General features: G+C 68.3%; 51 protein-coding genes (2 of these 51 only partly in view). 20 read left to right on the top strand and 31 right to left on the bottom strand.

Annotated elements, in window-relative coordinates:
* The 7 genes from ACP694_RS00535 to ACP694_RS00505 all read right to left on the bottom strand — a co-directional run.
* On the bottom strand, nt 1–1788 hold the 5' portion of the coding sequence (locus tag ACP694_RS00535; protein ID WP_426009513.1) for a TonB-dependent receptor. 420 nt of this gene lie to the left of the window's left edge; the window shows 1788 of its 2208 coding nt (coding positions 1–1788); its start codon is at nt 1786–1788; its stop codon lies off the left edge, out of view.
* Between the two features lie 123 nt (nt 1789–1911).
* Nucleotides 1912–2931: an ABC transporter substrate-binding protein gene (locus ACP694_RS00530; protein WP_426009511.1), complete on the bottom strand. Its 1020-nt coding sequence runs from the start codon at nt 2929–2931 to the stop codon at nt 1912–1914.
* Nucleotides 2931–3773: a class II aldolase/adducin family protein gene (locus ACP694_RS00525; protein WP_426009508.1), complete on the bottom strand. Its 843-nt coding sequence runs from the start codon at nt 3771–3773 to the stop codon at nt 2931–2933. The genes ACP694_RS00530 and ACP694_RS00525 overlap by 1 nt, the downstream gene beginning before the upstream one ends.
* A gap of 12 nt (nt 3774–3785) precedes the next feature.
* Nucleotides 3786–4736 (bottom strand): D-isomer specific 2-hydroxyacid dehydrogenase family protein, encoded by a 951-nt coding sequence (locus tag ACP694_RS00520; RefSeq protein WP_426009505.1) that lies wholly within the window; start codon nt 4734–4736, stop codon nt 3786–3788.
* Entirely contained in the window at nt 4733–5905 is a 1173-nt protein-coding gene (locus ACP694_RS00515) for an acyl-CoA dehydrogenase family protein (protein WP_426009502.1), read from the bottom strand. Before ACP694_RS00515 ends, ACP694_RS00520 begins: the two co-directional genes overlap by 4 nt.
* Nucleotides 5902–6720, bottom strand: coding sequence for an ABC transporter ATP-binding protein (locus ACP694_RS00510; RefSeq protein WP_426009499.1), 819 nt, complete (start codon nt 6718–6720; stop codon nt 5902–5904). The genes ACP694_RS00515 and ACP694_RS00510 overlap by 4 nt, the downstream gene beginning before the upstream one ends.
* Entirely contained in the window at nt 6717–7526 is an 810-nt protein-coding gene (locus tag ACP694_RS00505) for an ABC transporter permease (RefSeq protein WP_426009496.1), read from the bottom strand. Before ACP694_RS00505 ends, ACP694_RS00510 begins: the two co-directional genes overlap by 4 nt.
* A 144-nt stretch (nt 7527–7670) precedes the next feature.
* On the opposite strand from ACP694_RS00505, the gene ACP694_RS00500 reads away from it, so the two are divergent.
* Nucleotides 7671–8504 (top strand): LysR substrate-binding domain-containing protein, encoded by an 834-nt coding sequence (locus ACP694_RS00500; RefSeq protein ID WP_426009493.1) that lies wholly within the window; start codon nt 7671–7673, stop codon nt 8502–8504.
* Between the two features lie 46 nt (nt 8505–8550).
* Here ACP694_RS00500 and ACP694_RS00495 read toward each other — a convergent pair whose 3' ends face one another.
* The 3 genes from ACP694_RS00495 to ACP694_RS00485 all read right to left on the bottom strand — a co-directional run bounded on the left by ACP694_RS00495 (nt 8551) and on the right by ACP694_RS00485 (nt 13539).
* The gene (locus ACP694_RS00495; RefSeq protein WP_426009490.1) at nt 8551–10311 is read right to left on the bottom strand and encodes a chloride channel protein; all 1761 of its coding nucleotides are present in this window, start codon (nt 10309–10311) and stop codon (nt 8551–8553) included.
* A 111-nt stretch (nt 10312–10422) separates the two neighbouring features.
* The gene (locus ACP694_RS00490) at nt 10423–11949 is read right to left on the bottom strand and encodes an AlkA N-terminal domain-containing protein (RefSeq protein WP_426009487.1); all 1527 of its coding nucleotides are present in this window, start codon (nt 11947–11949) and stop codon (nt 10423–10425) included.
* Nucleotides 11950–12231: 282 nt separating this feature from the next.
* Nucleotides 12232–13539 (bottom strand): acyl-CoA dehydrogenase family protein, encoded by a 1308-nt coding sequence (locus ACP694_RS00485; protein ID WP_426009484.1) that lies wholly within the window; start codon nt 13537–13539, stop codon nt 12232–12234.
* A gap of 131 nt (nt 13540–13670) precedes the next feature.
* Between ACP694_RS00485 and ACP694_RS00480 the strand changes: the two genes are divergently transcribed.
* Nucleotides 13671–14273 (top strand): GNAT family N-acetyltransferase, encoded by a 603-nt coding sequence (locus ACP694_RS00480; RefSeq protein WP_426009481.1) that lies wholly within the window; start codon nt 13671–13673, stop codon nt 14271–14273.
* A gap of 4 nt (nt 14274–14277) precedes the next feature.
* Here the strand turns inward: ACP694_RS00480 and ACP694_RS00475 are convergent, their stop codons facing one another.
* Complete coding sequence (locus tag ACP694_RS00475; RefSeq protein WP_426009478.1) at nt 14278–16575, bottom strand: sensor histidine kinase; 2298 nt, start codon at nt 16573–16575, stop codon at nt 14278–14280.
* Between the two features lie 155 nt (nt 16576–16730).
* On the opposite strand from ACP694_RS00475, the gene ACP694_RS00470 reads away from it, so the two are divergent.
* From ACP694_RS00470 to ACP694_RS00450, 5 genes are all read left to right on the top strand, one after another.
* Nucleotides 16731–17402 (top strand): SH3 domain-containing protein, encoded by a 672-nt coding sequence (locus ACP694_RS00470; RefSeq protein WP_426009475.1) that lies wholly within the window; start codon nt 16731–16733, stop codon nt 17400–17402.
* 501 nt (nt 17403–17903) lie between these two features.
* A complete protein-coding gene (locus tag ACP694_RS00465; protein ID WP_426009472.1) occupies nt 17904–18599 on the top strand; it encodes a response regulator transcription factor in 696 nt (231 codons plus the stop codon).
* A gap of 140 nt (nt 18600–18739) precedes the next feature.
* Nucleotides 18740–20008 carry a hypothetical protein gene (locus ACP694_RS00460; protein ID WP_426009470.1) on the top strand — a complete coding sequence of 423 codons (1269 nt, stop codon included), beginning with the start codon at nt 18740–18742 and terminating at the stop codon, nt 20006–20008.
* Between the two features lie 90 nt (nt 20009–20098).
* Nucleotides 20099–21634 (top strand): adenosine deaminase family protein, encoded by a 1536-nt coding sequence (locus tag ACP694_RS00455; protein ID WP_426009467.1) that lies wholly within the window; start codon nt 20099–20101, stop codon nt 21632–21634.
* A 69-nt stretch (nt 21635–21703) separates the two neighbouring features.
* On the top strand, nt 21704–22948 hold the full coding sequence (locus ACP694_RS00450) for a hypothetical protein (RefSeq protein ID WP_426009464.1): 1245 nt from the start codon (nt 21704–21706) through the stop codon (nt 22946–22948).
* 302 nt (nt 22949–23250) lie between these two features.
* Here the strand turns inward: ACP694_RS00450 and ACP694_RS00445 are convergent, their stop codons facing one another.
* From ACP694_RS00445 to mutL, 3 genes are all read right to left on the bottom strand, one after another.
* Complete coding sequence (locus ACP694_RS00445) at nt 23251–23796, bottom strand: type II toxin-antitoxin system VapC family toxin (RefSeq protein WP_426009461.1); 546 nt, start codon at nt 23794–23796, stop codon at nt 23251–23253.
* Nucleotides 23793–24581: a hypothetical protein gene (locus ACP694_RS00440; protein ID WP_426009458.1), complete on the bottom strand. Its 789-nt coding sequence runs from the start codon at nt 24579–24581 to the stop codon at nt 23793–23795. Before ACP694_RS00440 ends, ACP694_RS00445 begins: the two co-directional genes overlap by 4 nt.
* A gap of 81 nt (nt 24582–24662) precedes the next feature.
* A complete protein-coding gene (gene mutL, locus ACP694_RS00435) occupies nt 24663–26588 on the bottom strand; it encodes a DNA mismatch repair endonuclease MutL (protein WP_426009456.1) in 1926 nt (641 codons plus the stop codon).
* Between the two features lie 136 nt (nt 26589–26724).
* On the opposite strand from mutL, the gene ACP694_RS00430 reads away from it, so the two are divergent.
* Both ACP694_RS00430 and ACP694_RS00425 read left to right on the top strand, forming a co-directional pair.
* Nucleotides 26725–27711, top strand: coding sequence for a TraB/GumN family protein (locus ACP694_RS00430; RefSeq protein WP_426009453.1), 987 nt, complete (start codon nt 26725–26727; stop codon nt 27709–27711).
* 213 nt (nt 27712–27924) lie between these two features.
* Entirely contained in the window at nt 27925–28863 is a 939-nt protein-coding gene (locus tag ACP694_RS00425; RefSeq protein WP_426009451.1) for a TraB/GumN family protein, read from the top strand.
* A 96-nt stretch (nt 28864–28959) separates the two neighbouring features.
* Here ACP694_RS00425 and ACP694_RS00420 read toward each other — a convergent pair whose 3' ends face one another.
* The 9 genes from ACP694_RS00420 to ACP694_RS00380 form a co-directional block, all read right to left on the bottom strand.
* A complete protein-coding gene (locus ACP694_RS00420; protein ID WP_426009448.1) occupies nt 28960–29526 on the bottom strand; it encodes a DUF3035 domain-containing protein in 567 nt (188 codons plus the stop codon).
* A gap of 112 nt (nt 29527–29638) precedes the next feature.
* A complete protein-coding gene (lspA, locus tag ACP694_RS00415) occupies nt 29639–30145 on the bottom strand; it encodes a signal peptidase II (RefSeq protein WP_426009445.1) in 507 nt (168 codons plus the stop codon).
* Nucleotides 30146–30328: 183 nt separating this feature from the next.
* Nucleotides 30329–33313: an isoleucine--tRNA ligase gene (gene ileS / locus ACP694_RS00410; RefSeq protein ID WP_426009442.1), complete on the bottom strand. Its 2985-nt coding sequence runs from the start codon at nt 33311–33313 to the stop codon at nt 30329–30331.
* Nucleotides 33314–33617: 304 nt separating this feature from the next.
* Nucleotides 33618–33764, bottom strand: coding sequence for a hypothetical protein (locus ACP694_RS00405; protein ID WP_426009440.1), 147 nt, complete (start codon nt 33762–33764; stop codon nt 33618–33620).
* A 206-nt stretch (nt 33765–33970) separates the two neighbouring features.
* Nucleotides 33971–35047: a S1C family serine protease gene (locus ACP694_RS00400; RefSeq protein WP_426009437.1), complete on the bottom strand. Its 1077-nt coding sequence runs from the start codon at nt 35045–35047 to the stop codon at nt 33971–33973.
* A 165-nt stretch (nt 35048–35212) separates the two neighbouring features.
* Nucleotides 35213–35413, bottom strand: coding sequence for a hypothetical protein (locus ACP694_RS00395; RefSeq protein ID WP_426009435.1), 201 nt, complete (start codon nt 35411–35413; stop codon nt 35213–35215).
* A gap of 100 nt (nt 35414–35513) precedes the next feature.
* Nucleotides 35514–36455 (bottom strand): bifunctional riboflavin kinase/FAD synthetase, encoded by a 942-nt coding sequence (locus ACP694_RS00390; protein WP_426009432.1) that lies wholly within the window; start codon nt 36453–36455, stop codon nt 35514–35516.
* Between the two features lie 10 nt (nt 36456–36465).
* Nucleotides 36466–36888, bottom strand: coding sequence for a MaoC family dehydratase (locus ACP694_RS00385; protein ID WP_426009429.1), 423 nt, complete (start codon nt 36886–36888; stop codon nt 36466–36468).
* A gap of 56 nt (nt 36889–36944) precedes the next feature.
* The gene (locus ACP694_RS00380; protein ID WP_426009426.1) at nt 36945–37805 is read right to left on the bottom strand and encodes a TIGR01459 family HAD-type hydrolase; all 861 of its coding nucleotides are present in this window, start codon (nt 37803–37805) and stop codon (nt 36945–36947) included.
* Nucleotides 37806–38057: 252 nt separating this feature from the next.
* On the opposite strand from ACP694_RS00380, the gene ACP694_RS00375 reads away from it, so the two are divergent.
* The gene (locus tag ACP694_RS00375) at nt 38058–39098 is read left to right on the top strand and encodes an NAD(P)-dependent alcohol dehydrogenase (RefSeq protein ID WP_426009423.1); all 1041 of its coding nucleotides are present in this window, start codon (nt 38058–38060) and stop codon (nt 39096–39098) included.
* Between the two features lie 57 nt (nt 39099–39155).
* Here the strand turns inward: ACP694_RS00375 and ACP694_RS00370 are convergent, their stop codons facing one another.
* Genes ACP694_RS00370 through ACP694_RS00360 form a run of 3 tightly spaced genes read right to left on the bottom strand, consistent with a single transcriptional unit; the run spans nt 39156 to nt 41275 of the window.
* The gene (locus ACP694_RS00370) at nt 39156–39842 is read right to left on the bottom strand and encodes a 2OG-Fe(II) oxygenase (protein ID WP_426009421.1); all 687 of its coding nucleotides are present in this window, start codon (nt 39840–39842) and stop codon (nt 39156–39158) included.
* Nucleotides 39839–40576: a methylated-DNA--[protein]-cysteine S-methyltransferase gene (locus tag ACP694_RS00365; protein ID WP_426009418.1), complete on the bottom strand. Its 738-nt coding sequence runs from the start codon at nt 40574–40576 to the stop codon at nt 39839–39841. The genes ACP694_RS00370 and ACP694_RS00365 overlap by 4 nt, the downstream gene beginning before the upstream one ends.
* 51 nt (nt 40577–40627) lie before the next feature.
* Nucleotides 40628–41275: a TetR/AcrR family transcriptional regulator gene (locus tag ACP694_RS00360; protein WP_426009415.1), complete on the bottom strand. Its 648-nt coding sequence runs from the start codon at nt 41273–41275 to the stop codon at nt 40628–40630.
* A gap of 67 nt (nt 41276–41342) precedes the next feature.
* Here ACP694_RS00360 and ACP694_RS00355 point away from each other — a divergent pair, with 67 nt between their 5' ends.
* Both ACP694_RS00355 and ACP694_RS00350 read left to right on the top strand, forming a co-directional pair.
* The gene (locus ACP694_RS00355; protein ID WP_426009413.1) at nt 41343–41966 is read left to right on the top strand and encodes a glutathione S-transferase N-terminal domain-containing protein; all 624 of its coding nucleotides are present in this window, start codon (nt 41343–41345) and stop codon (nt 41964–41966) included.
* Between the two features lie 181 nt (nt 41967–42147).
* Nucleotides 42148–42462, top strand: coding sequence for a CC_3452 family protein (locus ACP694_RS00350; protein WP_426009410.1), 315 nt, complete (start codon nt 42148–42150; stop codon nt 42460–42462).
* Nucleotides 42463–42614: 152 nt separating this feature from the next.
* Here ACP694_RS00350 and ACP694_RS00345 read toward each other — a convergent pair whose 3' ends face one another.
* Entirely contained in the window at nt 42615–43082 is a 468-nt protein-coding gene (locus tag ACP694_RS00345; RefSeq protein WP_426009407.1) for a GNAT family N-acetyltransferase, read from the bottom strand.
* Between the two features lie 80 nt (nt 43083–43162).
* Between ACP694_RS00345 and ACP694_RS00340 the strand changes: the two genes are divergently transcribed.
* The gene (locus ACP694_RS00340) at nt 43163–44755 is read left to right on the top strand and encodes a TonB family protein (RefSeq protein WP_426009404.1); all 1593 of its coding nucleotides are present in this window, start codon (nt 43163–43165) and stop codon (nt 44753–44755) included.
* Nucleotides 44756–44764: 9 nt separating this feature from the next.
* On the opposite strand, the gene ACP694_RS00335 is transcribed toward ACP694_RS00340, so the two are convergent.
* Nucleotides 44765–46024 (bottom strand): EAL domain-containing protein, encoded by a 1260-nt coding sequence (locus ACP694_RS00335; protein WP_426009401.1) that lies wholly within the window; start codon nt 46022–46024, stop codon nt 44765–44767.
* A gap of 324 nt (nt 46025–46348) precedes the next feature.
* Between ACP694_RS00335 and ACP694_RS00330 the strand changes: the two genes are divergently transcribed.
* From ACP694_RS00330 to feoB, 4 genes are all read left to right on the top strand, one after another.
* Nucleotides 46349–47554, top strand: coding sequence for a saccharopine dehydrogenase C-terminal domain-containing protein (locus tag ACP694_RS00330; RefSeq protein WP_426009399.1), 1206 nt, complete (start codon nt 46349–46351; stop codon nt 47552–47554).
* 12 nt (nt 47555–47566) lie between these two features.
* Nucleotides 47567–48739, top strand: a complete 1173-nt coding sequence (locus ACP694_RS00325) for a carboxynorspermidine decarboxylase (protein WP_426009396.1) — start codon at nt 47567–47569, stop codon at nt 48737–48739.
* A gap of 83 nt (nt 48740–48822) precedes the next feature.
* Complete coding sequence (locus ACP694_RS00320) at nt 48823–49161, top strand: FeoA family protein (RefSeq protein WP_426009394.1); 339 nt, start codon at nt 48823–48825, stop codon at nt 49159–49161.
* Between the two features lie 4 nt (nt 49162–49165).
* The gene (gene feoB / locus ACP694_RS00315; protein WP_426009391.1) at nt 49166–51082 is read left to right on the top strand and encodes a ferrous iron transport protein B; all 1917 of its coding nucleotides are present in this window, start codon (nt 49166–49168) and stop codon (nt 51080–51082) included.
* An 88-nt stretch (nt 51083–51170) separates the two neighbouring features.
* Here the strand turns inward: feoB and ACP694_RS00310 are convergent, their stop codons facing one another.
* On the bottom strand, nt 51171–51329 hold the full coding sequence (locus ACP694_RS00310; protein WP_426009389.1) for a hypothetical protein: 159 nt from the start codon (nt 51327–51329) through the stop codon (nt 51171–51173).
* A 106-nt stretch (nt 51330–51435) separates the two neighbouring features.
* Between ACP694_RS00310 and ACP694_RS00305 the strand changes: the two genes are divergently transcribed.
* Nucleotides 51436–51699 (top strand): hypothetical protein, encoded by a 264-nt coding sequence (locus ACP694_RS00305; RefSeq protein WP_426009387.1) that lies wholly within the window; start codon nt 51436–51438, stop codon nt 51697–51699.
* Nucleotides 51696–52076, top strand: a complete 381-nt coding sequence (locus ACP694_RS00300; protein WP_426009385.1) for a type II toxin-antitoxin system VapC family toxin — start codon at nt 51696–51698, stop codon at nt 52074–52076. The genes ACP694_RS00305 and ACP694_RS00300 overlap by 4 nt, the downstream gene beginning before the upstream one ends.
* A gap of 7 nt (nt 52077–52083) precedes the next feature.
* Here ACP694_RS00300 and ACP694_RS00295 read toward each other — a convergent pair whose 3' ends face one another.
* On the bottom strand, nt 52084–52962 hold the full coding sequence (locus tag ACP694_RS00295) for a 3-hydroxybutyryl-CoA dehydrogenase (protein ID WP_426009383.1): 879 nt from the start codon (nt 52960–52962) through the stop codon (nt 52084–52086).
* Between the two features lie 390 nt (nt 52963–53352).
* Here ACP694_RS00295 and ACP694_RS00290 point away from each other — a divergent pair, with 390 nt between their 5' ends.
* Nucleotides 53353–55056, top strand: a complete 1704-nt coding sequence (locus ACP694_RS00290) for a glycoside hydrolase family 9 protein (RefSeq protein ID WP_426009380.1) — start codon at nt 53353–53355, stop codon at nt 55054–55056.
* On the opposite strand, the gene ACP694_RS00285 is transcribed toward ACP694_RS00290, so the two are convergent.
* Nucleotides 55053–55647: the 3' portion of a LysR substrate-binding domain-containing protein gene (locus ACP694_RS00285; protein WP_426009377.1), read on the bottom strand. Its footprint extends 299 nt past the window's final position; the window shows 595 of its 894 coding nt (coding positions 300–894); its start codon lies off the right edge, out of view — the gene reads right to left on this strand; its stop codon occupies nt 55053–55055. The two genes, ACP694_RS00290 and ACP694_RS00285, sit on opposite strands and share 4 nt — an antisense overlap.

The following is a 55647-nucleotide window of genomic DNA, read 5'->3' as shown; positions in this document are numbered from 1 at the left end:
GTAGCCGGCCGAGGCCTGGACCCCGAGGCGCTCGGTGACCCGGACGTCGCTTTCCAGCTCGACGCCATAGGTGTGGGCCTTGCCAGCGTTGCCGCGCACCGAATTGCCTGGATAGGCCGGATCGCTGTAGCTGACCTGCAAGTCCTTGTAGTCGTTATAGAACACCGCGAGGTTGACCCGCGCGCGGTGTTCGAACAACTGGGTCTTCAGCCCGGTCTCGTAGGTGTTGACGTTCTCCGGGGCGAAGGGCCGGCTGGCCAGGTCCAGGCGGGTGGCGCGGTTGTCGAAACCGCCCGACTTGAAGCCCTTGGAATAGGTCACGTACTGCAGGACGTCTGGCGTCCACTGGAACTGGGCCGACAGCTTGGGCGTCACGGCCGAGAAGATCTTGTCGGCCTGACCGGCGATCGACTGGCCCGTCACCTGGCCGGCCAGGTTCAGCACCTGGTTGTCGAAGGTGAATTGCTTTTCCTCATTGGTCCAGCGCAGGCCGCCGGTGAGGCTGAGGCGGTCGCTCAGGGCGTAGGTCGCCTCGCCGAAGATCGCATAGGCGTCGGTGTTGGTGATGTTGTGGGCGCGGGCGAAGTTGTAATTGCCTGGGGTGACCACCGGGTCGGTCGGCAGGACGTTGCGGCGGCTATAGCCATCGCGCTGCACGAAGAACCGCTCATGCAGATAAAAAAGCCCGCTGGTGAAGGTTAGCTTGCCGTAGTCGCCGTTCAGCTGGAGTTCCTGGGTGGCGTACTGGTCGTTGTAGTGGATCAGGTTCTTCTGGATCAGCGCTGCCTGGCCGTCATTATCATAGGCGACGGGATTGAGGTTGAAGCCGCCGTAGGAACTGATCGACTTCAGTTTCAGGTGGTCATTGATCTCGTACTGCACCCGCAGGGCGCCGCTGATCTGGTCCAGGTCCTGCTTGGGCTCGACCTCGGAATAGGAACGGTCGTTGCGGAACAGGGTCGGCTGGACGACCGGCACATAGCTGCGGGTGTCGCTGCGGTCGCGGGTGGCGTTGACCGTCAGCTGCACGTCCAGCCGGTCAGTGGGGGTCCACCGCAGCTTGGCGCGGTAGGCGTCCAGCTTGATGCGGTTGACGTCGTGATTGAGGGTCGGGTCGAAGGTGACGCCGTCGCGTTCGTGATGGATATAGGACAGGCTGCCAGCCAGCTTGCCGGCCACCAGCGGGCCCTCGATCAGGGCGCGCACATCGACCGCGCCGTAGTTGCCCAGGCCGACATCGGCCTTGGCGCGGAAGGCGTCGCCGGGGTCGCGGGTGATGACCCGCAGGGCGCCGGCGCTGGAATTGCGGCCGTACAGCGTGCCTTGCGGGCCGCGCAGCACCTCGATCCGCTCCAGGTCGTTGAACTCGATCATCGAGCCGATCTGGCGCGGGATGTAGACGTCGTCGACATAGACCGCCAGCACCGGCTCCTGGATCGGATCGCTCTCGCCCACCCCGCGCAGGGCGTAGGTCTGGGTGGTGTGGCTGATGGTGACGCGGCTGATGCTGAAATTGGGGATCTGGCCCGACAGGTCGCGGATATTGTCGATCTTGCGGTCGGCCAGCACCTGCGGGCTGAAGGCCGTGATGGCGATGGCGGTCTTCTGCAGGTCGGTGGCCCGCCGTTCGGCGGTGACCACCACCTGTTCCACGGCGATGGCGGCGTCGGCGTCGACGCCAACCAGGGCAGGGGCCGGCGCGGCGGGCGTCGCGGCCTGGGCGGCGGTGGTCAAGGCCAGGGCCGAAGCCCCGGCCAGAAAGTAGAGCGAAGTCGAGTGTAGCGACATGATTATCCCCGTTATTGTTAAGCGGGATATGCCGTGACGAACAGTAACGCCTCAATGCATATAAAATCTATCGATGCGCAGCTTAGCTCATATCGTGAAAACGAATATGACCTATGACTATTCTCAAGCATCGGGAAGGGCGTTGTTCAAGCGATGATCCCAGAGCGGACGCACGTCGATCTTTCCGGGAATGAGGCCAGCGGTCGCGAAGGCGTCGGCGACACCTTGTTGCGAGGCGATGGCGGCGTCGGTGATCTTGTGGAGGCGGAACGGGCTGCTGCGTTCCTGGAAGTCGCGCAGATAGAGGGCGGCCGGCACGCCGGTGGCCGCGGCGCGGACCTGGGCCCAGCGTGGGCCGTCGGCGTTGATCCAGTCGGCGATCTTGGCGTAGCGCCGCAGATAGTCGCCCAAGGCCTGGCGCTTGAGGTCGTCGTCCAGGGCCGATTTGGCGGCGGCGACCAGATAATTGCCCGACAAGATGCCCAGCGCCGTGCGCAACACCCGCGCCCCGGCCTGCCGGGCCTGCTGGACCATGACGCCATAGATCACCCAGGCGTCGATCGCGCCGCTGGAGAAGGCGGCCAGACCGTCCTGCGGCGACAGGGCCACGGGCTTGATGTCGGTCCATTTCAGGCCGGCTTCCTCGAGCAAGCGCAAGAGGATGTAGTGCGAGGTGGTGGCCTTCACATAGCCAATGCGCTGGCCCTTCAGGTCGGCGAAGGCCTGGGCCTTGTTGCCTGAGGGCACCAGCACGACCTGGTTGTTCACGTCGCCCTGCAGCACAGCGACGATGCGGACCTGATTGCCGGGCGCGCCAGCGATGAAGATCGGCGGGATCTCGCTCATGCCGCCGATGTCGAGCGCCCCGGCGTTGATTGCCTCGACGATCAGGTTGCCGCTGGCGAACTCGGAGCGGGCGATCTTGTAGGGCGCATCGGCGACGCCTGCCTCCTTGAAGAAGGCCTCCGGATTGCCGCGATAGGTGGCGGCGCGCAGGGTCAGGTCGCTCAGCGACCGGGGGCCGGCCGGCTTGGCGGGCGAGCAGGCGGCGAGCGTGGAGAGGCCGGCGACGGCCAAACCAGCGACGGCCAAACCAGCGACGGGGAGGCCGCCCGCCAACAGGTGACGACGAGACAGGATCATCAGTCGAACAGGTCCGGTTCTTCTTCGGTGATCACGTCCCAATAGGGCTGGAAGGCCCAAAAGCCCCCGGCCTCGCTGCCGACCTGGCCGGCGGTGTGACGGGCGACCTCGGGCGACATGGGCTTGGTCTGGCCGGCGGCCTCGGCCAGCAGCTGGGTCTGGCAGGCGTTTTCCAGAGCCAGATAGCGCCAGACGGCCGCCTCGACCGACTGGCCGACGGTCAAAATGCCGTGGTTCTGCAGGATCACCGCCTTGCGAGGACCCAAGGCGCGGGCGATCTTCTGGCCTTCGCTGGCGTCGAGCACCACGCCGGAAAATTCCTCGAACAGGGCGTGGTCGTCATAGAAGGCCGCCGAGTCCTGGGTCAGGGGATCGAGCAGTCGCCCGAGCGCCGACCAGGCCTTGCCGTATAGCGAGTGCGAATGGGCGGCGGCGACCACGTCGGGCCGGGCCTCGTGCAACTGGGAATGGATGGCGAAGGCGGCGCGGTTCAGGCGGGGCGGGACCTTGGCGGGCGGCTGCACGACCTCGCCGGCATGGCTGACCAGCATCAGGTCCGAGACCTTGATCCGCGAGAAGTGCACGCCGAACGGATTGACCCAGAAATGGTCGGTCAGTTCGGGGTCGCGGGCGGTGATGTGGCCGGCCCCGCCCATGTCGAAGCCCTGGCGGCCGAACAGCCGGTAAGAGGCGGCCAGGCGCTGCTTGCGATAGAGCCGCTCCTGCTCGTGGGTGGGCTGGACCGGCAGGATCTTGGAGCCGAACTCCGGCAGCACGGTCTCGATCTTGGCGGGGTGGGGACCCTCGGTCCGGAAGGCCCGGGCGGGGCTGACGGCGGTCATGACAATTGTCCTTCAGTAGCCGCGCGACAGGTCGACGACGTCGGCCAGGGGCGCGCCGGACCGGAAGCGGGCCAGGTTCTCGGCGAACCGGGTCGCCAGGTTGATGCGGGTGTCGGGAGTGTGGACCGAGGTGTGCGGCGACAGCCGGACCTTGGGATGGCTGTAGAAGGGATGGCCCTCGCCCAGCGGTTCGGGATGGGTGACATCCAGGCTGGCGCGGGTCACGCGGCCGTCGTCCAGGGCTTCCAGCAGGGCGTCGTCGTCGATCAGGGCGCCGCGGGCGATGTTGATCAGGTGCAGGCCCGGCTTGGCGGCGGCCAGCACGTCGCGACCTATCAGCTTGCGGGTCTCGGGCGTGGCGGGGGCGGCCAGCACCACGTGGTCGCTGCGGGCGAACAGGGTCTTCAAGTCCGCCACCCGCTCGACGCCGGGGGTCGGGATCGGCTTGTCCGAGCGGCGGGTGGCGATGATGTTCAGGCCCAGGGCCTGGGCGCGCGGCCCCAAGGCCTCGCCGATCGCCCCGAAACCGACGAGGCCCAGGGTGGCGCCCGAGATCAGCTTCAGCGGCTGGGGCGCCCAGCGCTCGGCCTTGTCGATCCAGATTTCCGGCAAGCGCTTGGCCTCGGCCAGGATGGCGGCCAGGGCGAACTCGGCAAGCGCGACGGCGGAAGAGCCGCGCGCCGAGGTGACCACCGGGCCGTCGAACAGCCAGTCGGGATAGAAGTCGATGCCGACCGAGACCAGCTGCACCCACTCGACGTCGAACGGCCAGCCCTTGGGGGGCTCGGCCGGCAAGACCCCTCCGGCCTTTCGGAACGGCGCGGCGACCAGGACCTTGGCGTCGTTTGGCAAGGGCGCGTGCAGGCCGGGCGGCACGGCGATGATCTCGGCGTCGACGACATGCTGGGCGAAGACGCTGTTGAACAGCTCGGGCAGTTGGCTGGCGACGACCAGGCGGCTCATCGCGCGGCCTCGTACGTCGCGAAGGCCGCCTTGCCGGCGCTGGTCAGCACGACGTCGGACTGTGGGGTGTGGACCCGGCCGCACAGCACGTCGCGGTGATGGCGTTCGAGGTCGTTGTGGCGGGTCAGGCCCGGATTGCCGGTCAGCTTGAGGGCCTTCTCGACCACGGCGATGGCGTTCTCGGTGACGAGGTGCTTGACCAGCCCGGCCTCGACCCCGCCGACCTCGCCCCGTGCGGCCGTGTCGAGCAGCACGCGGTTGGACAGCAGCAGGCCGTCGATATCACCGACCGCCTCCTGGAAGCGCGGCAGGGTGGAGAGCGCCGCGCCCAGGTTGGCGGGCTTGCGGTTGGCCAGGAACGCGACCAGCCAGTCGCGGGCGGCGCGGGCCTGGGCGTCATAGATCGCGGCGGTCAGCACCGCCGACCAGGTCGCGAAACTGGCGGGATACTGCGACGGCGATCCGACCGGCCGCGGGTCCAGGGCGTGGTCGAGGGGCACGAGCACGTTCTCGAAGATCACGTCATGGCTGGCGCTGGCCCGCAGGCCCAGGTGATCCCAGGTCGCCTCGATGACCACGCCAGGCGTGTCGGTGCGGACCAGCCAGCCGCCGACCAGGGGATCCGCGTCGTCCGAGCGCGCCCAGACCACGAACCAGGTCAGGGCGGTGGAGCCGGTGGAATAGATCTTGCGGCCGCTGATCCGCCAGCCCTCGGGCGTGCGACGAGCGATCGTACCGGGCAGTCCGCCGCGCGCCGGGGTGCCCAGGTCAGGCTCGACCCGCAAGGCGTTGATCAGGGCGCCCTTGTCGATAGCCTCGCCGATTACCCGCTGCTTGAGGTGCTCGGGCCAGCCGGAGCGGCCCTCGACCGAGGCGTGGAACAGGTACTGCATGACCAGAACCAGCGCCGTGGCCGGCTCGCCCCGGGCGACGGCTGAGACCACTTTCAGGGCGATGGGCAGGTCGGCCTCCAGGCCGCCCAGGCGGGCCGGAGCGGTCAGGGCCAGCAGGCCCGCGTCGCGCAGGGCCGCGAAATTGGCGAACGGGAAGCTGGCCTCGCGGTCGTGCTGGCCGGCGGTGGCGGCGAAGGCGGCGGTCAGGCCGGGCAGGATCGCGTCGAGGTCGGGCAGGCGCGGGGCCGGCTCCCGACGCAGGGCGGAAGCGGTCATAGCACCACCTCACCGGTCGGGAAGGCCACTAGGGCCGGAGCCGGCTGCGGAGCCGGCGCATCGACGCCCAGGTGTCCCAGCAGTCGGCGACGAATGGCGTGGAAGCGGGCGTCGGGCTGGCGCGGGCGCTCCAGGCCAATGCGCTCTTCGGCGGCGATCCGGCCCTTGTCCAGCACCAGCACCCGATCGGCCAAGGCGATGGCCTCATCGACATCGTGGGTGACCAGCAGCACCGACGGCCTGTGCTCGCGCCACAGCGTCAGCACCAGGTCATGCATCTTCAGTCGCGTCAGGGCGTCCAGCGAGGCGAAGGGCTCGTCAAGCAACAGCAGGGCCGGCTCGCGGACGAGGGCGCGGGCCAGGGAGGCGCGCTGGGCCTCGCCGCCGGACAGGGTCGAGGGCCAGACGTCGAGGCGATGGCCAAGGCCGACCTCTGTCAGGGCGGCCTCGGCGCGAGCCCGGACACTTTGCTCATTGGGGGCGCCCTTCAGGCCCAGGGCTATGTTGCGCCAGACGCGCTTCCACGGCAGCAGGCGGGCGTCCTGGAACACCACGGCGCGCGCGGCGGGTGTGGTGACGTCCTGACCGCCGACCGGGTCGAGGCCGGCCAGGGTGCGCAGCAGGGTGGTCTTGCCCGAGCCGCTGGCCCCGAGCAGGGCGACGAACTCACCGGGGGCGATGGTCAGGTCCAGGCCGTCGATCACCACATTGTCGCCGAACCGGCGGGTGAAACCTTTCAGGCGGACGGTGGGAGGCGTGGCGACATCGACGGGCGTGAACGTGTGGTTGCGAGCGCGAGGCTGGGCCATGGTCATTGCTCCACGAGGCTGGGACGCCACGCCAGCGCCTTGCGCTCCAGCGTGCGGACGAGGGCGTCGGCGGAGAGGCCGAGCAGGGCGTAGACGACCAGGCAGACGACGATGATGTCGGTGCGCATGAAGTCGCGGGCGTTATTGATCAGGTGGCCCAGGCCCGCCTGGGCGTTGATCTGCTCGGCGATGACCAGCATGATCACGCTGATGCTCAGAGAATAGCGCAGGCCGATGAAGAACGACGGCAGGGCGCCGGGCAGGATGACCTCGAGGATCAGCGCCCGGCCGCGCAGGCCGAAACTGCGGGCCGCCTCGACCAGCCGCACATCGACGCCGCGGATGCCGGCGAACAGGTTCAGATAGAGCGGGAATACCGCCGCCGTGGCGATCAGGGCGATCTTCGGCGTCTCGCCGATCCCGAACCAGACGATGAACAGCGGGGTCAGGGCGACGACCGGCAGGGTGCGCTTGATCTGCATCAGCGGATCGACCAGCGTCTCGCCCCAGCGTGACAGGCCCGACACCAGGCCCAGGGCCACGGCGATGACCAGGGCGATGACCAGGCCAGTGGCGGCCCGCCCCAGTGAGACCGCCAGATTGCCCAGAAGCTCGCCCGAGACGGTCATCGACCAGAAGGTCTTGGCCACAATAGAGGGCGCCGCCAGGATGCGTTGCGGGATCACCCCGCCGCGCGAACCCGCTTCCCACAGCAGCAGCAGCGCCACCGGCGACAGCCAGCGGGCGCTGGACCAGCGCGGCCGAACCCATGGCGACGCTTGAGAAATTCTAGGGGTGACCGCCAAAGACATTGAGGATGCGCTGTCCCGTGAACCGTTGCGGCGCAAGCGCCTTTGCCTCACAGAGAAAGGCGTTTAATCCCTACTGGATCAATAGACTTATCCTCAGGGGCCATATCAGAGTTTCTCATAGACCGCTCAGAAGGGGCGCTGCCGATGCCCACCAACCTGCCCACCGAATTGCTGCGCAGCTTCGTCGCGATCGTCGACTCCGGCTCGATGCTGAAGGCCACCGAGCGGGTGTTCGTCACCCAGTCGGCCCTCAGCCTGCAGATGAAGCGGCTGGAGGAGACGGTGCTGACCCCGCTGTTCCACCGCGACGGCCGCCGCCTGGTCCTCACGCCGGCCGGCCACGCCCTGCTGGTCCACGCTCGCGAGATCCTCGACCTCAATGACAAGGCCGTGGTGGCCCTGACCGGCGACGCTCTGATCGGGCCGGTGCGGGTGGGGTTGGTGCAGGACTTCGCCGAGACCCTGCTATCGGGCGTGCTGGCCCGCTTCACCCAGCTCAATCCCGAGGTTCAGCTCCACGTGCGGGTGGCCGGCTCGCCCGACCTGCTGGACCTGCTGAGCGGCGACCGGCTGGACGTGGTGCTGTGCATGGGCGCGCCGGACGACAACGCCGCTGTCCGGGTGGCGCCCATGGTCTGGCACGGCGATGCGGCGTTGCTTGAGCGACCGATACTGCCTCTGGCGATCCTGGAGCCGCCGTGCCGGTTTCGCGACGCGGCCTTGGCGGCGCTGGAGCGCGACGGCCGGCCCTATCGCGTCGCCCTGGAGACACCCAGCCTGTCGGCCCTGCGCGCGGCGGTCGAGGCGGGTCTGGCCGTCACCTGCCGCACGGCGCTGTTTCGGCCGCGCACGCCGCCCATCGAGGCCGGCCTGCCCGCTGTGCCGCAGGTGGCCTATGTCCGCAGGGTCGGACCCGCGCCGCATCCGTCGATCGCCAGGCTGTCAGACCTGATGCACGCTGCGGCCCTGGAGCTCTGAGTCGTCACCCGCCCGGAACCTGACCGCTCCCGGCGCGACGTCTGCCCTAGCTCTCCCCCGTCAGCTCCCGCCGCGCCTTGTCCAGCTCCTCGGCATAGCGCCGCGTGGCATGGGCCTCGGACAGGATGCCGATCACCGCGTGGTCGGCGTCGACCACGGCCAGTTCGTCGGCCTGGGTGTGGTCGAAGGCGCGCATGACGTCCTTGATCGACTGGCCGGGCAGTAGGGCGGTGTCGGCATAGTCGGCCAGGGAGGCGACGGCCTGGTCGCCATCGTCGGGGTTGGCATAGGCCAGGGCGGTGCGGATGATGCCGGCATAGGCGCCGGCCTCGTCGAGGATCACCACCCGCTTGGTCGAGCCCAGCGGATAGCGGCGGCGAAACTCGGCCAGGGTGGCGCTGGCGGCGATGGTCTTGGCGTCCTTGCGCATCATCCGACCAGCGGTCAGGGGCTGCATCCAGCTGACGTCGTGAGCGCTGCGGATGGTCTCGCCGCGCAGGTGCAGACGCCAGGTCGAGAACGAGTAGCCGAAGGTCTCGCGCACCAGGGCGCTGGCGATCAGCGAGGCCACCAGGGCGGCGGCGGCCACGGTGAAGTCGCCGGTCGCCTCCAGCACCAGGAAAGACATGGTGAAGGGCCCGCCGACCACGGCCACGCCCAGGGCGCCAAGGCCGACCAGCGCCGCCACCGTCGGGTCCAGCGAGGGCAGCCAGGGCACGAACACCGTCAGGGCCGCGAAGACCTGGCCGATCAGCGTGCCCAGGAACAGCGAGGCGAAGAATAGCCCGCCCCGGAAGCCGAAGCTCAGCGACACCACCGAGGCCAGGGCCTTCATGATCAGCAACAGGACCAGCATCTTCAGGCCCAGGGCGGCGGTGAGGTTGACGTGCAGCGCGCCGTGGCCGGCCGACAGGATCTGCGGCGTGACCAGGGCCATGGCGGCCAGGGCCAGGCCGCCGACCGCCGGGCGGAAGGTCTTGGGGATCGGCGAGCGGGCCACCAGCTTGTCGGCCGAGGCCACCAGCCGCATCAGCCCGATGCCGGCGGCGGCGCAGACCACGCCCAGCAGGGCGTAGAGGCCGTAGTCGAACCACGATTGCACGGCCGGGGTGGTGGTCTTCAGCAGATAGGGCAGGCCGCCCATCCGCTCCGCGACCAGGGTCGCGGCCAAGGTGGCGGCGACGACGGGCGCCAGGTTGGCGACGGTATAGGCGCCGATGACGATCTCGAAGGCGTAGAAGGCTCCGGTGAGCGGGGCCCCGAAGGCGGCGGCGATGGCCGCGCCGGCCCCGGCCCCGACCAGGGTGCGCATGTCGGCCCGGCGCAGGTTGAGCCTCTGGCCAACGAACGAGGCAATGGCCGCGCCCGCCTGGGCGTAGGCGGCCTCCAGCCCGACCGAGGCGCCCACGCCGTTCGACAGCATCGTCTGTCCGCAGATGAAGGCGCTATCCTTGATCGATAGCCGCCCGCCGTGCAGGGCGTTGGCCTCCACCGGGTCAACGGCCGGGCGGGGTCGGTATTTCAGCCAGGCCCAGGTGGCGAGGCCCAACACCAGGCCGCCAAACGGCAGGGCCAGGGTCCGCCAAGGGGCGATGACGCTCTGGGCGCTGAGCCGCTCGTCGATATTGATCGCGAACAGCATGACCTGTAGGCCGTGAGCGACCCTGGCCTGCAGCACGGCCAGCGCCCCCGCCCCGGCCCCGATCAGGGTGGCCACCGCGATCAGCCACAACTCGCTGGACCGTATCCGTCGCCGCAGCCAGCTTAGCCCGCGCACGGAGGTGGAGGTCGGCAGCGAAAGCGGCATGGGGGTCCTGGGGGGCGAGCAGCGAGGACATCTTAGGGGGGTTGCGCGGTTGGGGACAGGCCCATGGGCCTGTCCCCATCAGAGCGCGCGGCAAGGTCGTCGCGGGATCGGTCAGCGCATCCTGCGCGCCAGCGGCCGGACCGGCGGCGCGCTTTGATCGGCGAGCGAGGCCCACAGGTGCAGGGCGGCATAGGCCCGCCAAGGCCGCCAGGCCTCGGCCCGGGCCAGCAGCTGTTCCGCCGTCGGACGAACGCCGTCGGCGCCTGTCAGGGCGCGCATCAAGGCCACGTCGGCGGCGGGGAAGGCGTCTGGCTCGCGAAGCTGGCGCATGGCGATGTACTGCGCCGTCCATTCGCCGATGCCGGGCAGGGCGCGCAGCCGCTTGACCGTTTCCTCCAGGCCCGCAGTCGGCGACAGCAGATTGGGGTCCTCGACGATCGCCTGGGCCATGGCCGACAGGCAGCGGATGCGGGCGCCGGGCATCTTCATGCCGGACAGGTCGGCAGTCGCGAGCAGAGCGGCCGACGGGAAGGTGTGGGTCAGGCCGGGCTCGGCCCAGGGCGCGGCCAAGGGGGCGCCGTGGGCCGCCACCAGGTCTCCCGCCAGCTTTCGCGCGGCGACGACGGTGATCTGCTGACCGAGGATGGCGCGGACCGCCAGCTCGAACCCGTCCCAGGCCCCAGGCACCCGCAGGCCGGGCCGGGCGGCGACCATCGGGGCCAGGCCGGGATCCTGCGACAGCGCCTCGCCGATCCCCACCGGGTCGGCCGACAGGTCGAACACCCCGCGGACCCGCGCCAGGATGCGGGGCAGGGCCGAGGGCTTGGGAAACCGCACCGCCACGCTCAGCCGGTCGTCGCCGATCGGCCGCACGGCGATGGTCCCGGCGGCCCCGTCCAGGGCGATGGCCCGGCGATAGACGCCGTCGCGCACGATCTCGACCCCTGGGATGGCCCGCATCGCCAGGAAGGCCAGCATGGCGTCCCAGTCATAGGGCGGCCGATAGCGCAGGCTCAGGACGATGGCGTCATTGGCCGGTCCATGTCCTGGGGAAGAGGGCAGGGCCTTGCGACGGCGCAGGGCGGCGGGCGGACAGTCATAGAGCTGCTGGAAGGTCTCGTTGAAGCGGCGCACGCTGCCAAAGCCGGCGGCCAGGGCCACTTCGCCCATCGGCAGGTCGGTCTCGTGGATCAGCTGCTTGGCCAGCAGCACCCTCCGGGTCTGGGCCACGCCGACCGGCGTCGCGCCCAGGTGCTGCAGAAACAGCCGCCGCAGTTGCCGGCCGCCGACGCCGACCCGTCCGGCCAAGGTCTCGACGCCGGCCCCATCCTCACGGGGGGCGTCGAGCGCTCCAGCCTCGATCAGCGCCAGCGCGCGCGACACGGTGTTGGACGCCCCGTTCCACGCCCCCAACTGCGGCGAGGTCTCGGGCCGGCAGCGCAGGCAGGCGCGATAGCCGGCCTCCTGTGCCGAGGCGGCGGTGGCGTGGAAGCTGACGTTCTCGCGCTTGGGGCAACGGGCCGGGCACACCGGCCGGCAATAGACGCCCGTCGTCCGCACCGCCACGAACAGTCGGCCGTCGAAACCGGCGTCGCGGGTCTGGATGGCGCGGTAACAGGCGTCGGGGTCGAGATCCATGGCGACGATCATAGACCGTGGCGCCGCGCGGTCTCGCGGTTTTCGGACGAGGTCGTCAGGCGCTCGACCTGCCGCCCCGGTTGTGGGAGGACTGGCCGGCGGGCAAGACCCCCTCAGTCGCTTCGCGACAGCTCCCCCTGAGGAGCAGCACCTGCTCGGCCTAGACCCTCGCCCTCTGGGGGAGGTGGTCCGGAGGGCTTTAGGGGGTCTTGCACCGCGGAAAGAAAAAGGCCTCCCGGTTTGCGCCGGGAGGCCTTCGTCGTTCAGCGCTCGGCGCTCAGATCAGCGAATCCCCGGCACCTGCCGCGCGGCTTCCCGCTCGACCTTCTGCTGGTAGGCGAGATCCCCGTACTTGCCGTATTCCATCCGGGCGATGGTGCGTTCGTGGACCTCGTCCGGGCCGTCGGCCAGGCGCAGGGTGCGGATGCCGGCATAGGCCTTGGCCAGGCCGAAGTCGGTGGTGACCCCGCCGCCGCCGTGGGCCTGGATGGCGTCGTCGATGATCTTCAGGGCCAGGCGCGGCGCCGCGACCTTGATCATCGCGATCTCCAGACGCGCCGACTTGTTGCCGGCCTTGTCCATCATGTCGGCGGCCTTCAGGCACAGCAGGCGGCACATCTCGATATTGATGCGGGCCTCGGCGATGCGCTCTTCCCAGACCGACTGATCGGAGATGTACTTGCCGAACGCCTTGCGGCTCATCAGGCGCTTGCACATCTTCTCCAGCGCCACCTCGGCCGTGCCGATGGTGCGCATGCAGTGGTGGATGCGGCCGGGGCCAAGGCGGCCTTGCGCGATCTCGAAGCCGCGGCCCTCGCCCAGCAACAGGCCGTCGATGACCGGCACCCGCACGTTCTTGAGGATCACCTCGGCGTGGCCGTGCGGGGCGTCGTCATAGCCGAACACCGGCAGCATACGGACGATCTCGATGCCGGGGCTGTCCATCGGCACCAGGATCTGGCTCTGCTGCTGGTGGCGGCTGGCGTTGTCGGGGTCGGTCTTGCCCATGACGATCGCGACCTTGCAGCGCGGATCGCCGACGCCCGAGCTCCACCACTTGCGGCCGTTGATCACATAGTCGTCGCCGTCGCGCTCGATGCGGGTCTCGATATTGGTGGCGTCGGAGCTGGCGACTTCCGGCTCGGTCATCAGGAAGGCGCTGCGGATCTCGCCGTTCATCAGCGGGCGCAGCCAGCGCTCCTTCTGCTCCAGCGTGCCATAGCGCATCAGCACTTCCATATTGCCGGTGTCGGGCGCCGAGCAGTTGAACACCTCGGAGGCGAAACCGATCTTGCCCAGCTGTTCGGCGATCAGGCTGTATTCGAGGTTGGTCAGTTGGACGCCCTCGAACTGGAACGTGTCGTCCACATGCACCTGGCCGCTGTGGGGCGGCATGAAGAAGTTCCACAGGCCGGCGGCCTTGGCCTTGGCCTTCAGTTCCTCGACGACCTGCACCACCTTCCAGCGCTCGGCCCCGAGCACGTTCATCTCCGACTCGTAGACCGGGACGGCCGGCTTAATGTGCTCGTCCATGAACGCGGTGACGCGGTCGAGGAAACCGCGCTGGGTGGCGGAGATTTCGAAATCCATGGCGTTCCCGATCCCGTTCTTATGGCCGTCAAACAGTTGTTTGAACGATTTCTAGCTTGAACGGAGGCCGACGGCAAGCGGAGTGGCGGCCAGGGTTGCTGATCGTCGCGCGGCCCCGCAAAGTCATGACCATGAACATCCAGATTCGTCCCCTCGAAGGCCGCTACGTTCGGCTGGAACCGATCACCCCCCAACTGCCTGGCGAACTGCGGTCCGAGCTGAAGGGGGCGATCGACTGCGATCCCGACAGCTGGGAGATCATGTCGACCAACGGCTGCGGCGAGGGCTTCGCCGACTGGTGGGGCGCGTTGAAGGGCGAGACCGAGCGCGGCGAGCGGATCGGCTTCGCCATCCGCCGGCTGAGCGACAACAAGGTGGTCGGCACATCGAGCTATCTGAACATCCGCAAGCTGCACAAGGGCCTGGAGGTCGGCTCGACCTTCCTGCATCCCGACGCCCGCTCGGGGCCGATCAATCCGGAGTCCAAGCGGCTGCTGCTGGGCCACGCCTTTGACGCCGGGGCGATCCGGGTGGAGTTCATGATCGACGTTCGCAATTCGCGCAGCCAGGCGGCGGTCGAGAAGCTGGGCGCCGACAAGGACGGCGTGCTGCGCAACCACAAGATCACCTGGACCGGCCACGTGCGCGACACCGCCGTGTTCTCGATCACCGACGCCGACTGGCCGGGGGTCAAGCAGCGGCTGGATTACCGGCTGCAGGAGAGTTTTGTTTAGGGGGTTAAAGCGGCAGCACCAGCTCCGTCCGCGCTCCGGTCGCGGCGCCTTCGAACACCAGCGTCCCGCCGATCCGCTCCAACCGGAAACGGATGTTCTTCAACCCGTGCCCTCCGCCGGTGGCGTGCGCCGCATCGGCGACAGCGCAGCCGTCGTCGGACAACACGACCCGCAGCGCGCTGACCTCCTCGCGGACCTCGACTGACAACCGCGTGGCGCGGGCGTGCTTGATGGTGTTGGTGACAATCTCGCGGATCGCCGAGATCAGGGTCTTGTAGAGGGCGTAGTCCAGCACCCGGCGCTCGACGCCCGTCAAGGTGATGGGCCACACCAAGGCGATGCCCGCCACCTTCAGCCGCTCGGCGGTTTCGTGGCGCAGATCGGCGAGGATCTGGTTCAGCTCGACCTGGTCGCCCGACAGGCCACTGAGGATGACGCGGATGTCGGCCATGGCGTCGCGGACGTCGCGTCGCACTTCGCGAACGTCCTCGCGGTGCAGGCTGGTCAGCAGGCGGGCGCTGACGTCGTCGTGCAGGTCGCGGGCGATCCGCTCGCGCTCCTCCAGCACGCCGCGCGCATAGGAGTCGCGGGCGGTCTCGGCCTTGCCCATCAACAGGACCAACTGGGCGACCAGCCGGGTGTCGGTGGTGGTGAACAGCCGCCGACCCTGGAACGGATAGCGCAGGGTGGTCGCCGCCTCGCCCGCTGCGGCCGGCACCACCAGGGCCAGCCCGTCCTCCAGCAAAGCCGGGGCGCTCGGCGAGAGGTCGCTGAAGCTGACCTCCAGCGGATCGAACATCCGTCGCAGCAGGGCGGTCCAGTCGGCGCGACGCTCGGCGGCGTCGGGCTTGAAGGCCACCGAGGCGGCCAGTTCGAACAGGGCGTCATCGCTGATCGCCGCCCGTCCGGCCAACCGCTTCCACACCCAGGCCCGTAGCGGCAGATAGACCAAGGCCACCACCACGATCGACACGCCCAGCGCCGCGCCGCCCTCGACATGCAGGGCCATGACGAGCAGGGCGTCCAGGGCCAACAGGGCCAGGGCGGTCAGGGCGCCGATGACGATGCGATAGGCCCAGAGGTCGAGGTCGAACAGGCGGTAGCGCCCCACCGCCAGGGCCATGCCGCCATAGACGAAGATCAGCGGCACGAAGGCGAAGCCGTCGCTGGCCGCCGAGGGGCCGCCCAGCAGCTTGGGCGCGGCCATCATCACCACCAGCAGGCCAGAGCCGCACAGGGTGATAAGTCCGATCCAGCGCAGGGCCCCGCGATCCAGCGGGCGGTGCTCCACCCGCCGCCATTGCAGGGCCAGCAGGGCGGCCAGCACCGGCAGGTGCGCCAGCAGGCCGGCGTAATAGACGCTGGCCGGAAGCCACCCCAGTCCCCCGGCCAGGCCCCAGGCGATGGCGGCTAGGCCAGCCGGAACCAGCCAGAACGGTCGGGCCAACCGGGTCGGAAAGAACAGGAACTGCGCCACCGTCGCCGCCGAGCACAGGCTGCTGCCGATCAGGTTCAGGGCGTTCAGCGTCAACAGCAGGCGGCCGTCGGCGGTCAGTTCCTTGGCGTCGAACAGCGCGCCGCTGAAGGCCGTGACCAGGATGCCGAACGCGGCCACGGCCAGCATCCTGGGCGCCCAGTCGCGCGGCCGCAGGGCCCAGATCCACACCCCGACCACGAACACCGCCAGCCCGCCGCCCAGCAGCATCCAGACGTCGAGAGACAGGTCCGACAGCGCGCGGGGACGGGCCGACAGGCTCAGGGTCTGGACGCGGCCTTCGGCGGCATAGCGGGCCCGAACCGGTCCCTCGGCGATCATCGCGGTCAGCCGCGTGCGGTCGGCGTACCAGCGGGCGATCGCGGCCGGATCGCCGACCGGCGCATAGTCCTGCAGGAAGCCCTCGGCCCGATCGGTGACGACGCCCCTCGACCCGGTCAGGGTGATCGTCGCGCCGGGCGACAGCACGGCCAGCACCTGGCGGTCCGGTCCGATCAGGGCGACCTGGTCGCGGGCGGGGACCACCCTCAGGCCGGCGGCGGGCATCTGCAATGCGGACCAGACGACGAGCAGCGCCAGCAGCGCCGCCACATGACCCAGCAGCAGGATCCGGCTGGCCGGCGCCCGCACGCCGCGCACGGCGTTCGGCCGCGCGAGCCCCTGGGACGGAGACTTGGCCTGGGGGGCTGAGGTGTCGATCATGGGGTTAGGGTGAGCACGGGGACTGAACTCGAAGCCGACGGGGACTCCCGCCAGTTTCCACGTCACGGCGGCTTTGTCGAAGGAAAGCATGGCCTTGGCGTTCATCTGCGTCGATCCGGGCGTTCGGCGAGCGTCGCGGCGCCCCCGCGCGGCGCGGCCTGGAGCGGTCATCCCCCTGAAGAGGGGGTCGCGGCCCACGCCCCGATCTTCAACAACCACGGGCAGGAACGGCGTCGGGACGCCGTGGGGAGAATGTTTCAATGACCAAGCCCATCACCACGCCCTTGACGGCGATACTCGCGGGCCTCGCCTTGGCCGCCGCCGCGCAGGGCTCGGCCCAAGCCCAGGCGCTGCAGGTCAGCCAGGCCGGCGACGCCCAGCTAAGCTGCGAGCAACTGCAGGCCGAGGTCGCCCGCATGGACCAGATGATGGGCGCCTCCAACACCGCCATCTCCGGCGCCGAGGGTCAGTCCCGCATGGCGCAGAGCGGCGCCGCCCTGGGCCTCAACGCCGCGATGCGCAGCGGAGCCCTGGCCCGCATGCCGGGCCTCGGAATGTTCGCCAACGCCGCGGTCAGCGCCGCCCGGGCCAGCGCCGAGGCCAAGGTCGCCCGCGAAGGCGAACAGATCGCCATCGCCCAGCAGCGCCGCGCGATCATGAACGGCGTCTATCAGGGCAAGGCTTGTGGGACCCAGGCCACGGTCACGACGGTCTCGACGCGGACCGTCCCGGCCGCCGCGCCGTCCAGCCTGAGCTTGAAGGGCGATGTCGGCTTGAAGGCTACCGCCTCGCCCAGCGCGGCCGTTGTGCGGGCCATGACCGCCGGAACCGCCGTCTATCCGACCGGCCAGCGCAACGGCGTGTGGATCGAGGTCGATGACGAGCAGGGCAATCGCGGTTGGATTTCCTCGGCGATGGCCGTCCAGCGCTAGCGGGACGTCTTTCGACGCAGGGAAATGCGCGGCGAACTTCGGTTCGCCGCGCTTTTTTGTGTTTGATGGGAGGTCCCCGTTCTTGGATCTTCCCCCCTTTAATTCTCTTCATCCCGACGAAAGTCGGGACCCAAGCGCTCTATCCGGATTGAGGCTTGCGAACGGGACAGCCGTGAACCCTTGAGCCGACTCGGCTTGGGTCCCGACTTGCGTCGGGATCAATGGAAGTGGGGGGAAGGTGCTAGGTGACGCCCAGTCGCCCGGCGGCCTGACGCGGCCGCCGTCAGTCCTTCAACAGAGCGTGGATCACCATCACGAAACACGCCACCAGCACCAGCAGGCCGGACAGATAGGCTAGTTCGTTCATGACCGGATTCCCCTGAGCGACGCCCCTCCGACATCGTCCCGGCAGGATGGGCGCGGTGGGGGCCGGCCCCTACCCCCCAAACAGGGGGCCGTCCGCCGTCTGGCGTCGCGGCGGCGATGGGTTAGGTTGGGGACGTGGAAGCTCAAGCTACCCTTGGCGGCGTCGCGTCGCTCTATGATCAGGTGCTCATCGTCGAGGACCTGCCCGACACCTGCGCCTGGCTGCGCGAGGTGGTGCTCCAGGCGTTCGGCGAAGTCGAGATCGTCACCGCCGCCACGCTCGCCGGCGCGCGCGGCCATGTCGCCGCCCTGGCGCGGCCGGGGCTGCGCTCGCTGGCCCTGGTCGATCTGGGCCTGCCGGACGGCTCCGGCGCCGACTTCATCCGTGAACTGCTGCGGGCGGCGCCGGGCGTCACCGTGGTGGTCGCCACCATCTATGACGACGACGACAACCTGATGCGAGCCATGGCGGCGGGCGCCCAGGGCTATCTGCTGAAGGACAGGGACGCCCACAGCCTGGTTGAGCGGCTGCGCGGCCTGGCGGTGGACGAGCCGCCGATCTCGCCGGCCATGGCCCGCAAGATCCTTGAGCACTTCCGGCTGCGCGCCGCCTTCATGACCGCCGACCAGGGCGAGGCCGTCGTCCTGACCCCGCGCGAGACCGACGTGCTGCGCCTGGTCGGCCGGGGCCTGACCGTCAACGAGGCCGCGGAGGTTCTGGGTCTCAGCCCCTCGACCCTGTCGGGCTATGTGAAGACCATCTATCGCCGGCTGGGCATCAATTCGCGGGCCGAGGCGGCGCTGGAGGCCGCGCGGCGTCAACTGACCTGACCCACGGCGGGCCGCGTCCAATGGTCACGGTTGACGGATAACGTCGATTTTTGAGGTTGAGATGGCGTTATCCAAGTTCTTGTAAAGAATTCGCCAAGCCTTCGTATGTATGTTGCGGTGCCATGACGGCTATTGCTTGCTTGAGAATTCTGGTCGCCATTGGGGACCCCGAGACGGGTCGCCCGACGCCGGCCCCCCAGGTGCAGGCCGCCGCGGACCTGTATCTGAAGCACTGCTGGAAGGCCCCACGCCGCTATGGCGCCGTGGCGCCCCTGGCCTTCGTGCTGGCCGACAGCCGGGCCGAGCGCCTGGATCCGGTCGAGATGCAGGCCCTCGCCGTCGAACTGGAAGCGGGCCTTTTCCCCCGCCAACCCCATTCCGAAAAGGGGGCGGGCCAGGTGTGCCTGCTGACCTTCGAGGGTGACGAGAGCGCCGTCCTGCAGTTCGCCAGCCTGTCCCAGGCCGCGCTGGCGGGGCTGATCGCCGGCCGCGGCTATGCCGGCCCGCCCGGCCACGTGCAGGTAATTACCGCCGAAGAGATCCGCGCCGTGCCCAGCGCCCCGGCCGCGACCGAGGCCGAGGTCGCCGCGACCGCCGGGCCGATCCCGCCCGCCTTTGGGGCGACCAGCCCCGCGCCCGCCGTCGAGAACGCCGCCAAGCCCCCGGCGCCCCCCATCGCTCCGGCCGTAAAGCCGCCGCCGCCCGCCGCCACCGGCTGGTGGGGGGTCTATCATCCGCCGTCGGAGTCGTTCGTCGGGGCCGCGATCGGCCTGCGTGTCGATCTGAACCGAGCGCGTCCCGCCGACGACGCCGCCCTGCTGGCCCGCGACCTGACCTGCCTGAACGACGCCCACGCCGCCTTCGCCCGCCTGTCCACCGGTCAGGGCGGTGACGAGGCGGCGGTGCTGTTCCTGCCCTTCAGCTTCTGGAACCTGACCAATCCCTCGTCGCTGGAAGCCTACAAGCGCCGGCTGTCGCGTTTCCCGTTGGCCATGCAGGGCCGTCTGGGGGCGACGATCTATGACACCCCGCGCGAGCCGTCGCTGGGCACGCTGGGCCAGATCAAGACCTTCCTGCAGTCGACCTTCAGCTTCATCGACCTAAACATCACCGAGCCCAACTTCCCCGTCGCCACCCTGCCGGGCGAGCTGGCCACCAGCATCACCCTGTCTCTGCTGGACGAAGAGCTGCGCGTGCGCATCGAGGCCATCGCCAAGTTCGCCGCGATCCAGGGCTCGTGCCGCGCCAAGGGCGTGCGCCAGGCGATCACCGGCCTGCGCGACGCAAAGGAGCTGGACGCCTGTCGCGCGGCGGGCCTGCGCTTCGTCTCCGGCCCCGCGATCACCGACCTGATGGCCAGCCCCGTTGGCGCCAGTCAAGCGCGTGACCTGCCACTGAAAGTCGCCTAGCCAAGCTTTTCGCGTCGCTCGCCGAGCGTTGATTTGTCAAACGCCGCAAATCACCCTGCAAGAGGGGGTGAAAAGCGGCGGGGCGACGACATGGCGATCGGCGGACATCGGTTTCGGGCATGGGCGATCTATGCCGGCGCGCTGCTCGCCTTGCTCGGCGGACCGGCCGGCGCGGCGACCTCGTCCGTCACGCCCGAGGCTCGCACGGCCGCCCGGTTCGACGCCATCGTCCACGACCGCGCCAAGCTGCGACTGTTCCTGCGGGCCATGCCCAAGGGCGGCGACCTGCACAATCACCTGGCGGGCGCGATCTATGCTGAGGACTTCCTGGCCTGGGCGGCCGCCGACGGCCTGTGCGTCACCACCGGCTCCCTGCCGGCCATCGTCGCCGGCCCCTGCGACGCGCCGGGCAAGGCGGCGGCCCAGGGCCTGACCACCCGCGATCCGGCGCTGTACGGCCGGGCGATCAACGCCCTGTCGATGCGCAACTACCAACCCGGCGCGGACGGGGCCCTGCCCTCGGGCCACGACCAGTTCTTTTCGACCTTCGCCCGGTTCAGCGCCGTGACCGACGGCCACCTGCCGGCCATGCTGGCGGCGGTGCGCGAACAGGCCGCCGACGACCATGTCTCCTATGTCGAGACCTCGGTGAACCCGGTGGCCATGTACGCCTTCGTCAAGGGTTCGCGCGACCGGCCCTGGGACGGCGACTTTGCCAAGGCCCTGGCCGGCCTCGAGCCCGGCATCCCCGCCTTCACCGCCCGGACGCGCCGCGAAATGGACACCGCCGAAGCCGAGGCCGATCGCCAGCAGGGCTGCGCCGCCAAGCCCGTCCGGACGGGCCCCTGCGCCGTGGTGCTGGGCTATCAGGCGTTCGGCGTGCGGGTGCTGCCGCCGCCCGTCGTCTTCGCCCAGCTGGTGGCGGCCTTCGCCTTGGCCGACGTTGATCCGCGCTTCGTAGGGGTCAATATCGTCGCCCCCGAGGACGATCCGACGGCGCTGAGTGATTATGCCCTGCACATGCGGATGCTGGCCTTCCTGCACGCCCGCTATCCGAAGGTGAAGCTGTCGCTGCACGCCGGCGAGCTGGCCCTGGGCCTAGTCCCGCCGCGCGACCTGCGTTTCCACATCCGCGAGGCGGTCGAGGTGGCCGGCGCCAGCCGCATCGGCCACGGCGTCGACATCGTCCACGAGGACGGCGCCCAGGCCCTGCTGGACCGGATGGCCAACGACGGGATCGCCGTCGAGATCAACCTGACCAGCAACGACGTCATCCTGGGCGTCAAGGGCGCCGACCACCCGCTGACCCTCTATCGCCAGGCCGGGGTGCCGGTGGTGCTGTCGACCGACGACGAGGGCGTCTCGCGCATCGACATGACCAATGAATATCTGCGCGCCGCCGTCGAGCACGGCCTGCGCTATGCCGACCTCAAGGCCATGGCCCGCACCAGCCTGGATGTCGCCTTCCTGCCCGGAGAGCCCTTGCGGGGCTGGGCGGGCGGGCGGGCGCCCGCCTGCATCAAGGCGGGCAAGGCCTGCGACGCCTTCCTGGCCAAGAGCCCCAAGGCCGCCCTGCAGTGGAAGCTCGACCGCGATTTCGAGGCGTTCGAAAAAGCCCAATCATAAACCAATGCGTCAGTCAGTCGCGCATCCGGAGCACGACTTCGCTAACCGTTCCGGCGCACCGTCCCGCGCATGACAGCGATCGCATGCCTCAAGGTCTTCGTGGGCGACGAACTGCGGTTCGCCGACAATGACACCATGGCCGCCCTGGTCGGCAAGGTGGCCGGGGCCTATCTGGAGACCACCTGGCTGTGGCCGCGCCGCTATGGCCTGGTCGCGCCGTTTTCCTTCGTTCTGGCCGACCCCCGCGCCACCCAGCTGGACGCGCGTGAGCTGCAGGCCCTGGCGCGTGATCTGCAGTTCAAGCTGTTTGGGGAGAAGGGCGAGGGCGACATCGCCCTGCTGATGTTCGAGGGCGACCAGACCGACGTCATGAAGTTCGCCGGCATTGGCGGGGCGCAGCTCAAGGCCTTGCTGAACGGCGAGGACGACGGCTCGCTGGTTGGCCGGATCTGTCGCATCACCCCCACCGAGGTCAGTTCGGTCGTGCCCCAGGGCGGACCGGTGTGCGGAACGCCTCCGATGGAGGAACTGGCCGCCTTGGACCCGGTCGCCCAGGACGCGGGTCCCCCCGCCCGAACGGTGTATCGCGGCGTCTACCACACCGGCCGCGAGGTGTTCATTGGCAGCGGCGCCACCTGGCGCGCGGCCAATGTGCCGTCGGCCTTCGGCTTCACCGCCTCGCATGCCGACATCGACCATCCGGAGAATGACATCGCCACCCTGGGCGGCGTCGCGGCGGCGCTGGCGAGCGTGCCGGTCGGGGTGATGTTCTTCCCGATCAGCTTCTCCACCCTGGTCAAGCCCGGCGCCCGCGCCGCGTTGCTGCCGCACCTGGAGGCCCTGCCCCGCGCCTCGCGTGGGCGGCTGGCCGCCTCGATCTATGACACGCCCCGGGCGCCGTCCTTTTCGGCCCTGTCGCAGGCGCGGCGCTTCCTGGAGCCGTTCTTCTGCCGCCTGGACCTGAGGGTCACCGACCCCGCCTTCCAGGTCGACGAACTGCCCGTCGACCTCGCCAGCAGCGTCACCCTGGTGCTGCCGGCGGGCGAGGAAAAGGCCCGGCTGGCGGCGGTCACGCGCTTCATCCGCGAGGCCGACGCCTATCGCCGCAAGAAGGTCTGGCAAGGCCTCAACGACGTGCGCACCCGGCGCGAGCTGAACCACTGCCTCGACCTCGGCGCGCCGTTTCTGACCGGAGCGGCGGTCACCGACCTGCTGGAGGCCCCGGTCGGTGCCACCAGCCTGTCGTCGCTGAGCCTGCCGATGCACGAATGGTCGTCGGGTCCGGAGCAGAAGGCGGTGGTGACGGCGGCTTAGCGGCTTTACCCACCATCCGTCTTCCCGGCGAAGGCCGAGACCCAGATCCCCAGACGCCCAGGCTGAATCTGGGCCCCGGGCTTCGCCGGGGAGACGGAATTTGGGACCCTCCGAGCCCACTCCCGACCGCCGCCCGCAGCGGCGAGGCCGCGCCTTGAACCCTGGCGGGCGAGCTTGCTCTAACGTCCGACCGCGTCAAGGACGACCCAAAGGGCCGCCGCGCCGCCGGGCCGCCGCGCCGCAGCTGGCCGGCGGCCGGTCCTTGCCTCGGCCAGCCGCCAGAGCTCCCATCCTGCAAGGGTTTAACGCGTAGCCGCATCCGGCTTGGCGGGTGGTTCAGAATGGCAGTCTCGCAGTGGTGAACTACTGCTCTGCTGGCTAAAAAGTGGTCCACCCAAAGCATTCGCAGGGGTGAGCACGTTAATGGCCTTTCCGTCTCGGCGAAAAAAGACGCCGTGACGCGTTAGGATATCTGGATCCCTTGTGATGAGGTGATCCACGTTGTGTTCAAGGGCGCAAGCCAAGTGGATTGCGTCCGGCGTCTTCAGTCCCGTCTGGCGACGGATGCTGCGAGCGCGCTCGCCAACAAGGCGATCCACTTGTACGGCGATGAGCTGTTCGCTGTCGAAAATGAGGTCGAAGTCGTTGGGATCAGGCCACGGTTTTGGCGGTTCTACACCCTCGGGCTTGATGAGCACTTCAGCCAAGGTCACCGCGGAAAAGAGTAGCTCCACCGCTCCGCGTTCGACCGCGAGCCAAAGAGTACGCATTGGCCCCACAGGCCCGATCTGGGGTTCTTTGTGGAGGTCGATCCAGCACGTGGTGTCCCAGTAGTGGCGCTCCGTCAATGCGCTTCACCCCAGTCCTCGGCAGTCGCCTCGCCTTTCCATTCAGATTCCGCGAACGACCTTTGCACTCCACCGATCGTTCGAAGCGATTGAGCCTGGACTGTCGCGGGTCTTCCAGAAGCGTCGTAAGAGATTTTACCACCAACAACTACTCGGCGGCCATTCCACACTTCAGCAAGAGTGTGCTCAGCACCGATGAGCCCGATAGCTTCTTTGCTAAACACGCACACAACCTCGTCCTTGGTCAAGAAGGTGCGCACCCTTAGAGCAGGGCTGCCGTAGTGTGTGGTAGCTGCAAGGATCTGCCCCTCGATGGAGCCGAGCTCGGGGCGTCGGCGCTTAGCGACAGCTGAAATCGCATTATAGGTCTTTTGGGCGCGATCTCCGGTGATAACGCGGTCTGGCTGGTCTCCAACTTGGATCCTAACCAGCCCTCCACGTTCTTTGATCGGCGTAATGAACGCTCGCAAGCGCTTTCGATTTTCGTCGCTTAAGCCCTGGACAACGGCTTCGCGCTCATTGTCATTAGTGGCATCAAGGACGCGAAAAGCTGCAGACGCCGCCTGCGCTGCCTCATTGTTTGATACTGGGGCGCCTTGTCTATCAAAGGCTTCTACCTGGGCTCGCAGCGGTGAATTGGTAGAAATCGAAACTAAGCGCCAGTCGAGCTTGGCGTCTTGATCCTGTAGTCCATCGAGAAGCGCAAGTAGCTGTCGCACGCTGTCAACCGCTGGTGGAGCACCGGCAGCGTCCAGGTCAACAACAAATGTCACCGTACCGGCCATGGAGCGAGTTCCCTACACAACTCCTACCATATGGATAGCCCGTCGAGCGAGACCCGTTTCCCAACGGCAATTTCACTTCCCCTACCTTCGCCCAAACAACCGCTCAATATCCGCCAGCTTCAGTTCCACATAGGTCGGCCGGCCGTGGTTGCACTGGCCGGAGTGCGGCGTGGCCTCCATCTCGCGCAGCAGGGCGTTCATCTCCGCGCCGTTGAGCCGCCGCCCGGCGCGGACGCTGCCGTGGCAGGCCATGGTGGAGCAGACCTCTTCCAGGCGCTCCTTGAGGGCCAGGGCCTGGCCGTTCTCGGCCAGGTCGTCGGCGATGTCGCGGACCAGGCCGGCGGCGTCGGTCTTGCCCAGCAGGGCGGGGGTCTCGCGGACCAGGACGGCGCCGGGGCCGAAGCTCTCGATCACCAAGCCCAGGGCCGCCAGTTCGTCTGAGCGAGCGACGACGCGCTCGGCCTCGGCGGGGTCCAGCTCCACCACCTCGGGCAGCAGCAGGGCCTGGCGGGCGACGCCGCCTGCGCTGAGTTCGCCCTTCATGCGCTCATAGACCAGGCGCTCGTGGGCGGCGTGCTGGTCGACGATGACCACGCCGTCGCGGGTCTGGGCGACGATATAGGTCTCGTGCACCTGCGCCCGGGCCGCGCCCAGCGGGAAATCGACGGGGTCGAAGGGCGCGGCGCGGCCGTCTCCGAAGCCGGGATAGGCCACATTGGGCGCGGCGTCATAGTCGCCATAGGCCGTGTCGCGCACCGCCTCGGCGACGCCGTAGCCGCCGCCATGATCGGGGCTTGCCTCGACCCGCGCCGAGACGTCCGACAGTCCCGGCAGGTCCTGCGGCGAAGGCCGCGTCCAGCCGCCGGCCCGCCAGGCCGAGAAGCCGGCCGCCGACGGGCCGGGCTGGTAGTGTGGGTAGCCGCCCCCCGACAGGGACTGCGCCCGGAAGCCCTCCAGCGCGCTCGCCGCCGTGGTGGTCGAGGCCCGGTGTCCCGCCCCCGCCAGCGCATGGCGCAGCGCCCCGACGATCAGACCGCGCACCAGGGCGGGGTCGCGGAACCGCACCTCGGCCTTGGCCGGGTGGACATTGACGTCCACCTCCGAGGTGTCGAGGGAGATGTAGAGCGCCGCCGTCGGGTGGCGGTCCCTCGCGAGAAAGTCCGCATAGGCGGCGCGCAGGGCGCCCTGCAGCAGCCGGTCGCGCACCGGCCGGCCGTTGACGAACAGGTACTGGTGGGCGGCGTTGCCGCGGTTGTAGGTCGGCAGGCCGGCGAAACCGGTCAGCCGAACGCCGTCGCGGGTCTGGTCGATCTCGATGGCGTTGTCCTGGAAGTCGCGGCCCAGCACGGCCGACAACCGAGCCAGGCGGCCCTGCGGTCCGGGATGCTCGGGCGCCAGGCGGATGACCCGGCGGCCGTCGATGTCCAGGCTGAAGCCGACGGACTCGTTGGCCATGGCCTGGCGCTTGATCTCCTCGGTGATCGCCAGGGCCTCGGCGCGCTCGGACTTCATGAACTTCAGCCGGGCGGGGGTGGCGTAGAACAGGTCGCGCACCTCGATCCGCGCCCCGTGGTCGCCGGCGAAGGGGGCGGGGGCCACGTCGCCGACGCTGCCGCCCTCGACCAGGATGGCGAAGGCGTCGCGCGCGCCCTTTGCTCGCGAAGCGATCGACAGCCGCGCCACCGAGCCGATCGACGGCAGGGCCTCGCCCCGAAAGCCCAGGGTGTGGATGGCCAGCAGGTCCCAAAGGCCCTGGGCGTCTGGCGCGAGCTTGCTGGTGGCGTGGCGCTCGATGGCCACCGGCAGCTCCTCGGCAGAGAGGCCGCAGCCGTCGTCGGCGACGAGAATGCGGGTCAGGCCGCCGCCATGGGCCTCGACTTCGATCCGCGTGGCGCCGGCGTCGATGGCGTTGTCGACCAGCTCCTTGATGGCGCTCGCAGGTCGTTCGACCACCTCGCCGGCGGCGATGCGGTTGACGGTCTCGGGCGGCAGGCGGCGGATCGGCATCGGGAGTGGGCTTTCGGGCGCGGAAGGACCGCATTGCGTCTTCGTAATTTGACCGGCCAAGCTCGGGGCCGTCCAAGTGCGGGAAGACCGATCATCCTAGATCGATTCCGCCGCCCTTCGAGGATCACAGATAGTGATGATTGGACGTCTCGCCGCCAGCCTGGCCGGGTTGCTGTTGATCTCCACCCCCGCCTTGGCCCAGCAGGCGGTCGACGCCTCGGGCCCGATCGAACTTCACCGCGTCGACCCCGAGGCCAATCTGGTCGAGGCCCTGGTGGTCAATGCCCGCCTGCCGGGTCCGGCCTGGTGGAAGGTCAGCGACGCCGACACCGTGGTCTATGTGCTGGGCGTGCCGGCCTTGACGCCTTCGAAACTGGACGTCGACAGCTCTGTGCTGAAGCGGCGGCTGGACGGGGCCAATGTGCTGATCATGGGCCAGGAGGCCGATGTCAGCCTGGTGCGGATCGTCGCCCTGGCCCTGGGCGGCAAACGCTATTTCATCAGCTCGACGCCGATGCGCCAGACCCTGCCGCCCGAGCTGCGGGCCCGGCTGGAGGCGCGGCTGCTGGCCAGCAAACAGAAGCTGGACAGCCTGGATGAGGTCAAGCCCGCGTTCGCCGGCTTCGTGGTCGCCAATTCGCAGGACGGCAATCTGTCGATCAGCGTGGGCGGAGTGACCGACACGATCCGCGAGATCGCCAGGAGCAAGGACATCGCCGACCGGCCGCGCATCCAGACCCTGCCGGGCTACAGCCTGGTCGAGGCGGTCAAGACCCTGGGGACCGCGCCCCAGCCGCTGCAGGAACTGTGTCTCGACGCGGGCCTGCGCCAGGCCGAGAGCGGCGAGGGCGGGATCAAGCTGCTGTCAGAGCGCTGGGCGCGAGGCGAGGTGCGGGCCGTGGTCTTGGCCGATCGCGGCTTCTCGCGCTGCCTGGCCTCGACCCCCTCGATCGCCCGCGAGCTGCGGTCGGGGCGCGACGACGCGGTGGCGGCCATCGCCGCAGCGCTGGGCAAGCCCGGCAAGGCGGTGGCGGTGATCGAACTGCGGTCGCTGCTGGCGCAGGATGGGGTGCTGGACCAACTGCGCGGGCGGGGGTTCGTGGTGACGACTCCGGGGGAGTGATGGATGGCTTTTCCCTCCCCGCTCTGGGGAGGGTGGCCCCGAAGGGGGGCGGGTGGGGCTTGATGAGGCAGGCGGCGTAGCCCCACCCGTCGGCTTCGCCGCCACCCTCCCATAAAGGGCCAAAAAGGGGAGGGAAGGGATGACCGGATGACGGTTGAACAAAAGGGGCAGGTGGGGCGCTCATGCAGCAACAACTTCCTCCGGAGACCCGACATGCGGCGATCATGGCCCTGGATGCTGGCGAGCCTCGCCCTGGTCGCTGGAACGGCCCACGCCCAGGTGATCGACGATCCCGAGGCCAATGTCGTCGAGGCCCTGGTGGTCAACGCCAAGCTGCCGGGGCCGGCCTGGTGGCGGATCTCCGACGGCGACACCACGCTCTATCTGCTCGGCACCCTGCACTCGCTGCCCAACAACCAGCCGTGGGACAAGTCGGTGCTGGAGCGGCGGATGGACGGCGCCTTCGCCCTGATCCTGCCGCCCGAGGGTAAGGCGGGCGTCACTGACATCCCCGCCCTGCTGGCCTTGCGCGGCAAGTTGAAGTCTCGCCAGCCCCTGGACGCCGCCGTGCCCGACCTGGCGCCCAAGCTGGCCCAGGTCCGCGCCCAGCTGCGCAAGAGGCCCGACGCCTACAGCGTCTGGAGCCCGCTGGGGGCCGGGATCGAGATCGCCGGCGACTATCGCAAGAGCGCCAAGCTCGACCCGTTCGAGCCCGAGCGCACGGTGGGGCGGCTGGCGCGCAAGCATGGCGTCAAGGCGCGGCCGGTGGCGTCCTACAAGTTGATGCCCCTGGCAAAGGCGGCGGTGCGCGGACATTCCGAGGCCGCCGGCCGGGTGTGCCTGGAGGGCGTGCTCGACGAGGTCGCCGCCGGGGCCGGCGCGTCGCGGACCGCCGCGGCGGCCTGGGCCCGAGGCGACGTGCGCGGCGCGATCAACGGCCCCCGCAACTTCCAGCGCTGCATGCTCAGCCTGCCGGGCATGGCCGAGCTGGAGCGACGCGGCAACCAGGCCGAGATCGACGCCCTGGTCGCGGCCATGCGCACGCCGGGCCACGCGGTGGCCCTGTTCCCCATCCGGGGACTGGTGGCCCAAGGCGGCGTGCTGGACCAGATCCGGGCGCGGGGGTTTGCGGTGTCGACGCCGGGGGAATAGGAGGCTTGAGAAACCCTCTCCCTCTGGTAGATGGCCAAAAAAAGCCCGGAAGCTTTCGCCGCCGGGCTTTTCCTGGAACTCACAAACGACCGAAGCCTACAGCCCCGGAAGCTTGATCCTGCTCTGCTTTTCGCGGGTGATGACGATCGTGCCGGCGCCGGTCAGGGCTTTCAGGCGGGCCTCTTCGGTGGCGGCGTCGACCGTCACGGATTCGGTGGCGCCGGTTTCCGAGGCGGTGGGGGCGGCGGTCCTGTCGCCCTTCTTCCAGAACATAACCTTGCTGGCGAAGCTCTCGTCCTTGTGGGCCAGGTCGCCGTTCTCGTCATCAACGACGAAGCGGATCAGCGGGTCGGCCTTGTCGACGCCGGCCTTGGCGACCAGCAGCTTCTCGCCGTCGGAGCGGCCGGCGGCGTTGCTCTGGCCAATCAGGGCCTGGCGTGCGGCGCTTTCCGGCTGCAGTTCCTGCGGGCGCGGCTCGCCGGGGGCCGGCGGGCGCAGGCTGTAATCCGGCGGCACGACCAGCGGCGCCTTGGTGACGACGCGGAACTCATCCGGCACCACCTTGGCCATGCCGAGGGCCTTGGAGGTCGATTGGCAGCCGGCCAGGCCTGCAGCGGCCACTGCGGCCAGGACGCCAAGGGTCGCGACCCGATTGAAACTCATGAAAACCGTGCTCCAGCGGCCCGCCCCCGGGTAGGCCAAATTTCGGACGCCCTCGATACGACATCCGGGGCCGGGCGCCAATCTTCCTTGGAAACGTGGCGCCGTTAAGGCTTCAGAGGCCGTGCCCGTCGGGATGAGCCAGCTTTTTTTCTTCCGACAGGAAGCTGTCCAGCAGCAGCAGGGCCACGCCGAGGTTGATCGCCGCGTCGGCGACATTGAACACCCAGGGGAAATGCAGGCGCGAGACGTCGATGAAGTCGATCACATGGCCATAGCGGATGCGGTCGATCAGGTTGTTGCCGATCGCCCCGCCCATGATGAAGCCCAGGCCCGAGGCCATCAGCGGCCGGATCGCCTTGCGCGCCCAGATCCCCAGGCCGATGACCACGGCGGCCGAGAACAGGGTCAGCAGCCAGCGATATTCCGGCCCGCGAAACAGGCCAAAGCTCATGCCCTGGTTGTGGACCAGGGTCAGGTACAGCGGGCCAACCACCGGCAGGCTGGCGCCTTGCTCGGTCCCCAATGTGGCCAGGATCCAACCCTTGCTGAGCTGGTCCAGCACGACGGTGATCGCGGCGATGGCGTAGGCGGTCAAGCCGAGGCGGGTGATCGATTTCATAGTTCGTCGCTCTTCCTTTGATCCTCTCCCAGAGGGAGAGGAAGGGGCCTGCCGCGTAGCGGCGGGAAGGTGAGGGGTTACGCTGTTTGCCGGCGTGCCGGCACGCCGTCTAGCATCTTAACCCCTCACCCTCCCACGCCTGGCGGCGCGGGCCCCTCCCTCTCCCTCTGGGAGAGGGAGATCTTAAACCGCCTGCCGGCTATCCCACCACGCCACCGCTTCGGCGTCGCGGAGGCTAAGCTCGGGATAGCGCGGATCGGTTCCCACCTCCGGCAGGATGCGCCAGGAGCGCGCGCACTTCTTGCCGTCGGCGAGTTTTGGCTCCACGGCCACGCCCTTGACCTCGTCCAGCGCGAACGCGCCGGTGGCCTCGCCGGCCACCAGCGTCGCGGCGCTGGTGCGGAACACCTCGGCGGCGTCCAAATCGTCGAAGGCTGCCAGTAGGGCGGCGTCGTTGATGTGCACCACCGGCGCGCTTTCCAAGGCCGAGCCGAGTCGCTTTTCACGACGTTCGACTTCCAAGGCCGAGGTCACCACCGAGGTCACGGTCTCGACCTTGGCCCACCGCGCGGCCTCGGCGTCATTGCGCCAGGCGGCCGGCGTCTCCGGCATCACCCGCAGCACGTTGCTGCCCGCCTCGGGGAAGCGCGTCGTCCAGGCTTCTTCCATGGTGAAGCTGGTCAGGGGCGACAGCCACACCGTCAGGCGCTCGAACACATGGTCCAGCACCGTGCGATAGGCCCGGCGGCGCAGGGCCGTGGGGATGTCGCAATAGAGGCAGTCCTTGCGGATGTCGAAGAACAGGCTGGACAAATCCCCTTGGCAGAAGTCGATCAGCGGCCGGATGACGTCGCTGAACCGGTAGGCCTCGTAGGCGGCCTTGACCTGGCCATCGAGCTCCCACAGCCGGTGCAGGATGTACTTCTCGAGCGGCGGGAAGTCGGCATAGTCCGTCACCCGCTCGGCCTCGTCGAAGCCGGCCAGGGCGCCCAGCAGGTAGCGGGTGGTGTTGCGCAGCTTCCGATAGGCGTCGGTGGTGGTGGCCAGGATCGTCTTGCCGATCCGCTGGTCCTCGGAATAGTCGACCATCGCCGCCCACAGCCGCAGGATCTCGGCGCCGCTCTCCTTGGTGATGGTCTGGGGCTCGACGGTGTTGCCCTTGGACTTGCTCATCTTCTCGCCGTTCTCGTCCTGGGTGAACCCGTGGGTGAGAACCGCCTTGTAGGGCGCGCGGCCGCGCGTGCCGCAGCTTTCGAGCAAGCTGGACTGGAACCAGCCGCGATGCTGGTCAGAGCCTTCCAGATAGAGGTCGGCCGGCGACGCGCTGTCGTTGCGGCCTTCCAGGGTGAAGGCGTGAGTGCTGCCGCTGTCGAACCAGACGTCGAGGATGTCGACGACCTTTTCGTACTGGACGGGATCGAGCGGACCCAGGAAATCTTCGTCGGGACGCTCGAACCAGGCGTCGCTGCCGCCCTCGCGGATGATCGCCAGGATACGGTCGTTGACGGCCGGGTCGATCAGCGGCCGGCCGGTTTCCTTGTCGACGAACATGGCCAGCGGCGTGCCCCAGGCGCGCTGTCGGCTGATCAGCCAGTCGGGACGCGACTCGACCATCGAACCGATGCGGTTGCGCCCGGCCTCGGGGTGGAAGGCGGTGTCGGCGATGGCCTTGACGGCCACCTCGCGCAGGGTCTGGCCGCCCAGGGTCGGCACGGCCTGATCCATGCGGATGAACCACTGCGGGGTGTTGCGGAAGATCACCGGGGCTTTGGAGCGCCAGCTGTGTGGATAGCTGTGCTCGACCCGGCCGCGCGCCAGCAGGTTTCCGGCCTCGATCAGCCTGTCCATCACCGCGCCATTGGCGGCCCCGAACTTGCCGGTCTTCTTGCCCTCGGTCTCGATGACTTTGAGGCCCGCGAACAACGGCACGTGCGGGAAATAGGCTCCGTCGGGGTCGACGGTGTCGGGGATGGAGTCCAGGGCGTAGCCGCTCTTCAGCCAGACCAGATAGTCGTCGGCGCCGTGGCCTGGGGCGGTGTGGACAAAGCCGGTGCCGGCGTCGTCGGTCACATGATCGCCGGCCAGCAGTGGCACGTCGAAGCCGTAGCCCCCATCGGGATTAGGGTCGAAGGTCGCCAAGGGGTGGGCGCAGATCAGGCCCGTCGGATCGACCGGCTCGGCCCGGCGCCAGGACGCGACCTTGGCGGCCTTGCGGACCTCCTCGGCCAGCTTGTCGGCGACGATCAGCCGGTCGCCGACCTTGGACCACGGGGCGAACTCCAGGTTCTCCTCGAGGGCCTCGACCTCGTAGAGGCCGTACTCGACCTTGGGGTTGAAGCTGATCGCCCGGTTGGCCGGGATGGTCCACGGGGTGGTGGTCCAGATCACGACGCTGGCGTCGTTCGGCTGCAGGCGGAAGACGTTGTCACCGTCCTTGTTGCCGGACAGCGAGAAGTGCTCCTCGTCATAGGCCCTGACCGGGAACTTCACCCACACCGTCGGCGAGACGTGGTTGTGGTACTCGATCTCGGCGTCGGCCAGCGCCGTGCGCTCGACGGGGCTCCACATCACCGGCTTGGAGCCGCGATAGAGCTGGCCGCTGGTGGCGAACTTGTGGAACTCGGCGACGATGGTGGCTTCGCTGCTGTAGTCCATGGTGGCGTAGCGGTTCCACCAATCGCCCAGCACGCCCAGGCGCTGGAACTCGACCTTCTGGGCCTCGATCCAGCCGGCGGCGTATTCGCGGCAGCGCTTGCGGAACTCGGCGGCCGGCACCTCGTCCTTGCGGCGGCCCTTGGCGCGGAATTCTTCCTCGATCTTCCACTCGATCGGCAGGCCGTGGCAGTCCCAGCCGGGCACGTAGTCGACGTCGTAGCCCAGGGCGAAGCGCGAGCGGACCACGAAGTCCTTCAGCGTCTTGTTCAGGGCATGACCGATGTGGATCGCGCCATTGGCGTAGGGCGGGCCGTCATGCAGCACGAACAGCGGGGCGCCGGCCGCCTGGCGCGCGGCGCGCACCGCGCCGTACAGGCCCTTGTCGGACAGCGCCGCCCAGCCCTCCAGGATCTCGGGCTCCTTCTTGGGCAGGCCGCCACGCATCGGGAACGGGGTGTCGGGGAGGAAGACGGTCTCGCGGTAGTCGCGAGCGGGCGTGGCGTCGTCGGCCATGGCAAAGCTATCCAGCGTAGGGGTTCGGAAGAGGGGTGCGGGTCTGATCCCGGCGCGCGCAGCGGCAAGCGTCCAGCGGCGTCACGCCGGGCGGCTAATTCGCGAGGTTTTCCGAACGAGAGACATGGGCGGGGGATAGCAGAGGTGGGGGAGGGGGGCAAACCTCCGCTCACCAACCAAGCCTGTCATCCCGGACAAGGCCCGCAAGGCCGCAGATCCGGGACCGCCGGAAACGCTGGCCCTCACGCGTCGGTCCCGGATCTTCGCGCTGCGCGCTCGTCCGGGATGACAATCATTTTCGCCCCTACCGCCGCGCCGCGCCGTTCATCGCCCACAGCGCCGCGTAGGTGCCAAACAGCACCGCGGCCATCGAGAGCAGAAACATCAGCAGGCTCTGGCTCAGGGCGACGCCCAGGGTGATCAGGGCGGCCAGGGTCCAGAGCGCGGCCAACAGGCGGCCTTCGCGGGAAGGAGGCGTCAGGCGGGGCGGTATCAGGCGCTTGGCGGCGCTAAGCGTTCGTCTCCAAAACCCACGCCCCGCGAAATCATAGGTCAAGATCGCGCCCCTTCTACACTGCCGTGAAAAGTGTAGGCGCGTCAAAGGGTCGCGTCCACGGAGAAAACCGGCGTTCTGTCGATTTCGGCGATCTGGCCGCCTCAGCCGCGTTTTCGGGCTTTCGGGGTGATGGTCACGGTCATCAGTCGGCCTTCGCGGATCAGGACGAAGGCGGTGGCCTTTTCGATGCTGTGGTGGTCTAGGGCGCGCAGCAGGTCATCCAGGCCGGTCAGGGGCCGGCCGGCGGCGCTGACCAGCAGGTCGCCCTCGCGCACCCCGGCCTTGGCGGCCAGACCGCCGGCGTCGATCTGGGCGACGAACACCGCATAGCCCTGGTTGACGCCGGTGGCGCGGGCCAAGCCGGGGGGGATCGGGGCCTGCTGGGCGACGAGACCGATTGAGCCGCGCCGCACATGGCCATGGGCGATCAACTCGGCGATCACGAAGGTCGCGGTATTGGAGGCCACGGCAAAGCACAGGCCCTGGTAGCCGGCGATCACGGCGGTGGCGATGCCGACAACCTCGCCGTTGGAACTGACCAGCGGCCCGCCGCTATTGCCGGGATTGAGGGCGGCGTCGGTCTGGATCAGGTCCTCGATCAGCCGGCCGCGCTCGCCGCGCAGGCTGCGGCCCAGGGCGGAAACCACGCCGGTGGTCACCGTCGCCTCGAAGCCCAGCGGCGCGCCGATGGCGATCACCAGCTGGCCGCGCCGCAGGGCCTTGGAATTGCCCAGGCGGGCCACCGGCAGATCGGCGCGCTGGTCAAGCTGCAGCAAGGCCAGGTCGGTGTCGGGATCGTCGCCGACGCAGCGGGCGGTCAGGCTGCGGCCCTCGGCGGTGATGACGATGAACCGCGCCGCGCCCTGCACCACGTGACTGTTGGTCAGGATCAGGCCATTGGCGGCGATGGCGAAGCCCGAGCCCACGCCCTGGATGCGCGGGTCCTCCAGCATCGGATGGATGCGCACGACGCTGGGCCCCACCGCCTCGACGGCCCGGACCACGGCGTTGGAATAGGCGTCCAGGATCGTGTCGTCGGCGGCCGCCCCGCCGGTCTGGGGCAGTTCGCCGGGATCGAAGACGAAGAGGGCCTCGTCGGGATAGGCTAGAATTTCGTGACGGCGCGGGCTTGCGGGCTTTCGCGCCTGGGCGAACCGTTCGTACTTGCGCGCTTTCATCCCGGCCCCCGCCTCGTGTGCAGCAAAGGTTAACGGCAAGAACCGCGGTTGGCGAGTCGGCTGTCTAGAGCATTTTCGAGCGAAGTGGATCCCGGTTCGCGTGAAGAAAACGCGTAAAACAAAAACCTAGAGCCCCGGCCTGATGCAATCAGGTCGGCAAACGCTCTAGGCGTCGTCGCGGGCGTCCAGCACACCCTGCATGTGGTCGCGGAAGGCCGGCTCCTCGCGGGTCATCTGGGTGAAGGCCTCGGCCAACTCGGCACGAGCGGTTTCGAGGTTGTAGACGCCTTCGGCGTGCCGCAGCAGCACGCAGTCGAGATAGCGGTCCAGGAGCAGATGATCGGCTTCGGTCAGGTGGATTTTCATGCGCCACGATAGACCCGGCCGGACTGTGACGCCATGCGCTTGATGACTCGATTGTCTTGAAGTCGTCGTCCCTACCTTCTCCCACAAGGGGAGAAGGATTCTAAAACCCCGGCGCGACGATCGCCCTGGCCGCCTGCTCGTCGCGCAGGATCTGTTCCACCATCAGCGCGATGCTGGCGAACTTCAGCTCGGGCCGCAGGAAGGCGATCAGGTCGGTCTCGATGACCTGGCCGTAGAGATCCTCGTCGAAGTCGAACAGCCAGGTCTCAAGCCGGGTCTCGACCTCGCCGGTGGTCGGGTTGTTGCCCAGATTGGCCACGCCGGGCACTTCGCGGCCGTCAGGCAGGCGGGTACGGGTGGCGTAGACGCCGAGTTTCGGCACCACATAGTCCTCGACCTCGACATTGGCCGTCGGGAAGCCCAGCGTCCGGCCCAGCTGCTGACCGCGACGCACCACGCCCTCGATGGCGAAGGGTCTTCCCAGGATCCGCGCGGCCCGTTCGGGATGACCATCGCGCAGGGCGTCGCGCACGGCGGTGGACGAGAACTTGTCGCCGTCGCGGCTGGCCACCGGCTCGGCCACCGAGACGGAGAAGCCGTCCTGCGCGCCATAGGTCTCCATCAGCGCGGCGCTGCCACTGCGGCCGCGTCCGAACGAGATGTCGAAGCCGACGGCCACGTGCCGGACCCCCAGACCCTTCACCAGCACTTGATCGACGAAATCCCGGTCGCCGAAACTGGCCATCTCGAAGTCGAACGGCAGCAGGTAGAGGATGTCCACGCCAAGGGCCTGCAGCGCGCGGGCCTGCTGGTCGTGGGTCATCAGCTTGAAGGCCGGCTCGCTAGGCCGGAACAGTCGGCGCGGGTGGGGGTCGAAGGTGACCACCCCCAGCGGCGCCTTGGCCGCCAGCGCGGCCTTGGCGGCCTGGGCGATCACCTGCTGGTGGCCACGATGCACGCCGTCGAAATTGCCCAGGGCAACGGCCGCGCCCCGCGCCTCGACCGGCAGGTCCTTCCAGCCATGAACGATCTTCAAGCGCATGCGAACCTTCCTACGCGGCCCTTCGCGGGACCATGACCACGGCCTCGCCATCGACCACCGGCTTGCCATTGACCAGGCAGACGGTGGCGAAGGTCACCCGGGCCTTGGCTTCATCGATCTCGGTGACGGTGGCGCGGGCGGTGACCGCGTCGCCGATCTTCACCGGCCGCTTGAACTTCAGGCTCTGCGACAGATAGATCGCGCCGGGGCCCGGCAAGGTCGTGCCCAGCACGGCCGAGATGTAGCCGGCCGACAACATGCCGTGGGCGATGCGCTCGCCAAAGCTGGTGGTGGCGGCGTAGGCGGCGTCCAGATGAACCGGGTTGTTGTCGCCGGTGACGGCGGCGAAGGCGACGATGTCGGCCTCGGCCACGGTGCGGACCAGTTCGGCCGACTGGCCGACGCTCAGATCCTCCAGAAACAGTCCCTGCATCCCGCGCCCCTCGTTTTTAGTGTGCGTGGCGCCCAATCTAGCGGTCAGGACAGGCTTCACCAGACCAGATCGCCCATGGCGTGCGTGGCGCCGAGGTTTTCAGCCGCCAGCAGGCCCGCCACCTTGGCCGGATCCAGCTTGCCGTCGGCGCCGATCGCCGCCTCGCCATGGATGCCCTTGGCGATGAACAGGCAGGCCAGGCCCTGGTCGTGGGCGCCCTTGACGTCGGTGATCACCCCGTCGCCGATGCACAGCACGCGCGTGCGATCGACCGGTCCGCCCTTCAGGGCTGCGGCTTGCGCCAGGGCCAGGTCGTAGATCGGTGCGAAGGGCTTGCCGGCCATCAGCACTTGCCCGCCCAGGCTCTCATAGAGGTCGGCCAGAGACCCGCCGCAATAGATCAGGCGGTCGCCGCGCTGCACCACCCGGTCGGGATTGGCGCAAATCAGGGTCAGGCCGCGCTCGGCGGCGATCGCCAGGCGGTCCGTATAGTCGCTGGGCGCTTCGTTCTCGTCATCGACCATGCCCGTGACGGCGACGAAGGCGGCGGCCTCGGGGCCGGCGGTCTCCAGGCCCAGGCCTTCATAGAGCGTGGAGTCGCGCTCGGGGCCCACGATCCAGGCCGGGCCAGGGGCGCGTTCGGCCAGCAAGGTCCGCGTCGCATCTCCCGAGGTGACGAAGGCGCTCCAGGCCTCGCGCGGCACGCCCAGGGCGTCCAACTGCTCGACCACGGCGGCCGAGGGCCGAGGCGAGTTGGAGATAAGGATCACCGGCCCGTGGTGGGCGCGCCACTCGACCAAGGCCTTACAGGCCTCGGGATAGCTTTCGACGCCGTTGTGGATCACCCCCCAGACGTCGCACAGCAGCACGTCATAACGGTCGGCGAGTGTGGAGAGGCCAGTGGGCAGATCGGTCATGGACAGGGGCGGTACCGGGCGGGGACAGGTGCGTCAACGGTTGCGGATGTAGGGACGCGGCGGCCCCAAGGCCAGCAGGCCTTCGCCGAAAGGCCAGCCAAGCTTTCCGCGCCGGGTCGAACGGGTCGGCGCGCGCGACAGGATCGTGCATCAGATGGACGGGATCGGCCTAACGCGCAACGGCGAAAGCGTGCAAGACCTTGGTCTGCGATCGCTCCCCAGATCGTGCTCCCGAAAATCGAGGAACTTCCGATGGCCACCGCTAAGGGCTATGCGGCCCAAGCCGCGTCCGACAAGCTTTCCCCCTTCACCTTCGAACGTCGCGAGCCCAACGCCGACGACGTCGTCATCGCCATCAAGCATTGCGGCGTGTGCCACTCCGACATCCACATGGTCGACAACGGCTGGGGCATGAGCGTCTATCCGCTGGTGCCGGGCCACGAGATCACCGGCGTGGTCACCGCCGTCGGCTCCAGCGTCAGCCGGTTCAAGGAAGGCGACCGGGTGGGCGTCGGCTGTTTCGTCGACAGCTGCACCACCTGCGCCCAGCGCGACCTGGACCTGGAGCAGTATATGCCGGGCCTGGTCCAGACCTACAGCAGCCCGCAGCCCGGCAGCGACCTGCCCACCTATGGCGGCTATTCCGATCACATGGTGGTCAAGGAAGGCTATGTCCTGTCGATCCCCGACAACCTGGCGCTCGACGCGGCCGCGCCCCTGCTGTGCGCTGGCATCACGCTCTATTCGCCGCTGCGCCACTGGAACGCCGGCCCCGGCAAGAAGGTCGCCATCCTCGGTCTCGGCGGCTTGGGCCACATGGGCGTCAAGATCGCCCACGCCATGGGGGCCGAGGTGACGGTGCTGAGCCAGACCCTCTCCAAGCAGGACGACGGCCTGAAGATGGGCGCCGATCATTACTACGCGACCAGCGACGCGGCGACCTTCGAAACCCTGGCCGGAACCTTTGACCTGATCATCTGCACGGTCTCGGCGGCGCTGGACTGGGGCGCGTACCTCAACCTGCTGAAGATCGACGGCGCCATGGTGCTGGTCGGCGCGCCGGAAGAACCGGCCCAGCTCAACGCCTTCGCCCTGATCCCCGGACGCCGCACCTTGGCCGGTTCGATGATCGGCTCGATCAAGGAGACCCAGGAGATGCTCGACTTCTGCGGCCAGCACGACATCGTCGCCGACATCGAGACCATCTCGATCGACCAGATCAACGACGCCTATGTCCGCATGCAGAAGAGCGACGTGCGGTATCGGTTCGTGATCGACATGGCGACGCTTTAGGGGCGCGGGTTAGGCATGAGGCTGGGGACAGGCGCATGCGCCTGTCCCCACTCGCAGTCACGTCGCGTCGTGGAAGATCACCCCCAACACCCGCCGGCGGCCGGACCGCACCGTGCTGACGCCGTGGCGCAACACCCGGCGGTGGACGCCGCGTGACCCCTCGGCCGGGCGCTCGCGAACGGCGAAGATCACGCCCTCGCCTTGGCCCAGCGGCACGACCTGGGGCCGGGACTGCTGCCGCGGACGCTGCTCGACCAGCACGAACTCGCCGCCCTCGAAGTCGCGGCCGGGCTCGTCCAGCAGGAAGGCGGCCTGCAGCGGGAAGACGTGTTCTCCATAGAGGTCCTGGTGCAGGCAGTTGTAGTCGCCGGGGCCGTAGGTCAGCAGCAGGGGCGTCGGCCTAGCCTGGCCCGCCGCGTGGCAGCGGGCCAGCATGTCGTCGAGGCTGTCTGGGAAGGTTCGGTCCTCGCCCAGCCGCTGGGCCCAACGGTTGGCGACGGCGGCGAGGGGGCCGTACAGCGCCTGGCGGATCCGCTGCACGGGCGCGGGCAAGGGATAGGAAAAGTACCGATACTCGCCCTGGCCATAGCCGTGGCGCGCCATGACCACCCGGTTGCGAAAGCCGGCCTCCTGATCATAGAGGCCGGCGATCCCGTAGCAGGTTTCCGGTGGCAGCAGCGGGCCGGTCAGGGCCCAGCCCTGGGCGTCCAGATCGGTCGCGATCCGCGTCCAGTCCAGGCTCATGCGGCCTCGCGGGCCAACAGCGCCGCCTTGCGCTCCACCCCCCAGCGATAGCCCGACAGCCCGCCGTCGGCCCGCACCACCCGGTGGCACGGGGTGATCACCGCCAGCGGATTGGCGCCGCAGGCCTGGGCCACGGCCCGGGCGGCGGCCGGCCGGCCGATGCTCCGCGCCACCTGCCCGTAGGACGCCGTGATTCCGGCGGGAATCACCCTCAACGCCGCCCAGACGGCCTGTTGAAGCGGCGTGCCCCGGGCGTCCAGGGTCAGGTCGAGCGCCGGCGCCTTGCCGTCGATCTCGGCGGCGATGGCCGCCAGCTCTGGGCGCAGGCCGTCGGGATCGTGGGTCAGCCTTGCATGGCGGAAGCGGCGATCCAGGTCCGTTGCCAGCAGGTCCGCGTCGTCGCCCAGCGTCACCAGCCGCAGGCCGGCTTCGGAGCAAGCCACCAGGGCCAGGCCCAGGTCGGTGGAAACCGTGGCCCAACGCAAAGTCTCGCGCGGCAGGTCGGGCTTGCAGCGCAGGCAGGCGCGGAAGCCAGCGGCGCGGGCGCTCTCGCGGGTGTCGTGGAATTCGACGTTCTTGCGCAGCGGCCGTCCGGCGCAACTGGCGAGGCAATAGACGCCCGTTGTGCGCACGGCGATGAAGAAGGCGCCTTCCAGGCTGCGGTCGCGGCGGCGCAGGGCCTCCCAGCGCCGATCGTCAGCGGTGGGGTCGGTCGTGGGGATGGAAGCGATCATGTCGAGGTCTCCTTTCGTTGAACAGGAGCATGCGCCTCGACTATCCCGCCGTCATTCCGATGCTTGCGGTCCGCAGATCAGGTCCAGGGTGGCCTTGATCGTGGCGTCCAACTGGGCTCGCGTCTCGCCGGCCCGGGCGCGGACCGACAGGGCGTTGAGCATGCCGCTGGCCACCCGCGCCAGGGCGGCGGCGTCGGCGCCGGGCGGAAGCTCGCCCTTGGCCTCGGCGCGGGCCAGCAACTGTTCGAAGCCGCGATCCAGCTCGTGCAGGCCGTCGGCGACGATCGTCCGCACCGCAGGATCGACCACCGCCTGGCCCAGGCCGGCGCTGATCATGAAGCAGCCGCGCCCACCGACATCGCCCGACAGGTAGCGGCCCAGGGCGGCGTGATAGATTCGCTCCAGGGTCTGGCGCAGCGTGCCGCCGGCTCGGAAGGCCTGCGTCATCGCCGCCCGCGACTGGGCGATATAGGCGTCCATGGCGGCGTGGAACAGCGCCTGCTTGTCGCCGAACGCCCCGTACAGGCTGGGCCGGTTCATGCCGGTGGCGGCGCTCAGATCGTCCAGCGAGGCGCCGGCGAAGCCCTGGTTCCAGAAGGTCGCGGTCGCCTGGCCCAAGGCGACCTCGGGGTCGTAGCCGCGCGGCCGGCCCCGGCCCCGGCGCTTGGCGGGCTCAGCAGGTCCTGATTTTTGTACCATTTCGAATAAAAACCTTGCGTCAATTATTTTTATGCGAAATGGTATGGAAATGCAAATGGAGGATCCGATGGATCTCTACTTCTCTCCGATGTCCTGTTCGATGGCCACCCGGATCGCCGCCTATGAGGCGGGCGCGGAGATTCGATTCCTCAGGGTCGACAACAAGGCGACGCCCAAGCGGGTCGAGGATGGGACGGCGTTTCTGGACATCAACCCGGTGGGCCAGGTGCCGGTGTTGCGCACCGACGACGGCGAACTGATCGTCGAGAACGCGGTCATCCTGCAATATGTCGCCGATCAATTTCCGGCCGCCGGCCTGATCCCCGCCGAAGGCGCCGATCGCCGCAAGGTGCAGAGCTGGCTGAGCTTCATCAGCTCTCAGCTTCACGCCGGGGCGTTTACCGTCCTGCTCCGGCCGACGTCGCCGGACGGCGCCAAGGCCTTCGCCCACGATCGGCTGGCCGACCGCCTGGCGTATCTCGACGCCCACCTGGGCGGCCGAGAGTTCCTGCACGGCAAGTTCAGCGTCGCCGACGCCTATCTGTTCGTGATCCTGAACTGGGCCCAGGCCATTGCGCTGGACCTGGCGCCCTGGCCAGCCCTGGCCGCCTATCGCGGCCGCCTGCAGGCCCGCCCCTCGGTGGCCAAGGCCCTGAGCGACGAGTTGGCCCTCTACAAGGCCGCCGCCTAGGCAAGAGTGGGGACAGGCGCATGCGCCTGTCCCCAGCCGCGTCCCCAACCCCTTCTTTCCACCACCGGAGCTGACGGGGACACACACTCATTCCAGGGACTGAGCCGGGCTGGCCAGGCCTTGGAGTGAGTGTGTGTCCCCAACCGAACCCACCCCCAACCCCATCACCGGAGCTAACCCCATGCGCAGCCTCATCATCGCCGTCGCGGCCCTGGCCGCGACGGGCGGCCCCGCCATGTCTGAAATAAAGCCCCAGAACGCCTGGCTGACCCTCCAGACCCCCACCACCCAGGACCACATCGTGTTCGACGGCGCGGTCTGGCGCTGCAAGGCCGACATCTGCCGCTCGCCCCAGGTCAAGGCCATGCCGCCCATGCGCAGCTGCCGCCGCCTGGTCCGTGAACTGGGACCGATCAGCAGCTTCGGCTTCCGGGGCGTGACGTTCTCGGAGGCGGACTTGGCGGCGTGCAATGGGGTGCTGGTCGCCGGCCGGTGAGCTCAAAAATATCCGCTCATCCCGGCGAATGCCGGGACCCAGATCCCATGCCGATGGGATGATTGGAAGGTCGCGGCGCTCCTGGCGTCAGCCTCAAAACTATTCCATCTGGGTCCCGGCATTCGCCGGGATGAGCGGAATTATTGGTGGCCCTAAACGCTTGCCCGCCAGCAGAACAGCGGACCGTCATCCTCATCCTCCCGTTCGCCTGACCGCGCGAAGCCGTTGGCCTCCAGCACCCGCTGCGACGGCGCGTTGTGGATCGAGGTCTCGGCCGTGACCTCGCTGACGCGGTAGTCGCCCCGCGACCAGTCCAGCAGATCGGCCACCGCACGCCCGGCGATCCCGCGCCGCCGCCGCGAGGCCGCCACGCCATAGCCGATCATCACCGCGCCGCCGACATAGGGCAGGCGCACCATCGAGCACAGGCCGACCACCTCGCCGCCCTCGACGATCAGCCAGGCATTGGGCTCGAAGTTCTCGCCGACCTCGGCCGACAGGCCGCGCAGCATGGCCAATACCTCCGGCGCCTCGACCCCGCCCTCGGCGAGCGTCAGGCCGTCCGGCGCACGGCCAGCGATCAGGGCGGCGAAATGGGCGTCGGTGGCTTCGATGAGCATGGGGGTCCGTAGCTTTGAGCGGCTCGACTTGGGCGAGCTCTAACCTCTAGGTAAGCGCTGCGCATAGCGGGGCGATGATTATGAAGAAATGCCTGGGCATTTTGGCAACGGCCGTCCTGGCCAGCTTGGCTAGTGGGGCGGCCGCTCAGGAAGGTACGGGCGCGCCCAAGCTGAGAGTGCGGATCGACGAGATCCAGTTGTTCTATCCCCCATCCGCCAAGGCTAAGGGCTTGCAAGGCAAAGCGGTTATCGCGTGCACAACGAGTGAACAGGTCATCTGGGCATGTAAGTTAGATTCGGAAGAGCCGACGGGAGAAGGATTCGGAGCTGCCGCACTGGCCTTGGCCAAGCACTATGAGGGCTCGCCTACCGCCAGGGACCAAAGCTCCTCCTATGCCGCCGAGCAAGAGTTTGTCTTCGCCTTGCCCAAGCCAAAGACCGCGCACGTCCGCGGGACGGCGTATCAGCTGCCCCTGCAAGCCGCGGGACCGTCTTTGGACGCTCTCTATGACGCCTGGCCGCGCGCCGCACGATTTGGTGGGACCGAGGGCTCGGCGAAACTATGGTGCACAGTGACACGCGAGGGCCTTCTGCAGGCCTGCACAATTGCCGAGGAGAGCGCGCCGGGTTTAGGTTTCGGCGAGGCGGCTTTGAAGTTGGCCCCGTTGTTTAGGTTTGCGCCGGCCCTTAAGGGCGGGACGCCTGTGGCTATGTCGTTTCCGACCAACATTGTCTTCGAGTGCGACATCCGCTGCCGGCGTTTCGACGAGACGGTGGGGCCGCCACCCCAATGGCTCTCCGCGCCGACGACGGCGGATGTGCGGGCAGCATATCCGCCCGCCGCTCTGGCTCAAGGCCATCAAGGCTATGCTCGACTCGATTGCGCGGTGAGCCGAGCGGGCGGATTGACCGACTGTCGAGCGGTCGCCGAGACCTCGCCGAGCGAAGGATTCGGACGAGCCGCGCTCGGCTTAACCAGCCTTTTTCGCGTGGCGCCGCAAAATTGGGACATTCGCCAAGCTTTCACTGTCGCCTTCGATGGCCTGGTGGGGCGGCCGCGCCGGGTTGGTCAGGTGGCATCGGCTTCGCCCGGAGCCTCAATCAAACCCGCCGGCGTTGCTCAAGGGCAAGCACATTTGCGATGTCGCGTGGCCGTGGCCGGCAAACTTGAGGCCTGTGACCTGATAAAGTCTGTGCCGGCCGATCCTGAAGTCGCGCGCCTAGCCTTGGCGAACCTCCGCCTCATCGCGGTGCAGCCTTGGACGGATGAAGGGCGTTCGACGGTTGGCTCCACCGTTGAACTCCTTCTTTCGACGGGTCCGTTTCCCGCGCCTTCTATCGCCCCGGCCCCGATTGTCTCGCCCACAGTCCCCGCGAAAGTGATTGATTATCGGCCGCTTACCCCGCTGCCGACGAAGGTCGATATCAGCCAATACTATCCCGCTCGCGCTCAGCGCATGGAGGTGGATGGCCGGGTCGTTCTGACGTGTTTAGGTGTGAAGGAGGAGCATCTGGACGGTTGCCAAGTGACCGAGGAGACCCCTGCCGACTATGGCTTCGGCGATGCCGCTATGAAGATGAGCGTAGCTCTTCTCTATAGCCCCGAAGTCATTGACGGCATCCAGGTCGATGCTCCGTTGGTGATGCCGATCAACTTCGACATCCCAGATTAGCCGCTTAACCTAGCGCCCGGCCCGGCGCCTCAGGGCGCCGCGCATGAAGTCTTGCGGCGGGTCGGCCTCGGCCAGGACGGCGTCGCGGATGGCGCGGGGTTCGCCGAACAGGTGGCCTTGGCCATAGCCGATGTCGAGTTCCAGTACGTCAACGACCTGGCGCTCGTGCTCGACCTTCTCGGCGATGATCTCGATGCCATAGCGGCGGGTCAGGCCGGCGAAGTCCTGGGCGTTGAGGTCGGGCAGGGAGGCGATCACCAGCTTGCCGTCCTGCTCTTCCAATTGATCTAGAAGTAGCTGGGCGCCGATCTTCAGGAACTTGACGTCGGCGCGGGCCAGGTCCTGGAAGTCCAGGTCCAGGTCGGTGACCTTGTCGAGGCTGAAGCGGAACCCAAGACTGGCCAGGCGGGCCATGTGGCGGGCCTCGACCGAGCCGCGCTCGTTGAAGGCGGCCTGGCCCAGTTCGAAGATCAGGGCGCCGTGCAGGTCCTTGTTGACCTGGAGGAACTCCAGGAACTGGGCAAAGAAGGCCTCGTCGGCCAGGCTGGGCAGCGAGATGTTGCAGAAAATCCCGACCTTGCGATCCTGCTTGGCCAGGCGGCGGACGATCTGCACGCAGCGGAACAGCAGCAGGTTGTCGATGGCGGCGGTCAGGCCCTCGGGCTCGGCCACGGCCAGATATTCGGCCGGCATCATGATGCGGCCGGTCTCGTCGCGCAGGCGCGAAAAGCTTTCGTAGAAGACCGTGCGGCGCTGGGGCAGGCTGACGACCGGCTGCAGATAGAGGTCGACGCGGTTCTCGGCCAGGGCGTCCTGGACCACTTCGAGCAGGGCGTTGGACTGGGGCGAGCGGCGCTGCGGCTCGGCGCGGGCGACCTCGACCTGATAGGTCAGCTGGTGCTCCAGCCGGTCGCTCATCTGGGCGACGAGGTCTTCCAGCTGGTGGACCTCGCTGGTCAGTTCGGCCGAGCGGCGCTGGGCGTCGTCGACGACGGTTTCCAGCAGGCCGGTGATGCGGGCGTCGATCTTCTCGACCTGTTCCAGCACGATGCCGTGGGCCTCGCGGATGGTCTCGATGTCGACACGCAGCGACGCGCCTTGCAGGGCGCTGGCGATCACGGCGTGAACGGCGAAGCACAGGCCCATGGCGCCGATGAAGGCGGCCAGGCCGACAGACGGCGCCGCGCCCATGCGCCAAAGGGCCAGGGACGTCACCAGAGCCAGACAGAGATAGGCGCCGGTCAGCAGCGCCAGCATCAGCCTTCGCATTCGAAATCCCTACGAATCGTCGCGCTCAGTATGCGAGTCGCGCTGGCCGTGAGTCGAACAGATTAACGCCTTTGGGCCATTACGCCGCGCCTTAACCACAGGGCGCTGTCGTGGATGCGTCGCACATGGTCGTCATCCTTGGAAATGCGCCTGGATCGTCGGGGAAGGCCCTCGCGAGGCGAATTCAGGCGTTAGGGAACGGGGGCGGAGCCAGGTTGCGGGTCCGCCATGGGTGGTTAGCAGGCCTTCGGTCGTGATAAGACCCCCGCCCCCATGACAGGCGGCTATGCTGCCAGAGGTTATTCGGCGTTAGGAGAGGCCCAGATGAGCAGGGTTCTGGTAATCGGTGCAGGCGGCGTGGGTTCTGTCGCCGTCCACAAGATGGCGATGAACGCCGAGATTTTCTCGCACATCACGCTGGCGAGCCGCACCAAGTCCAAGTGCGACGCGATCGCTGAGTCCGTGAAACAGCGCACCGGCGTGGCCATCGACACCGCAGCGCTGGACGCCGACGACGTCGCCGCGACCACGGCGATGATCCAGGCGGTAAAGCCCGCCCTGGTGGTCAATCTGGCCCTGCCCTATCAGGACCTGAACATCATGGACGCCTGCCTGGCGGCCGGGGTGAGCTATCTCGACACCGCCAATTACGAGACGCGCGAAGAGGCCAAGTTCGAATATAGCTGGCAGTGGGCCTATCAAGACCGCTTCAAGGACGCCGGCCTGATGGCCCTGCTGGGCAGCGGCTTCGACCCCGGCGTGACCTCGGTGTTCACCACCTACACCAAGAAGCACCTGCTGGACCGGATCGACACGCTCGACATTCTCGATTGCAACGGCGGCGACACCGGCCTGCCGTTCGCCACCAACTTCAATCCGGAAATCAACATCCGTGAAGTGACCGCGCCCTCGCGCCACTGGGAAAACGGCCAGTGGGTCGAGGGGCCCGCCCTGTCGCACAAGCAGGTCTTCGACTTCGACCAGGTCGGTCCGAAGAACATGTACCTGATGTACCACGAGGAACTGGAGTCGCTGGCCAAGTTCTATCCGGAGATCAGCCGCATCCGCTTCTGGATGACCTTCGGCGACTCCTACCTCAAGCACCTGGACGTGCTGCAGAACGTGGGCATGACGCGGATCGACCCGGTGATGTTCCAGGGCCGCGAGATCATCCCGATCGAGTTCCTGAAAGCCCTGCTGCCCGAGCCCGCCTCGCTGGGCCCGATCACCAAGGGCAAGACCAATATCGGCACCATCGCCACGGGCCAGAAGGACGGCCAGGCCCGCACGGTCTATGTCAACAATGTCTGCGATCACGAGGCAGCCTATGCCGAGACCGGCAACCAAGCGGTCAGCTACACGACCGGCGTACCGGCGATGATCGGCGCGGCCCTGATGCTGACCGGCCAGTGGCAGGGCGCGGGGGTGTTCAACATGGAGCAGCTGGATCCCGACCCGTTCATGGACATGCTGAACCGGCATGGCCTGCCCTGGAAGGTCCAGGACCTGGACGCGCCTCTGGCCTTCTGATCGATCATGGCCATGCAAACCCAAGCCGCCGGTCCAGGAACCTTCGCGCGCTTTGATCTGAGCCGCGTTCCGTCGCCCTGTTTCGTGGTCGACGAGGTGGCGGTGGCGCGCAATCTCGCCACGCTCAAGGATGTCGGGGACAGGTCCGGCGCCAAGGTGCTGCTGGCGCTCAAGGCGTTCTCGATGTGGTCGCTGGCCGATCTGGTGGGCCAATATCTGGACGGCGTCTGCGCCTCGGGCCTGTGGGAGGCGCGGCTGGCGCGGGAGTTCTATTCCGGCCACCTGACCACCTATTCGCCGGCCTACAAGCGCGAGGACCTGCCCGAGATCCTGCGACTGTCGGACTCGGTGATCTTCAACTCGCCCGACCAGATCGTCCGGTTCGCAGACCTGATCGCGGCGGCTCGCGAGCAGGACCAGGTGTTCGACATCGGCCTGCGGCTTAACCCCGAGCACAGCGAGGCGGAGGTCGCCAAGTACGACCCCTGCCAACGGGGCTCGCGGCTGGGCTTTCCGGTGTCGAAGTTGCGCCCGGAACATCTGCAGGGCGTCGACGGCCTGCACATCCACGCTCTGTGCGAGCAGGGTTTCGAGCCGCTGCAGCGGATCTGGGCGTCGCTGGAGCCGAAGCTGGCGGGAGTGCTGGGCGGTCTGAAATGGTTGAACCTGGGCGGCGGCCACCACGTCACGCGCGCCGACTACCGAATCGACGATCTGGTCGGCCTGCTTCGCCAGATCGCCGAACGCCACGGGCTGCAGGTCTATATCGAGCCCGGCGAGGCCATCGCCCTCGACACCGGTATCTTGGTGGGCGAGATCCTCGACGTCTTCGACAACGCCATGCCCGTCGCCATCACCGACATCTCGGCCACCTGCCACATGCCAGACGTCATCGAGGCGCCCTACCGGCCAGCAATGTTGGACGAGCAAGACGACGGGGTCACCGTTCGGCTGGGTGGCCCCTCCTGCCTGGCCGGCGACATCATCGGCGACTATGGCTTCGCCGCGCGGCCGACGCCGGGAACGCGCATCGCCTTCCTCGACCAGGCCCACTATTCGATGGTCAAGACCAACACCTTCAACGGCGTCCCCCTGCCGGCTATCGCGCTGTGGAACAGCGAGACCGACGGCCTGAAACTGGTCCGCCAGTTCGACTATAGCGACTTCCGCGACCGCCTCTCCTGATCGGCGACAATCCGCCGCTCTAATCGGGACATGACAGCGTGACCTAGGACTGATAATCGTTCGCAAGTTTTTGCGGTGCGACCATGTCCGACGTCCTTCACCTCTCTCCCGAAACCTTGGACCGTCCCGCCGCGAGCGGCGCGTCGGCGCTGGGCATGGAGAGGCCGCTCAGCACGGCGTCCAAGGGCCAGGCGGGCGTCATCACCAAGGTCAGCGGCCAGACCGGCGCCCACGAGGCCGTCGATTCGGCCGAGCTGGAACGCCGGCTGCTGGAGATGGGCTTCGTCGAGGGCGCCCTGATCGAGGTACTGCATGAGGGCCTGTTCGGCCGCGACCCCATCGCCGTCCGCATCGACGACATGCGCGTGGCCCTGCGCCGCCGCGAGGCCGCCGCCGTCACCGTCCAGTTCCACGAGGCCTGAGACCTTGCCCGACACCCTCGTCGCTCCTTCGGCGACCCCATCGCCCCCTTCGTCCGCCGCTTCACGGCCCGTTCGCCTGGCGCTGGTCGGCAATCCCAATTCCGGCAAGACCGCCTTGTTCAACGCCCTGACCGGCAGCCGCCAGAAGGTCGCCAACTATGCCGGCGTCACCGTCGAGCGGAAGGAAGGCGTGCTGACCCTGGCCAGCGGCCGCGGCGCCCACGTGCTCGACCTGCCCGGCACCTATTCCTTGCGGGCCCGCAGCCCCGACGAGGTGGTGACCCGCGACGCCGTGCTGGGCAAGCTGGCTGGTGAAACCGCCCCCGACGTGGTGATCTGCGTGGCCGACGCCACCAACCTGCGGCTGGTGCTGCGCCTCGTGCTGGAGCTCAAGCAGGTGGGCCGGCCGTTCGTGCTGGCGCTCAACATGTACGACATCGCCCAGCGCCAGGGCCTGCGCATCGACCTGGAGCGGCTGTCGGCCGAGATCGGCGCGCCGATCATCCCCACCGTCGCCACCCGCAAACGGGGACTGCAAGAGTTGGTCGCCGCGGCCGACGCCCTGGTGCTGAGCCATGCCGGCGAGCAGGACAATGTCTGGCGCGAGCCCGACGCCGCCGAGATCCGCGCCGCCCACCGCGAGGCCCAGCGCATCGTCAAGGCCTGCGTCCGCCCGGCCGAGCGCCCCGACACCGTCACCGGCAAGGTCGATGCGGTGCTGCTCAACCCGGTCGGCGGCCTGCTGATCCTGTTTGCTTTGCTGTTCGTGATGTTCCAGGCGGTGTTCACCTGGGCCCAGCCGGTCATGGACCTGATCGGGCTGGGCTTCGAGCAGGTCGGGGTGCTGATCGGCGCCGTCCTGCCGGAGGGCCTGCTGCGCAGCTTCCTGACCGACGGCCTGATCGCCGGGGTGGGCAGCGTGCTGGTCTTCCTGCCGCAGATCCTGATCCTTTTCCTCTTCATCCTGATCCTGGAAGACAGCGGCTACATGACCCGCGCGGCCTTCCTGATGGACAAGATCATGGGCGGGGCGGGCCTGCACGGCCGGGCGTTCATCCCGCTGCTGTCCAGCTTCGCCTGCGCCATCCCCGGGATCATGGCCACCCGGGTGATCGACAACAAGCATGATCGGCTGACCACCATATTGGTCGCCCCGCTGATGACCTGCTCGGCGCGGATTCCGGTCTACACCCTGATCATCGCAGCCTTCATCCCCCACACCCAAGTCTGGGGTGTCTTCAGCCTGCAGGGGTTGGTGATGTTTGGCCTCTACGCCGCCGGCATCGTCAGCGCCCTGGTCGTGTCGTTCGTGATCCGCAAGATCTTTTGGCGCGGCACGGTCGAGCCGTTCATGATGGAATTGCCGACCTATCGCTGGCCCGAGCCGCGCAACGTGCTGATGAACCTGTGGACCCGGGCCCAAATCTTCCTCAACCGCGCCGGACGCATCATCCTGCCGTTGATGATCGTGGTCTGGGTGCTGTCGACCTTCCCCTATCCCCCTGCGGGCGCGACGGGCCCGGCCATCGACTACAGCCTGGCTGGCCGACTGGGGCATCTGATCGCGCCCGTGATGCAGCCCATCGGTTTCAACTGGCAGATGACCGTCGCCTTGATCCCCGGCTTCGCGGCGCGAGAAGTGGCCGTGGCGGCCCTGGGAACGGTCTATGCCGTGGGCGGCGACGCCGACTCCCACGTGGCCCTGAGCACCCTGCTTTCGCACCAGTGGTCCTTGGCGACAGCCCTGTCGTTCCTCGCCTGGTACATCTTCGCCCCGCAGTGCATGGCGACCCTGGGCGTGGTCAAGCGCGAGACCAATGGCTGGACCTGGCCGGCGGTGATGGTCCTCTACATGACCACCCTGGCCTATCTGGCCTCGTTCGCCACCTACCATATCGCCGTGGCGATGGGCGGCGGCTAGGGCTCTAACCCGGCGGCAGGCCGATCAGGCGCGTGAACGCCGCGGAGGCAGACCAGGAACATCGTGCGGCGATAGGCCGGCCAATCAGTCAGCTCTGGACCACCAGCAGGATCATCCAGGCGACGGCCAGTGCGCCATGCACCTCCCGCATCGGATCCCGCGGCCCTGCCGCCCCCATGAAGCTGGGTCCAAAACCCGCAAGCAAGACGACAAAGGCCAGCACGATGGCGAGATACAGATTGCGCAAGACTGGCTCCCCCGAGGCAGGAGCCTTGCGTAATACGGGTTTGTAGGTTGGGCGAGAGGGTGAGGTGATATTGGCCGCCAACCACGTCTTGTGCTAATTTTGGCGCATGACTATCCGCGTCAACGTCAGCGACCTGGCCGACTTGGCCGAATTCCTCGCGCACATCGATGCGGGCGAGGACTTCGAACTGCTGCGTGACGGCGAGACTGTCGCAACGATCAACAGTGCGAAGAAGGCGGCGAGCACGCCACGAAAACGGGTTCCTGGGGTCTGGGCTCATTACGGGAAGCTGCAGGATCCGAACCTTTTCCTGCGTCCCGATCCCGATTTGGAAGAGGCGGCCGACGGGCCGATCTTTCCGGAAAAATGAAACTGCTGATCGACACGCACGTGTTGATCTGGTGGCTCACCGATCCGTCTCGACTCTCGTCTCGCGGTTTCGACCTGGTCAACGCCGATGACGTTGAGGTGCTGGTGAGCGCCGTAAGCGCTTATGAAATCGAGCTCAAGCGCCCTGTTGATCCCTTACTTCAGCGGCTTCCAATCGATCTTGTCGATGCGGTTTTCGCCGAAGGGTTTGACTGGTTAGCCGTTACCCCTGAAGACGCGGTGGCGGCCGCAAGGTTGCCCCGTCACCATCGCGACCCCTGGGACAGGCTGCTCATCGCTCAGGCTGCGCGGAGCCAGATCCCGATCATGACCAAGGACGATGCCTTCTCGGCCTACGGCGTCCCGACCCTCTGGTGACCGCCGCCTACCGCGTCGGGACCGGAACATCCCCGCGGTAGTCGTAGAAGCCGCGCCCGGCTTTCTTGCCCAGCCAGCCGGCCTCGACATACTTCACCAGCAGCGGGCAGGGGCGATACTTGCTGTCGGCCAGGCCCTCGTGCAGCACGTTCATGATGCTCAGCACGGTGTCCAGGCCGATGAAGTCGCCCAGCTCCAGTGGGCCCATCGGATGGTTGGCGCCTAGCTTCATGGCGGTGTCGATAGCGTCGACCGTGCCCACGCCCTCGTACAGGGTGTAGATCGCCTCGTTGATCATCGGCACCAGCACGCGGTTGACGATGAAGGCCGGGAAGTCCTCGGCGTTGGACGTGATCTTGCCCAGCGACTTGGCGAAGGCCACGGCGCGCTCGTAGGTTGGCACGTCGGTGGCGATGCCGCGGATGATCTCGACCAGCTTCATCAGCGGGACGGGGTTCATGAAGTGCAGGCCGATGAACCGCTCGGGGCGGTCGGTGGCGCTGGCCAGGCGGGTGATCGAGATCGACGAGGTGTTGGAGGCCAGCAGGGTGTCGGCGCCCAGGTGGGGCTGCAGGCTGCGGAAGATCGCCTTCTTGAGCTCTTCGTTCTCGGTGGCGGCCTCGATGGCCAGGTCGGTCGCGCCGATGTCGGCGATGGCCTCGGCGGCGGTGATGCGGGCCAGGCCGGCGGCCATGGCGGCCTCGTCGATGATCCCGCGGCTCACCTGGCGGGCCATGTTCTTCTCGATCAGGGCCAGGCCGGCGTCGATGCGCTCGCGCGAGATGTCGTGCAGCCTGACCTCGTAGCCGGCCAGGGCGACGACATGGGCTATGCCCGACCCCATCTGGCCCGCGCCGATCACGCCGACCGTCTTGATATCCGTCATTCAGACTAGCCTTGTCAGAGGGCCGTGTTCGAGGCGGAGCGGGGCCTTGCGCGTCCCGCCCAATTTCATGCCTGCTTTTCTAGCACGAGCACCCCCACCGTCGCCAAGACTTTGCTGCGCTGCGGCGGCAAGGGCGGGGACCCACGCATTCGAGCCTGTTCCAAGGTCAAGTGGCTCCATGGTCGCGTCTCTCCTTTCCAAGCTCGCCCCTTGCCCCGGATCACCGCCGCCGCTGCGGGAACGACCCTCTCCCACGCCTGATTGGGCTCAGGACTGGGGAACGCTGTTGTCAATGTCCACGATGGGTTCCCGTGAACCTGGCGCGGCGGCCGCTATTGTCGAGGGTGGGGCAAAGCGCTACCTTAGGTCGAACGAAGCGGGGCGGCCAGGATGTCGAACTCTCCAAGCACGCTGACCCGGCGGGACCTGACGGCGGTGACGGCCGGTATGCTGGCCCTTGGCGCGGCGCGCGGCTCCGGCGCCGGCGCGCCACTTCCCGGACCCCGGCTCAACCAACTGGGCTTCCTGCCCAAGGCCGCCAAGCGCTTCGTCCTACCGGTCCCGCCCGGCGATAAGGGGGCTCGGCCGTTCACGGTCGAGACCCTGGCGGGCCAACGGGTCTTCAGCGGTCGGCTGGACCCGGAGGTTCACGACGCGACCGCCACGGCAGGCGAACATGTGCGGACCGGCGACTTCTCGGCCTTGAGCCGGGCGGGCCGCTACCGGGTGCGGATCGCCAGGCTCGCCTCGGCGCCGTTCGAGGTCGGGCCGGCGATCTACGCCCCGCTGGTCCGCGACGCCGCCCGCGCCTTCTTTCTGATCCGGGCCAATGTCGCGCTCGATGACCCCGTGACCGGGATCCAGCACGCGGCGGGCCATCTCAGCGAGGCCGCCCTGCTCGTCGATGGCGCATCGCGTGACCTGACGGGTGGCTGGTACAATGCTGGTGACTACGGCAAGTGGTCCCACATGGCGGCGATCAGCGTCAGTCAGATGCTGTGGCTGCACACCCTGCGACCGGATGCCGCCCAGGCCCTGACCCTTGGCGTTCCCCAAACCTGGCCGGGCTTGGACGACCTGCTGCAACAGGCGCGCTGGGGCCTGGAGTGGCTGCTGAAGATGCAGAACCCTGACGGTTCGGTGCTGCACAAGGTCGATTCCAGCGGCCAATACGCCTGGGGCCAGCCGCCCGAGCGCGATCCGCATCCGCGCGCCGCCCAGGGCGCGTCCAGCCTCGACGCGGGGGTGTTCGTTGGGGTTATGCTGCAGGCCGCGCGCGTGTTCGCGCCGCTCGACCCTGAGTTCGCGGCCCGCTGCAAGGCCGCTGCCCTGCGCGCCTGGGACTGGCTTGAGGCCCACCCCAAGGTCCTGCACGGCGACTATGCCTATACCGACCCCGATCCGCGCCAGGAGATCTTCTGGGCGACGTGCGAGATGGCCGTCCTGACCGGCGCGCCTCAGCTCGCCGCGCGCGCGACCGCCGGCGTAAAGGACCTGGGCGTCTTCCCGTTCTTCTGGCCGGGACCTCAGTTGCTGGGCGTGATGAGCTTGGCGCGAACGACGGGCGAGGCCGGGGCCGCGGCGCGGGCGGCGATCCTGGAAGCCGCCAAGGTCGTCGCGGGCTCTGCCGCCGAAGATCCCTACGGATTCACGGTTCGGCCCGAGGCCTACATCTGGGGCTCGGTCGAGCTGGCGCTGAACACCGCCGTGCTGTGCCTGTTCGCCAGCGAGCTGGGCGGCGAGGGCGCGCGCGAGACAGCCCAGCGCCTGCTCGACTATGTCCTGGGCTGCAACGCCCTGGACCATGGCTTCGTCACCGGCCACGGCGCGCGCGCCACGCGGCGTCCGTATCACTGGACCTGCCGGGTCTGGGGGATCGTCATGCCGGGCTGGGCCAGTGGCGGCCCCAATGGCGGGCTGACCGGGGCCGACCCGCGGCTGAAGGCGGTTATCGAGGCCGGAACCCCGCCCGCCAAGTGCTTCGTGGACGCCTGCGAGGCCGACGGCTCCTGGGCCTCCAACGAAGGCCAGACCAGCGAGAACGCGGCCCTGCTGCTGGCGGCGGGCCTGTTCGGTCTAGCCCGGGGAAGCTAGCCGGCCGTCGTTTCCGCTCGGGCCGTTGCGGTTTCGGCCAGGAACCAGTCGCGCAGCTTGAGGATGCGAGCCAGCTTGGGGCTGTCGGCGCGCCAGACGAAGTGGTTGCCGGTCTCGACGCTGACCTCGCCGGAGAACGGCCGCACCAGCCGGCCCTCGCTGAGGTCGCGTTCCGCCAGCCCGCTGCGGGCCAGGGCCACGCCTACCCCATGGGCGGCCGTGTCGAGCATCAGGGCGGTGTCCTCGAAGGCCAGGCCCTGCTGGCGCGGCGCCTCTTCCACCCCCATGGCGGTCAGCCAGATCGACCAGGGCAGGCCGACATGGCGCAGCAGCGGCACGTCCAGCAAATCCCGCGTCTCGCGGATCGGGTGCTTTGCCAGGAAGTCGGGGCTGCAGACCGGAAACACCCGCTCGATCATCAGGGTGGCGACCTCGACGCCGGGCCACACGCCGCAGCCGAACCGCAGGGCGATGTCGACGCCGTCGGCGGTCAGGTCGGCGACGCGGTCCTCGGCGCGGACGATCAGGTCCGGCTCGCCGGTGTCGGCCGCCAGCCGGGCCAGGCGAGTGACCAGCCAGCGGCTGGCGAAG

The organism is Caulobacter sp. DWR2-3-1b2 (assembly GCF_049896345.1).
Classification (GTDB): domain Bacteria; phylum Pseudomonadota; class Alphaproteobacteria; order Caulobacterales; family Caulobacteraceae; genus Caulobacter.
This window is presented reverse-complemented; position numbering and strand designations above follow the sequence as displayed.

Excerpts from the sequence above, each read along its gene's own strand:
- ACP694_RS00530 (WP_426009511.1), bottom strand. The coding sequence starts at position 2,931 with ATGATCCTGTCTCGTCGTCACCTGTTGGCGGGCGGCCTCCCCGTCGCT.
- ACP694_RS00525 (WP_426009508.1), bottom strand. The coding sequence starts at position 3,773 with ATGACCGCCGTCAGCCCCGCCCGGGCCTTCCGGACCGAGGGTCCCCAC.
- ACP694_RS00520 (WP_426009505.1), bottom strand. The coding sequence starts at position 4,736 with ATGAGCCGCCTGGTCGTCGCCAGCCAACTGCCCGAGCTGTTCAACAGC.
- ACP694_RS00515 (WP_426009502.1), bottom strand. The coding sequence starts at position 5,905 with ATGACCGCTTCCGCCCTGCGTCGGGAGCCGGCCCCGCGCCTGCCCGAC.
- ACP694_RS00510 (WP_426009499.1), bottom strand. The coding sequence starts at position 6,720 with ATGACCATGGCCCAGCCTCGCGCTCGCAACCACACGTTCACGCCCGTC.
- ACP694_RS00505 (WP_426009496.1), bottom strand. The coding sequence starts at position 7,526 with ATGTCTTTGGCGGTCACCCCTAGAATTTCTCAAGCGTCGCCATGGGTT.
- ACP694_RS00500 (WP_426009493.1), top strand. The coding sequence starts at position 7,671 with ATGCCCACCAACCTGCCCACCGAATTGCTGCGCAGCTTCGTCGCGATC.
- ACP694_RS00495 (WP_426009490.1), bottom strand. The coding sequence starts at position 10,311 with ATGCCGCTTTCGCTGCCGACCTCCACCTCCGTGCGCGGGCTAAGCTGG.
- ACP694_RS00490 (WP_426009487.1), bottom strand. The coding sequence starts at position 11,949 with ATGGATCTCGACCCCGACGCCTGTTACCGCGCCATCCAGACCCGCGAC.
- ACP694_RS00485 (WP_426009484.1), bottom strand. The coding sequence starts at position 13,539 with ATGGATTTCGAAATCTCCGCCACCCAGCGCGGTTTCCTCGACCGCGTC.
- ACP694_RS00480 (WP_426009481.1), top strand. The coding sequence starts at position 13,671 with ATGAACATCCAGATTCGTCCCCTCGAAGGCCGCTACGTTCGGCTGGAA.
- ACP694_RS00475 (WP_426009478.1), bottom strand. The coding sequence starts at position 16,575 with ATGAACGCCAAGGCCATGCTTTCCTTCGACAAAGCCGCCGTGACGTGG.
- ACP694_RS00470 (WP_426009475.1), top strand. The coding sequence starts at position 16,731 with ATGACCAAGCCCATCACCACGCCCTTGACGGCGATACTCGCGGGCCTC.
- ACP694_RS00455 (WP_426009467.1), top strand. The coding sequence starts at position 20,099 with ATGGCGATCGGCGGACATCGGTTTCGGGCATGGGCGATCTATGCCGGC.
- ACP694_RS00450 (WP_426009464.1), top strand. The coding sequence starts at position 21,704 with ATGACAGCGATCGCATGCCTCAAGGTCTTCGTGGGCGACGAACTGCGG.
- ACP694_RS00440 (WP_426009458.1), bottom strand. The coding sequence starts at position 24,581 with ATGGCCGGTACGGTGACATTTGTTGTTGACCTGGACGCTGCCGGTGCT.
- mutL (WP_426009456.1), bottom strand. The coding sequence starts at position 26,588 with ATGCCGATCCGCCGCCTGCCGCCCGAGACCGTCAACCGCATCGCCGCC.
- ACP694_RS00430 (WP_426009453.1), top strand. The coding sequence starts at position 26,725 with ATGATTGGACGTCTCGCCGCCAGCCTGGCCGGGTTGCTGTTGATCTCC.
- ACP694_RS00425 (WP_426009451.1), top strand. The coding sequence starts at position 27,925 with ATGCGGCGATCATGGCCCTGGATGCTGGCGAGCCTCGCCCTGGTCGCT.
- ACP694_RS00420 (WP_426009448.1), bottom strand. The coding sequence starts at position 29,526 with ATGAGTTTCAATCGGGTCGCGACCCTTGGCGTCCTGGCCGCAGTGGCC.
- lspA (WP_426009445.1), bottom strand. The coding sequence starts at position 30,145 with ATGAAATCGATCACCCGCCTCGGCTTGACCGCCTACGCCATCGCCGCG.
- ileS (WP_426009442.1), bottom strand. The coding sequence starts at position 33,313 with ATGGCCGACGACGCCACGCCCGCTCGCGACTACCGCGAGACCGTCTTC.
- ACP694_RS00400 (WP_426009437.1), bottom strand. The coding sequence starts at position 35,047 with ATGAAAGCGCGCAAGTACGAACGGTTCGCCCAGGCGCGAAAGCCCGCA.
- ACP694_RS00395 (WP_426009435.1), bottom strand. The coding sequence starts at position 35,413 with ATGAAAATCCACCTGACCGAAGCCGATCATCTGCTCCTGGACCGCTAT.
- ACP694_RS00390 (WP_426009432.1), bottom strand. The coding sequence starts at position 36,455 with ATGCGCTTGAAGATCGTTCATGGCTGGAAGGACCTGCCGGTCGAGGCG.
- ACP694_RS00385 (WP_426009429.1), bottom strand. The coding sequence starts at position 36,888 with ATGCAGGGACTGTTTCTGGAGGATCTGAGCGTCGGCCAGTCGGCCGAA.
- ACP694_RS00380 (WP_426009426.1), bottom strand. The coding sequence starts at position 37,805 with ATGACCGATCTGCCCACTGGCCTCTCCACACTCGCCGACCGTTATGAC.
- ACP694_RS00375 (WP_426009423.1), top strand. The coding sequence starts at position 38,058 with ATGGCCACCGCTAAGGGCTATGCGGCCCAAGCCGCGTCCGACAAGCTT.
- ACP694_RS00370 (WP_426009421.1), bottom strand. The coding sequence starts at position 39,842 with ATGAGCCTGGACTGGACGCGGATCGCGACCGATCTGGACGCCCAGGGC.
- ACP694_RS00365 (WP_426009418.1), bottom strand. The coding sequence starts at position 40,576 with ATGATCGCTTCCATCCCCACGACCGACCCCACCGCTGACGATCGGCGC.
- ACP694_RS00360 (WP_426009415.1), bottom strand. The coding sequence starts at position 41,275 with ATGGTACAAAAATCAGGACCTGCTGAGCCCGCCAAGCGCCGGGGCCGG.
- ACP694_RS00355 (WP_426009413.1), top strand. The coding sequence starts at position 41,343 with ATGGATCTCTACTTCTCTCCGATGTCCTGTTCGATGGCCACCCGGATC.
- ACP694_RS00350 (WP_426009410.1), top strand. The coding sequence starts at position 42,148 with ATGCGCAGCCTCATCATCGCCGTCGCGGCCCTGGCCGCGACGGGCGGC.
- ACP694_RS00345 (WP_426009407.1), bottom strand. The coding sequence starts at position 43,082 with ATGCTCATCGAAGCCACCGACGCCCATTTCGCCGCCCTGATCGCTGGC.
- ACP694_RS00340 (WP_426009404.1), top strand. The coding sequence starts at position 43,163 with ATGAAGAAATGCCTGGGCATTTTGGCAACGGCCGTCCTGGCCAGCTTG.
- ACP694_RS00335 (WP_426009401.1), bottom strand. The coding sequence starts at position 46,024 with ATGCGAAGGCTGATGCTGGCGCTGCTGACCGGCGCCTATCTCTGTCTG.
- ACP694_RS00330 (WP_426009399.1), top strand. The coding sequence starts at position 46,349 with ATGAGCAGGGTTCTGGTAATCGGTGCAGGCGGCGTGGGTTCTGTCGCC.
- ACP694_RS00325 (WP_426009396.1), top strand. The coding sequence starts at position 47,567 with ATGCAAACCCAAGCCGCCGGTCCAGGAACCTTCGCGCGCTTTGATCTG.
- ACP694_RS00320 (WP_426009394.1), top strand. The coding sequence starts at position 48,823 with ATGTCCGACGTCCTTCACCTCTCTCCCGAAACCTTGGACCGTCCCGCC.
- ACP694_RS00305 (WP_426009387.1), top strand. The coding sequence starts at position 51,436 with ATGACTATCCGCGTCAACGTCAGCGACCTGGCCGACTTGGCCGAATTC.
- ACP694_RS00300 (WP_426009385.1), top strand. The coding sequence starts at position 51,696 with ATGAAACTGCTGATCGACACGCACGTGTTGATCTGGTGGCTCACCGAT.
- ACP694_RS00295 (WP_426009383.1), bottom strand. The coding sequence starts at position 52,962 with ATGACGGATATCAAGACGGTCGGCGTGATCGGCGCGGGCCAGATGGGG.
- ACP694_RS00290 (WP_426009380.1), top strand. The coding sequence starts at position 53,353 with ATGTCGAACTCTCCAAGCACGCTGACCCGGCGGGACCTGACGGCGGTG.